Here is a 56,312-nt window from a genome sequence, read left to right as displayed (position 1 = left end):
ACGCGTAGGGGGCGTCGAAGGCCTCCGGATGCTGCCAGGCCCGCACCAGCGTCTCCTGGAGCAGGTCCTCCGCCCGCTGCCGGTCGCCGAAGGTCAGCCCGAGCAGGAAGCGGAACAGGGCGGGGCCGTGCTCCCGCTGGAGATCCACGAGGGCCCGCTCGTCCGTCGTCATGGTGGTCATCGTGAACGCCCTTCCCCGCGCCGGCCCTGCCGTTTCGTTGTCGACGGGCGTATCCGAACGCATCGGGGCGCCCGGGAACAGGCGACGGGCGGTGTCGTGCGACGAGCGGTCGCACAGTGCGGCGAATGGTGCGGTGAACGGTCCGGCGGACGGCGGGCGGGCGACGGACGGTCGGCGGCCCGCCATCCGAATTCGAACGGATGTCCGGTCGATCCGGTGGTCCGGGGGTGTTCCCGTACGGACGCCCCCCGGCCCGGCCGTCCGAGGTGTGTTCGCCTACGGGCGCTCCCGGTCCGGCCGGCCCGTGCCCGCTCCCGGAGTCCTCGCCATCTCCGACTTCCGGTACGAGTAGCCGAAGTAGATCACCAGACCCACCAGGAACCAGACGAGGAACCGCACCCAGGTCTGCCACTGCAGGAACGTGATCAGCCAGAGGGAGAACACCACGCCGAGGGCCGGGACGAACGGCATGCCGGGGGTGCGGAACGTGCGCGGCAGTTCGGGACGCCTGTACCGCAGCACGATCACCGCGACGCACACCACGACGAACGCCAGCAGGATGCCGATGTTCGTCAGCTCGGCGGCCTCGCCGATCGGCAGGAACCCGGCGATCACGGCCGACGCCCCGCCGACGATCCAGGTCACCCGGGTCGGCACGTGCCGGGTCGGGTGGGTCTTGGCGAACCACTTCGGCAGCAGCCCGTCACGGCTCATCGAGAACCACACCCGCGTCACCCCGAGCATGAAGGTGAACATCACCGTGAGGATGCCGATGATCGCGCCCACCGCGATCACATCGGCGAGACTGCTGAGCCCCACCGACTTGAACGCGGAGGAGAAGCCCGACTCGGGGTCGATGTCCTTGTAGTTCTGCATGCCCGTCAGCACCAGGCACGCCGCCACGTACAGCACCATCGAGATGGCCAGCGAGTACAGGATCGCCTTCGGCATGTGCCGCTGGGCGTCCTTGGACTCCTCGGCGGCGGTCGACATGGCGTCGTAGCCGAACACCGCGAAGAAGACCGTGGCCGCCCCGGTGAAGACACCGCTCACCCCGAACGGGAAGAACGGGTGGTAGTTGGCCACGCTGACGTGGAACACGCCGACGCCGATGACGAGCAGGACGACGAGGACCTTCAGCGCGACCACGACGGTCTCGAAGCGGGCCGCGTTCTTGATGCCGAGGGTCAGGAGGTACGCCACGAGCAGACAGAGCAGTGCGGCGAACAGGTCCACCCGGTGACCGTCCCCGGTGCCGGGTGCGCCCAGCATCCACGTCGGCAGCTTCAGCCCCGTCTCACCGAGCAGGAAGCCGAAGTAGCCGGAGATGCCGATCGCCACCACCGAGACGATCGCCGTGTACTCCAGCAGCAGGTCCCAGCCGATGAACCAGCCGACCAGCTCCCCGAGCACCGCGTAGCCGTAGGTGTACGCGGACCCGGCCCGCGGGATCAGGCCCGCGAACTCCGCGTAGCTGAACGCGGCGGCGGCGCTCGCCACGCCGGCGATCAGGAAGGAGATCAGCACCGCGGGCCCGGCGGTGCCGTTCGCGACCGTACCGGCGAGCGTGAAGATGCCCGCGCCGATGATGCCGCCCACGCCGATCGCCGTGAGCTGCCACAGACCGAGCGATCTGCTGAGCCGGGTGGTGGCGTCCCCCGTCGGCGCCTTCTCGTCGATCTGCTCGATCGGCTTGCGGCGCAGCACGCCCTCGCCCACTCGCAGCCCGGCCATGAGTCACCTCTCCGCTGACGGATGTCGCTGACGGGCGCTCATGATGGCCCAGGCGACGTCCGTTCGAAAGACGGCGTGCCGCCGGGCCGGGGCGGGGAGCCCGCGACGGTCACGGGACCACCGTGACGGGCCAACGGCCCGCCTTCACCAGCCGGACCGCCACCGAACCGATGAACCGGTGACCGGCCGACTCCGAGGCGCCCACCACGACCGCGTCCGCCTTCAGCTCGTCCGCCGCCGCCACGAGACCGTTGTAGGGATCTCCGCGAAAGGTATGGAACTCCCACCGCACGTCCCATATGTCCTTCATTCGTTCGGTGGCCTCGCGGATCTCGTTGGCCAGACCCTCCGCGACCTCCTCGGTCGCGTCGGCGACCGGCGCGCCCAGCGCGGCTCCCGCCGGGAACACGGGCTGGACGTAGACGAGGGCGAGCACGGCTCCCTGCCGACGGGCGAGCCCCGCCGCGTAGGCCGCGGCACGCATCGAGGAATCAGACCCGTCGAGTCCGGAGACGATCACTTTCGGTCCATCTGTGCCACGTTCGAACCCATGGCGCTGCTGGTCTGTCACGGCAGCGAGGCTATCCGCTCCGTCCTCCGGTGCCGGGAGCGGGCGGGGGTACGGCGCGGGCCGTGGCGCGGGCCCGGGCGCGTCCCGGGGCCGGATGCGACGCGCTTCGGACGCGATGCGGAGGCCGACGGTCGGGGCCGGGGCCGGAACCGGGACCGGTGCCGACGGCGGTCCCGTCCCGCCGGGAGTCCGCTCGCGTCGTAGGCATTCCCCCCATCAGGTGCAAAACGAACGGTGGCCGGTGTCGCTGATCGGTGCGGGGCGGCGGACGTGCGAGCAGTTGGTCATGAAGAATGATCAGAGGCTTCCGGGGCGCAGGGCATTGCTGCGGCTGACCGCCGGACTGGGCACCGCCGGTGCCGTGCGCGTGATCGCCGCGGATCCGGCCGGCACGCCGGTCCGGCCGCCCGCACCGGAGCGGGCGGGTGCCGCCGGTCCTTCCTCGGCCCTGCGGGAGGCGCGCTCCTCCTACCGGCTGGCACCCATGGCCGCAGGTGCCCCACCCCGCTTCCGTCCGGTGGCGCCCCCGGTCCGCACCCGGCCCTTCGAACACCTGCCGGAGCTGGGGCGCGCCATGGTGCTCACCTTCGACGACGGCCCCGACCCGCGCTACACCCCGCGCATCCTCGCCACCCTGCGCGAACACGATGTCCGCGCGATGTTCTTCGTCTGCGGCGAGACGGCCGACGAGTACCGGGACCTGGTACGGGCGATCGCCGAGGACGGGCACACCGTCGGGAACCACTCCTGGACGCATCCCCTGGTCACCCGGCTGTCCCGGGCCGGGGTGCGCGACGAACTCGGCCGTACCAGCGAGGTGATCGAGAAGGCCACCGGCACCCCGCCGCTCTGGTACCGGGCCCCGTACGGGGCGTGGAACCGGGACTCCTTCGAGATCGGCGCCGATCTCGGCATGGAGCCGATGGCCTGGAGCGTCGACACGCTGGACTGGACCGAGCCAGGAGCCGGAACCATCGTCCGCAGGGTCCGCGACGGGGCGGCGCCCGGCGCCGTGGTGCTGTCGCACGACGCGGGCGGCGACCGTTCGCAGAGTGTGTCGGCCTTGCACCGCTACCTGCCGGAACTGCTCGACCACGGCTACCGGATCACGGTGCCGCGCCGCCGGTGACCGTCGGGGCCGAGCACTGCCGTCGGACTGCCGCCTGCCGTGCGCCGCCGGGTCCGCACGTACGCGGAGTCGTCCTCGTGCATCCGGTACGAGGACTACTCCGACAACACCGCGAGCGTGCGCGGCGGACACCGCACGGCAGATGACGGTTCGAAGACACGGCTCAGGTGCCCGCCACGCCGGGGAACAGGTCGAGGAACGGTTCCGCGGTGGCCGAGATGCCCCGGCCGAAGGGGGTGTCGAAGTCCCAGATCAGGAAGAGGAGAAAAGCGATCAGGGCGCTGAAGAGGCCGGCCAGCAGCAGTTCGCGGGGGGTCCTGCGGATCTGCAGCGTGAAGATCAGCGCGACGGTCACCAGCGCGCCGACGACGAGGCCGAACCAGACCACGCCGGGCATGGTCGCACCCGCGCTCTGCCCGCGTGCGCCGCGCGCGTCGTCGACCGCGGCGACCCGGTCGACCAATGGCTGGTAGGACTCCGCCTCGTGGTCGTTCGCCGGCCGGTAGTCGGTGACATCGGCGCGCACCCGGTCGAGCAGCCGGGTGCCCTCGGCGTCGAGGGAACCGTGCTCGGCCATCGTCCGCCACTCGTGATGGACGACGTGGGCGACATAGGCGTCGACATCGGCGCGGATGCGCTTGCGGACCTCGGCCGGGTACACCGAGGAGCGCGCGCTCACCTCGTGCAGCGCCTGGGCCTCCTGGCGCACGTATTCCTGGGCGGCGCTGCGGCCCTCCCAGACGCCGGCGATCGCGAGGCCCAGCACGATCGCGTAGACCACGCCGATCATCATCACCATGTACTCGATGACGTCGGGGGTCTGGGACGGGTCGTCGTCCGCCGCGACCCGGCGGTTGTTGAGCACGGCGATGGTCAGGACCACGGCGCTGACCGCGACCATGGCGAGAGCGAGAACGAGCCATTCCGACATGGATGTCTCTCCGGAGGTCATCGGGAGCGGGGGCGCAGCACGGCGACGGCGAACACCGCGGGGGCCGTGATCAGCAGGGTCAGGGTGATCAGGGAGGGGCCGTGCCGCGGGACCTTGCGGGACGGCCTTCGGTAGTCCGGGTACGCCACGGGCCGGGGCGTACCCGGCGCGGGACGTGCGGAGGGCGCGGGCGACAGGGAAGGTGGCACGGCTTGCGGTCCGGGTCGTGAGGGTTCGGGACGGGGTGATGCGGAACGCGGCGGTGCGGCCGGCTCCGGGGTCGGCGCGGGGGCCGGCGGCGGTGACGGGGGAGCCGACGGGGGAGGCGACGGCGGACGCGGTGGCGCGGGCCTCGGGGGCGGTTGTGGAGGCGGGCTCGTGCGACAGGGGCCGCCGCCCGCCACGGCGACGGCCGAAGTCCCGCCGTCCTCCCCGAGGGTGGCGTACGCGCAGCTGTCCGCCCCCGCGGGTACCGGGGTGGACAACAGCCAGAGGAGCACCGCGGCGGAAGCCGACCGGGCTATGAATGATCCGTACACGAGCGGGAGCATGTTCCCGCCGCTCGCGCGGCACGCGGTGAAGGAGCCGGAATTCCCCTGATGGTGGGACATGGCGGCGGAGCGCTTGCGGCGCCGGGGAATTCTCTGAACAACGCGGGAACGAAGGGGACTTGGCGCCGCCCCCGCGCGTCCGGTGCGGGCGCCGGGCGGTCCCCGACCGGGTTCACGGCGGAGCGGCTGGGATACCATTCGGCTGCGATGCGGCCGGGAGGCCCGTGCCGCGTTGCGATGGTGACCGCGCGAAGTCGGGGCAGGGGATTTCGGGGAGCGCGCGGGGAACGCGCCGGTGTCTCGACGGTGGGGCCCGCCGGGCGGCCCGGGCCACGCACGAGGGCCGGTTTCACGAGCGAAGCCGAAGGTCCGTTCGGTCCGAACCCGGCAGCCGTCCCGGGCATTTGCCCCGCGACCGACCGGAACTCGAAGTCGTGACCGCGGGACGGGTGCGGCATGGTGCGCCCACCGGTTCGAGAAGGAAGCGGTCCGCGGCCACGTCGGTGCCGAGTGTGCCCGCGGTGATGGCCGGTTGTTGCCCTCGTGGTAAAAGGGAGAGGGAAAGGCTCCGCCGGTAAGGGATTTGCCGTCCCCATTCGATCCGGGGAACGGAGGGAACCGTTCGCCACTATGGTCCGTACCTGTTCCCGACCGTCAGGTCTGTACCTTTTTCGGTGATGTGACGAGGTGTTGGCGCCAGGTCCGGTAAACGCCGGTGAATGTGTACGGGGAGCGGATGGCTCGCACCCCCTTCGGGCTCGCCTCCGGTGGGCGGTTCCCCATCGGACAAGGGTACTTCACGATGACGGAGGGGCCCGCGATTGTCACGCGCAGCGACGGAGTGGTTGCGCACGCCACTGGTGTGTGACCAATAACGGACGGCTAATTTCCGTTTCCGCTCGCTCTCTTGGCGGTCGATCAGTAGCCTCTGGTCCACACTGACCATGAACATGGCCGGATCGCCGTGGCGACTTGTTGGAGACATCGATGGAGCGTCCCGCCTGGGCACCGCGAGGCATAGACATTTCGGTGCCGAGCGTGTCCCGCATGTACGACTTCTATCTGGGCGGATCGCACAATTTCGAGGTGGACCGGGAAGCGGCTCGCAAGGCCATGGAGTTCATGCCGGGGCTCCCCAAGATCATGCAGGCGAATCGGGCCTTTATGCGCAGGGCCGTGCGATACGCGGTGGGCGAGGGCATCACCCAGTTCCTGGACATCGGATCCGGAATACCGACTTTCGGCAATGTGCACGAAGTCGCCCAGGCGGCCGATCCGGAGGCCCGGGTGGCATATGTCGATCACGATTCCGTTGCGGTCGCGCACAGTCAGGCCGTACTCGAGGGAAACGACCGGGCGGTGGTCGCCGCCGCCGACCTCCGCCACCCGCGGGAGATCGTGAAGAACGCGGAGATCACCCAACTGCTCGATCTGGAGCGCCCGGTGGCCCTGCTGCTCGTCGCCGTACTCCACTTCATCCAGGATTCCGACGAGCCGCAGGCCGCGGTCGCCGAACTGCGCGAGGCACTCGCCCCCGGCAGTCTCGTCGTCATCACCCACGCCTCGTACGAGGGAATACCGCTCAGCAAGGAGCGGGCGGGCGCCGCCGTCGGCGTCTACGAGGACATCCGCAGCCCACTGATCATGCGGTCCCGGGACGAGGTCGCCCGGTTCTTCGAGGGGTACGAGATGGTCGAGCCGGGACTCGTGGCGATGCCGGACTGGCGGCCGGACACCCCCGCGGCGCCGGAGCAGGAAGATCCGTTCGCCTTCTCGGGCTTCGGCGGAGTGGGACGCAAGGCGTGAGCATCCCCGCCCAGTCGTCCGGAACGTCCGCCACGCAGGCCGACGGCGCCGAGGACCGGCTTCGCAGATTCGCCACGATCTGGAGCCGGGCCATCTTCCCCTCGACGGCCACCTCCCTGACGCGCACGGAGTTCGAACAGCATCTGCTGCCGCTGGCCCGCACGCTCAGCGACATCCTGCACGCGCGCCCCTTCGACGCGGCGCCCGCGGGCGCGGTGGGCGGCGCCCTCGTCGCCGTCCACTGCACGGACCCGGACGCGCTCAGCAGCACGCTCGGCGTCATCGACTCGTACCTGGTGCTCTACTGTGGCGACAGCGGCGCGACCGCCCTGCCCACCGAGGACGCGCGGGCCCGCTGCTCCCGCATCCAGCACGCCGTCGCAGGCGGATTCACCCAGGCGCTGCGCGAACGGACCCTGGCCGAGCAGGAGGCCATCGCCCGCTCGGCGCTCACCGCCCGCACCCAGGCCGATCAGGCCCTGCACGCCACCCAGGCACGCTTCCGGGCGGTGTTCGACGACGCCGCCATCGGCATCGGGATCGCGGACCTGGACGGCAATGTGCTGGAGGTCAACGACACCCTCACCCGCATGTTCGGCGGGCTCGAACACCATGTGCTCAGCCACCGCGTCGACGAGTGGGTGCACCCCGAGGACTCGCCGCAGCTGTGCAAGTACTACGGGGAGCTGGTGCGCGGCGAGCGCGAGCACTTCCGGGTCGAGAAGCCGTTCTACCGCAACGACGGCACGGTGCTGTGGACCAATCTGACGGTGTCGCTGCTGCGGGACGCCGACGGCAGGCCCGAGTACCAGCTGGCGCTGATGGAGGACACCACCGAGCGCCGGCTGCTCAACCTGCGGCTGCGCTACGAGGCCACCCACGACGCGCTCACCGGCCTGCCCAACCGGACACTGTTCTTCGAACGGCTGGAGAAGGCGCTGGGCGCCGAGGACGGCAGTCGCTTCGGGCTCTGCTACCTCGACCTGGACGGCTTCAAGGCGGTCAACGACAGCCTGGGGCACGCGGCGGGGGACCGGCTGCTGGTCGAGGTGGCCGACCGGCTGCAGAGCTGCGCCACCGCACCCGGCGAGATGGTGGCCCGGCTCGGCGGCGACGAGTTCGTGGCGCTGACCACCGGACCCGACACCCAGAAGGAGGTCGACGAACTCGCCTGCCGCATCCTGGGCGCGCTCGCCGTCCCCGTCCGGCTGGACGGCCGCGAGCTGACCGTGCGCGGCTCCATCGGGATCGTGGAGGGGCCGGCCCGGGAACGGGGTGCCGCGGAGGTGCTGCGCAGCGCCGACATCACGATGTACCGGGCCAAGTCCGCGGGCGGCAACCGCTTCGAGCTCGCCGACGCCGAGGCCGACGCCCGCGCCATCACCCGGCACGGGCTGACCACCGCCCTGCCCGCGGCCCTGGAACGCGGCGAGTTCTTCATCGAGTACCAGCCGCTCGTGCATCTGGGCGACGGCACGGTGCACGGGGCGGAGGCCCTGGTGCGCTGGTGCCATCCGCAGCACGGGGTGCTCGGTCCGGACCGGTTCATCCCGCTCGCGGAGCACACCGGCCTGATCGTGCCGCTCGGCCGCTGGGTGCTGGAGGAGTCCGTGCGGCAGGCCAACTTCTGGCAGGAGCGGCACAGCGACGGCGGCCCGCTGCGGATCAACGTCAACGTCTCGCCGACCCAGCTGCACCACCCGCGTCTGGTCGCCGAGACCGTCGACGTGCTGGAGCGGTCGGGGCTGGAACCCCGGGCGCTGTGCCTGGAGGTCACCGAGTCCGCGCTCATCGGGGCCGACGACGACCTGCTCAAGCCGCTGCGTCAACTGGCCGACATGGGCGTGGACATAGCCCTCGACGACTTCGGCACGGGCTACTCGAACCTGGCGAACCTGCGCAGGCTCCCGGTCAGCGTGCTCAAGCTGGACCGTTCCTTCACGCAGGGCATGCAGCGGCACCCGGCGGACCCGGTCGACCTGAAGATCGTCGAGGGGATCGTCTCGCTGGCGCACAGCCTCGACCTCGCGGTCACGGTGGAGGGCGTGGAGACCGCGGCGCAGGCCGAGCAGCTGCGGAACCTGGGCTGCGACACGGCCCAGGGCTGGTACTACGCGCGGCCCGGTGCTCCGGACCGGATCCACTCGCTGCTGCTGGCCGACGCGGTGTGAGCGGGGCGGCCGGCGGACGTCCGCCGGGTGGCGGGGCCCCGGGGCGGGGATACGAGACGGCCCGGGACCGGAGGTGCCGTCGGCCCCGCGCAGAGCCTGTCGGGTGACCTTCGATCGGTCAGGGGCACCCGACAGGCTCTCAGCCGTCGGAGGGGTGGGACGCGCCTGTCCGGCTGGCCAGCAGCACCCTCTGCAGCTCGCGGGCCGCGCGCGGCGGCGCCACGTCGCTGCGGTGCGCCAGAGCGATCGTGCGCCGCAGCCCCGGGCGGGCCAGCGGGGTCGCCCGCAGCCCGTGCCCGGCCCGGCCGGCGACCATGCTCGGCACCACCGCGATGCCCAGCCCCGCCCGGACGAAGCCGAGCACCGCGTCCATCTCCCCGCCCTCCACCGTGAACGAGGGCTCGAAGCCCTCCGCCCGGCAGGCCGCGACCGTCAGCTCGCGCAGGTCGTAGCCGTGCCGGAACATCACCAGGGGCTCGCCCTGGAGATCGGAGATCGCCACGCTCCCGCCCCGGCCGGGCCGCGGCGCGTGCGCCGACGACACCACGACCAGGTCCTCCTGGAGCAGCTCGACCGTCGTGAGCGCGGGCGAGGAGGCGGGCAGCGGCAGCACCACCAGGGCGAGATCGAGCGCGCCGCGGGCCAGTTCCCGCACCAGGTCAAGCGAGCCGCCCTCCTCCAGAAGCAGCCGGATGCCCGGGTGCCGGTCGTGGAAGGCGCGCAGCACGTCGGGGAGCAGACCCGTGCAGAGGCTCGGCGTCGCGCCCAGCCGCACCCGGCCCCGCCGCAGCTGGGCCAGCTCCTGCACCTCGTGGCGCGCGGTGTCGGCGTCCGCCAGGATGCGGCGGGCCAGCGGAAGCAGCGCCTCGCCCGCGTCGGTGAGCGTGATGTTGCCGCGGGCCCGGCTGAACAGCTCGGCCCCCAGCTCGGTCTCCAGCGCCCGGATCTGCTGGGAGAGCGAGGGCTGCGAGACGTGCACCGCCTCGGCCGCACGGGTGAAGTGCAGGGTCTCGGCGACCGCCACGAAATACACCAGCTGCTGGAACTGCATGAACGCACCTTAACCGCCAGCAATAGCCAAAGCCTATGAAGATGAGCTGTTTCATGTCTTGGACCGATGAGGTCGTTCGGCCCTAGCGTCGTGTCCATGGCATCGGCAACAGGGACGGACCGACGGCCGTCCGTGACGCGTACGCTCTGGGACTCCTCCGTCGGCAAGAAGACGATCATGGCCGTGAGCGGCCTGATCATGCTCCTCTACTTGGTCGCCCACATGGTCGGCAATCTGAAGATCTTCTTCGGTTCCGGCGAGTTCAACCGCTACGCGCACTGGCTGCGGACCATGGGCGAGCCCGTCCTGCACTACGAGTGGGCGCTGTGGCTGGTGCGCCTCGTGCTCGTCGCCGCCGTGGTGCTGCACGCCGTCTCCGCGTACCAGCTGAGCCGCCGCGACATCCGGGCCCGCCCCGTCGCGTACGTCCACAGGAGGCCGCGCGCGAGCTACGCCACCCGGACCATGCGCTGGGGCGGGATCATCCTCGGCCTCTTCATCGTGTGGCACATCCTCGACCTGACGACGGGCACGGTGCACTCCGGCGGGTTCCAGCCCGGGCACCCGTACCAGAACGTCGTCGACACCTTCTCCACCTGGTACGGCAACGTCATCTACATCGTCGCCGTGGTCGCCCTCGGGTTCCACGTCCGGCACGGCTTCTGGAGCGCCGCCCAGACCCTCGGCGCGGGCAACGCGGCCCGCGACCGCCTTCTCAAGACCCTTGCCGACATCCTCGCCCTGGCGCTGACGGTGGGCTTCGTCTCCGTACCCGTCGCCGTCATGACCGGAGCCGTGAGCTGACATGACCGACTACACGCACTACGAGACCGGCGCGCCCGTCACCGACACCAAGGCTCCCGACGGACCGATCGCCGAACGCTGGGACACCCGCCGCTTCGAGGCCAAGCTGGTCAACCCGGCCAACCGCCGCAAGCACACCGTCATCGTCGTCGGAACCGGCCTGGCCGGCGGTTCGGCCGGCGCGACCCTCGCCGAACAGGGCTACCACGTCGTCCAGTTCTGCTTCCAGGACTCGCCCCGCCGCGCCCACTCCGTCGCCGCCCAGGGCGGCATCAACGCCGCGAAGAACTACCGCAACGACGGCGACTCGATCCACCGCCTCTTCTACGACACGGTCAAGGGCGGCGACTTCCGCGCCCGCGAGTCCAACGTCCACCGGCTCGCCCAGATCTCCGTGGAGATCATCGACCAGTGCGTCGCCCAGGGCGTCCCCTTCGCCCGCGAGTACGGCGGCCTCCTCGACAACCGCTCCTTCGGCGGCGTCCAGGTCTCCCGCACCTTCTACGCCCGCGGCCAGACCGGGCAGCAGCTCCTGCTCGGCGCCTACCAGGCGCTGTCGCGGCAGATCGCCGCGGGCAACGTCGAGATGCACGCCCGTACCGAGATGCTCGACCTGATCGTCGTCGACGGCCGGGCCCGCGGCATCGTCGCCCGCGACCTCGTCACCGGGAGGATCGACACCTACTTCGCCGACGCCGTCGTGCTGGCCAGCGGCGGATACGGCAACGTCTTCTACCTGTCGACCAACGCCATGAACTCCAACGCCACCGCCATCTGGCGGGCCCACCGCCGCGGCGCGTACTTCGCCAACCCCTGCTTCACCCAGATCCACCCCACCTGCATCCCGCGCACCGGCGACCACCAGTCCAAGCTGACACTGATGAGCGAGTCGCTGCGCAACGACGGCCGGATCTGGGTGCCGAAGGCCAAGGGCGACACCCGCCCCGCCAACGAGATCCCCGAGGACGAGCGCGACTACTACCTGGAGCGCATCTACCCCTCCTTCGGCAACCTCGTGCCCCGCGACATCGCCTCCCGCGCCGCGAAGAACGTCTGCGACGAGGGGCGCGGCGTGGGACCGGGCGGCCAGGGCGTCTACCTGGACTTCGCCGATGCCATCCAGCGCATGGGCCGGGCCAAGGTGGAGGAGAAGTACGGCAACCTCTTCGACATGTACGCGCGGATCACCGCGGAGGACCCGTACGGGACACCGATGCGGATCTACCCGGCCGTGCACTACACGATGGGCGGACTCTGGGTCGACTACGACCTCCAGACCACCGTCCCCGGCCTCTTCGCCATCGGCGAGGCCAACTTCTCCGACCACGGCGCCAACCGCCTCGGCGCGTCCGCGCTGATGCAGGGGCTCGCCGACGGGTACTTCGTCCTGCCCTCCACCATCAACGACTACCTGGCCCGCAACCCGCACCACGTCGACGTCGACGCCTCGCACCCCGCGGTCGAGGAGGTCGTCGCCGAGACCGAGGACCGGCTCAACCTGCTGCTCTCCGTCGACGGCGACCGCACTCCCGACTCCTTCCACCGCGAGATCGGCGAACTGATGTGGGAGTACTGCGGCATGGCCCGCGACGAGCGGGGGCTGCGCACGGCGCTCGCGCGGATCCCGGAGATCCGCGAGGAGTTCTGGCGCCGGATCAAGGTGCCGGGTACCGGCGACGAGCTCAACCAGTCCCTGGAGAAGGCCAACCGCATCGTCGACTACCTGGAGCTCGCGGAGCTCATGTGCCTCGACGCCCTGCACCGCACCGAGTCCTGCGGAGGCCACTTCCGCGAGGAGTCCCAGACCCCGGACGGCGAGGCCGCCCGCCGCGACGAGGACTTCTCCTACGCCGCCGCCTGGGAGTTCTCCGGCACCGGCGAGGCACCCGTCCTGCACAGGGAAGACCTCGTCTTCGAGTACGTCCACCCCACCCAGCGGAGCTACGCATGAAGCTCACCCTGCGCGTCTGGCGCCAGAAGAACGCCGACGCCACCGGCGCCATGTCCACCTACGAGGTGGACGGCATCTCGCAGGACATGTCGTTCCTCGAAATGCTCGACACCCTCAACGAACAGCTCATCCTCGCCGGGGACGACCCCGTCGCCTTCGACCACGACTGCCGCGAGGGCATCTGCGGCGCCTGCAGTCTCGTCATCGACGGCGATGCCCACGGCCCCGAGCGCACCACCACCTGCCAGCTCCACATGCGGTCCTTCGAGGACGGCGACACCATCGACGTCGAACCCTGGCGCGCCTCCGCGTTCCCGGTCGTCAAGGACCTGGTCGTGGACCGCTCGGCCTTCGACCGGATCATCCAGGCCGGCGGCTACATCTCCGCCCCGACCGGCACCGCCCCCGAGGCACACGCCACTCCGGTGCCCAAGCCGGACGCCGACTTCGCCTTCGAGCACGCCGAGTGCATCGGCTGCGGCGCCTGCGTCGCCGCCTGCCCCAACGGTTCGGCGATGCTCTTCACCTCGGCGAAGATCAACCACCTCAACGTCCTGCCGCAGGGCGCTCCCGAGCGCGAGACCCGGGTCCTCGACATGGTCGCGCAGATGGACGACGAGGGCTTCGGCGGCTGCACCCTCACCGGCGAGTGCGCCACCGCCTGCCCGAAGGGCATCCCGCTGCCGTCGATCGCCGCCATGAACAAGGAGTGGCTGCGGGCGACCCGGAAGGCGCGTCGCTGAGAAGGCGTCGGGTTCCTGGCCCCGGAGGCCGCCCACCTCCGGGACCAGGAGTCACCGGACGTCCCGCGGGGTCAGGACGTCACGGCGAGGTCGTCCGCGTGGACCGTGCCCTGCCCGTACCAGCCGTGCACATAGACGGTCACCTTGCCGGTCGAGCCGGTCGTGAACGTGACGGACTGCTTGGCGTAGCCGCTCGACGAGCCCCAGGTGCTTGCCGAGGCGTCGCCCCGCACTCCGAGGTGGCCGTAGCTGCCCTGGAGCCAACCGCTCAGCGTGTACGCGGTGTCGGGAGCCAGGGTGAGCGTCTGCGCACACTCGCCCGTCTGCGACGCGGTGGCCGCCACGGCGAGCGCGTGCCCGCCGCCGTGCACGGGCGTGGAGACGACCGAGCCACCGGACTCACAGGTCCAGGGACTCGGTGAACCCGTCTCGAAGTCGCCGTTCACCAGGGAGCCGGTGCCGCCGCCCGGACCGGACACGGTCAGGGTGAACGTCGCCGGGTGGCTGAGCGTGCCCGAGGCGCCGGTGACGGTGACCGGGTACGTGCCCGGTGCCGCGGACGCCGACGCGGCGAGCGTCAGCTTCGAGGTGCCGCCCGCGGTGACCGAGGCCGGGCTGAGCGCCGCGGTCACACCGGCGGGCAGCCCGCTCGCCGTCAGCGCCACGGTCTTCGCGGTGCCCGAGACCACCGCTGTGTTCACGGTCGCCGAGACGGAGGCGCCGGGGGCGACGGTGGCCGAACCGGGCGCGACGGACACCGAGTAGTCGTCCGTCACCGGACCCCCGCCACCCGTGAAGGGCGCGAAGGTGTGGGTGAAGTACCACGTGTCCTGGGCGATGCCGGAGCAGGTGTCGCTGCCGCCGGTGCCGGGGCAGCCTCCGTTGTCGCGCTGGAGCGCCCAGAACGACAGGGTATTGACCCCCTTGGACGCGGCCCAGTCGTACACCACGGGCGCGTCCGCCGTGGTGAACGTCTCGGCGGGGCCGTAGTCGTCGATGCCCGGCATCTCGATGATCCCGGTCATGCCCCACAGTTGCGCGTCGGTCTTCGACGGGTACAGCTCGGCCAGCTGGCCCTTGAGCCCGGTGATCGCCGTCCTGGTGTCCTGCGCCATGTTGTGCGCGGCACCGTCGTAGTAGTCGAACGTCATCAGGTTCACGACGTCGACCCGGGTGCCGTTGGACACGGCGTTCTCCAGCACCGCCAGACCGCTCTCGGCGAGTCCGCTCGTGGTGGTGGGCAGGGTGTAGGAGATCTGGAGCGGACGCCCGTCGGCGGCGGCCCACTCCTGCACCTTCTTGATCGCCTTGTTGCGGCGGTCGATTCCGGCGTTGTTCTCCAGCGAGTTGTCCTCGATGTCCATGTCGAGGCGGGACACGTCGTAGGTCGTGATGACCTTCTCGTACGCGGCGGCGATCGAGTCGACGCTGGAACAGCTGTCGGCGATCTCCGTGCCGCCGTTGTCGGCCGTGTAGCCGCCGAACGACGGGATCACGTCGCCGCCGCGCGAGCGGATGGTGGTGAAGTCGGCGCCGAACTGCGACTGCGCGATGGGCTGATCGGGGTCGCCGTTCCAGTACGGCGTGCAGGAGCCGCGCGCCTGCGTCTGGATGAAGGCCATGGTCAGGTACTTCGCACCGGACTGCTGCGAGAGCGCGGCCGGACTGTCTCCGGTCCACGACTCGAAGTACGGGGCGAAGACGTGCGCGGGCAGGGGAGTGGCGGCGGTCGCGGCGGCCTGCGCGCCGCCTCCCGATCCGAGGACCAGGCCGGCGGACGCGACGGTCGTCGCCAGAACACTCAGGAACGCACCGAGTGCGCGTGGACGTCTCATGGGGTCTGCTCCCAGCGGGGTGAGACAACGGGCGGATCGCAAGGCTCTGCCGCGCCCCGTCGAAGGGCGCGGCCCGTTCCTGTGAATCCCGGCCGGGGCCACAAGCCGCACGGCGAGGATCGGCCGCGAGGCATGCCCATGATTGGTCTGGACCAGCGCGCGGTCAACGTTCTTTGCCCTTTCATTTCCGATTGCTTGCCTGAATCGGCAACTCGCCATGAGAGAGCGGTAGTTGAAGCGAGCCCGTTCCTTCAGCGGATTGTGAGGGCGGAGGCGAGGTACGGAGCCGTACGGCTGCCCTCCGCGCGGGCGACCTCGGCGGGCAGGCCCGCCGCCACGATCCGCCCGCCCCGGTCGCCGCCGCCCGGCCCGAGGTCGATCACATGGTCGGCGCCCGCCACCACCGCCATGTCGTGCTCCACGACCACCACCGTGTCACCGGCGTCGACCAGGCCGTGCAACTGCCGCATCAGCACCTCGACATCGGCCGGATGCAGCCCCGTCGTCGGCTCGTCCAGCAGGTACACGGTGTGCCCCCGGCGGGTGCGCTGGAGCTCGGCGGCGAGCTTGATCCGCTGCGCCTCCCCGCCCGACAGCTCGGTGGCCGGCTGACCGAGCCGCAGATAGCCCAGGCCGACGTCGAGCAGCGTGCGCAGGCTGCGCTCGGCGGCGGGGGTCCCGGCGAAGAAGCCGGCCGCCGACTCCACCGTCAGATCCAGCACCTGCGCGATGTCGAGACCGCGCAGGGTGACCTCCAGGGTCTCCGGGTTGTACCGCGCGCCATGACAGTCCGGGCAGGGCGCGTACGTGCTGGGCAGGAAGAGCAGTTCCACCGAGACGAACCCCTCGCCCTGGCAGGTTTCGCACCGCCCGCCCGCCACGTTGAAGGAGAACCGCCCCGCCCGGTAGCCGCGCTCCCGCGCCGTGTCCGTTCCGGCGAACAGCTTGCGCACCACGTCGAACAGCCCCGTGTACGTGGCCAGATTGGACCGGGGAGTGCGGCCGATCGGCTTCTGGTCCACCTGCACGAGCCGGTCCACCGCCTCCACGCCCTCGACCGACGCGCACCCGGCCGCGGGCAGCGCTGCGGGCAAGTCGGACCTGGACCGCCGGTCGGCCAGCACACCGGCCAGCACCTGGCCCACCAGCGTCGACTTGCCCGATCCGGAGACACCGGTGACGGCCGTGAACACACCGAGCGGGAACGCGGCGTCCACGCCCCGCACGTTGTGCCGGTCGATCCCGCCCAGCCGCAGCCACCCCGACGGCGTACGCACCTCCCGCACCGCAGCGCGCCCGTCGCCGAAGAGGAAACGCCGGGTCGCCGACTCCGGTACGTCCGCCAGGCCCGCCGGCGGGCCGCTGTGCAGCACCCGCCCGCCGTGCTCGCCCGCCAGCGGCCCCACGTCCACGAGCCAGTCCGCCCGGCGCACCACGTCCATCTGGTGCTCCACGACGAACACCGAGTTCCCGGCCTCCTTCAGCCGGCCCAGGACCGTCAGCAACGACTCGGTGTCCGCCGGGTGCAGACCGGCCGACGGCTCGTCCAGCACATACACGACACCAAACAGTCCGGACCTCAACTGCGTGGCCAGCCGCAGCCGTTGAAGTTCCCCGGAGGACAGCGTCGGGGCCGTGCGGTCGAGGCTGAGATAGCCGAGGCCCAGCTCGGTGACCGTCTCGATCCGGGCCAGCAGGTCCGCCGTCAGCACCCGCGCCGTCTCGTCGCCGTCCGCCGCGTGCAGCACCTCGGCGAGCGAACCGAGCGGCAGCGCCGCGAGTTCGGCGATCGTGCGGCCGGCGAAGGTGACGGCCAGGGCCTCGGGCCGCAGCCGGCTGCCCTCGCACACCGGGCACGGCGAACCTGTCAGGAAGCGCTCGGCCTTGGCGCGCAGGGTGCGGCTCCTGGAATCCGCGAAGGTGTGCATCACATAGCGGCGGGCGCTCATGTACGTGCCCTGGTAAGGGCGTTGGATGCGCCCGGCCTCGCGCACGGGATGGACCGTCACCACCGGCTGTTCGTCGGTGAACAGGATCCACTCCCGGTCCCGCGCGTCCAGCTCGCGCCAGGGCCGGTCGATGTCGTACCCGAGCGCGTCCAGTACATCGCGCAGGTTCTTGCCCTGCCAGGCCCCCGGCCAGGCGGCGATCGCACCTTCCCGGATCGACCGCGAGGGGTCCGGCACCAGCAGTTGCTCGGTGGTGCGGTGGACCAGACCGAGACCGTGGCACTCCGGGCACGCCCCGGCGGCCGTGTTCGGGGAGAACGCGTCGGAGTCCAGCCGCTCCGCGCCCCGCGGGTACTCCCCGGCACGCGAGAACAGCATGCGCAACGAGTTGGAGAGCGTGGTCACCGTCCCGACCGAGGAACGCGCGCCGGGCGCCGATCGGCGCTGCTCCAGCGAGACGGCGGGCGGCAGCCCGGTGACCTCGCCGACCGCGGGCGCGCCGACCTGGTGGATCAGCCGCCGGGCGTACGGTGCGACCGATTCGAAGTAGCGGCGCTGCGCCTCCGCGTACAGGGTGCCGAACGCGAGGGAGGACTTCCCGGACCCCGAGACGCCGGTGAACACGGTGAGGGTGTCGCGCGGGATGTCGACCGACACGTCCTGGAGATTGTGCTCGCGGGCGCCGCGCACCCGGACGTACGGATCGTGGGCGGTGGGCATGGCGTCGGACTCCGTACGAATCGGATCAAGGCTGATGGATGCGAACAAACACTCCGATCCTAGGCGGATGCCGACGTGGTGCCGCGGGGGCACGGGGCCCGGCCCGGCGCCGGACGCCCGGGACGGCGCCGCGTCCGGGCACGGGGTGCCGGTGGACGGGGCGCGGTGTCCCGGGCGGGGAGGCGTGCGGGTACGGCCTTCAGCGTGAGGGGCGCAGGGCGCGCTTGAGGGGCCGGCCGACGGCGCTGCGGGCCCGCTGGTAGGTGGAGCGCTGGGTGGGAATCGCGGCCTTCTTCGCGAGCTGACGTTTGAGCTGGGTGTTCTGCGCGGTGAGCTCCGTCAGCTGCGTCTGCAGCCAGTTGAGACGATCCCCCATCGCGGCGGCGTCGTCGCCGTTCCACGGCCGGATGCCCGGGGGGAAGGCCAGGGCGCTCATCCGTGCCTCGAACGCCGCGCCGCCGTCGCCGTGGGAGAAGGTGTTCTCCAGGCCGTTCCTGTCCAGGAAGCCCGTGAACCGTTCGAACCGCTCCTGGTGACCGCGCCTGAGCGGTCCGAAGTCCGCCTCCGCGTACAGCTCGGCGGGGTCGATGTCGGTGGGCACCTTCGTCAGCATCCGGTGCGGGATGTCGAAGTAACGGCACAGTTCCAGGGTCCGGGAGTCGCCGCAGAGCACGGTGGCGGGGGTTCCGGCGAGGAGCGCCGCGATGTTGCCGTGGATGCGGGAGCCGAAGGAGAAGTCGAAGCCCCGCAGGTCGTTCATCCAGGTGACCGGATCGATGTAGACCCGGACCTTGTCCTCCTGGTACATGGGGTGGTCGGGGTGGGTGGGGATGCCGGTCACGGCGGCGTTGGGGTGGGACAGGTCGCGCCAGTGCAGCTGGCGCGCGTCGGAGAGGTTCTGGCCGACGAACCGGAGGTGGGGGTAGTGCGCGTGGGCGCGGTCGATGATCCGACCGAGCTTGTGCTTGCGCACCGCGTCGTGCGATCCGTTGACGGCGATCCGGGATCCGGGGCCGAGCGACCCGCCCTTCTCGCGGATGTCCAGCCGGGGGCCGTGGATGAACATCGAGGGGCAGCCGATGACGTCCACGTCACGGAAGCCCATGTCGCGCAGATACCGCTCGGTGAACTCGCCGCGCACGCCGATGGAGGCGCTGTGGTCGAGCACCGCCGATACGAACGCGTAGACCGTGTCCTTCATCGGACGCAGTCGCTCCGCCGAGTAGTCGACCCCGGTCTGGGCGCCCACGCCCGGGACGACGACCGGGATCCTCAGCTTGGTGATGAGCTGGGTCAGGCGTGCCAACTGCCGCTCGAAGGACGGGCGGAAGGCGTTGGCGAGCGGCACGACGAACACGTCGTACTCGCTGTTGATGCGCTCGGCGTCGGCGACCCGGGTGGCGATGCCGTTCGACACCACCTCCGCGCGCGGCGTCTCCAGGAGCTTGTGCGCGGCATCGCTGAAGATCAGATTGCCCGCGTTGGTGGCGAACACGTCCTCGTGCAGAGCACGCTCCACGGGGACGACGTCGTAGGGACTCTTCCCGGAACGCAGGAGTATTCGCTTCACATGTTGAACGTTGGATGCCACAAACCTGAATATAGCTTTACGAATGCGTCAGGTTCCATGCGCATCCTGCACAACTTTTTGCCAACCATACGGAACGCATGTACATGATCACACATCCGCGTGCGGGTGCGCGCGGTTCGTGGCGGACGGATCCGCGTGGCCGCCGTCGGCTCCCGGGGCTCGGCGGCGGCCCGGCTCCCCGGATCCGACGGCCCCTTTGGGCCCCGGGCCGGTCGGCGCCGACCGTACGCCGCGGCCCGCGCGCGGGCGTGCCGCCGCGGTCGGGCATCGCCTGGGCCCGATGCCCGACCCGCGGATGCTCCGGTGCGTGGAGACGCATCCCACACACCCCGGGTCCGGACCCGGTACGCCCGACGCGTCGGACCTGGAGGTGTACGAGCACGATCTGAGCGGCCGTCCGGTCGGGCCGTCGAAGGATCCGGCGCGGTCGCGGACCGATGGAGCCCGCGCTCCGTGACCCGGTGCGGACGATGCCCCGTGGCGGCGAGGACGGATGCCGGTCGAGCGCACGGCGCCGGGGAGGGAGAAGCTGGGCCGTGGCGTCGGCGGACCGTACCCGGTCGCGGTCGGACGTCCGAGGGTCGTGATCGCGTCTTGGACGTCCTCCGCTTCCGGACGCGACGCCGCTCGTGGTCGGCCCGGTCCGGTCGCGGCGTCGGCCCCTGCACGTCGCCACATGGGTCGTACCGGCGCTCCTGGGTGCGTCGCCGATCTGATGTGATGGAACGGTGAGAGACGACCACCGGCCCCTGGCCGTATTCGACTTGGACGGAACGCTCGCGGACACCGGCCGCCGCCAATACCACCTGGAAGGGGCCCGGCGCGACTGGAACGCCTTCTTCGCCGCGGCCGTCGACGATCCGCCGCTCCCCGAGGGCGTACGACTCGTCCTGGACAGCGCCGATGAGTGCGAGATCGGGTACCTCACCGGGAGGCCCGAGCGGTGCCGCCGGGGCACCCTGGCCTGGTTGGCCGAACACGGGCTGCCCGAGGGGAAGTTGTACATGCGCCGCAACGACGACCGCAGGCCCGCCCGGCACACCAAGCTGGACGTCCTGAAGCGGCTGGGCCGCGAGCGCGAGGTGCGGATGCTGGTCGACGACGACGAACTCGTCTGCGATGCGGCGGAACGGGCCGGCTTCGCGGTGGTGCGGGCCGATTGGGGCGCGGTGTCGCCCGCACTCATGGACGCGCAGGAGGGTCAGGGGCGCACCTGACCTTCGAGGGTCCCGGTGATCCGTGCCCCGGCGGTGGCGGACGTCCGGTGTCCGGGCGGTCTCCGCCGGTCGGTGCGCCGACGGGCCCCGCCGGTCGTGGTGGTTCAGCTTGGTTCGTCGAGTCGGAAGCCTACTTTCAGTCCCACCTGATAGTGCTCGATCCGGCCATTCCTGATCTCTCCGCGAACCTCGGTGATCTCGAACCAGTCGAGATTGTGCAACGTTTCCGAGGCCCGTGCGACACCTCTGCGGATGGCGTCATCGACGCCCTCATGGGAGGTTCCCACGATCTCGGTGACTCGATACGTGTGGTTTGACATGCTTTGTCTCCTCTCGTTTCTACCAAGGTGCCCCACCCTGCCCGGGTACGCGAGAGATTGGTGTGCAGAATGTGATGAACGGGGCTTGACCGAATCAATGGTCCATACCAAAATCCAGCCACGCCCGTGCGAGCACCGCCCGCAATCCCCCACACCGGGTTCTGAATTTCGTCGTGCCGATTCACAGAAGGTGAACCTGGTGAAGAACCGCATGCTCGTCGGAGCCGTCGCGCTCGTTTCCGCTGTCGCGCTGAGCGGGTGCGGAATCATCTCCGGCGCGGACGCGTCCGGCAACAAGAAGGTCACGATCTGGCTGATGAAGAACAGTGTGTCAGCCGATTTCCTCAAGCGCTTCACGAAGGCGTACGAGGACGAGCACCCCTCGGTGGAGCTGGAGTTCAAGATCCAGAGCTGGACCGGCATCGGTTCGAAGGTCATGGACGCGCTCAAGGGCAAGGGCACCCCGGACGTCATCGAGGTCGGCAACACCCAGGTGTCCCAGTACGCGGAGAGCGGCGGTCTGCGCGACCTCACGCTGGAGTCCGTGCGCGACCTGGGCGGCGCGGACTGGCTGCCCGGACTCGCCGACCCCGGCAGCATCGACGGGGTCCAGTACGGAATTCCGTGGTACGCGGCCAATCGAGTGGTGATCTACAACAAGGATCTCTTCGAGCAGGCCGGTATCGAATCCCCGCCGAAGACCAGGGACGAGTGGATCGCGGACACCGAGAAGCTCGACCGGAACGGCGACCAGGGCATCTACCTCGCCGGCCAGAACTGGTACGTACTCGCCGGATTCATCTGGGACGAGGGCGGCGAGCTCGCCTACGACGGCTCCGGCACGTGGGAAGGCACCCTGGACAGCCCCGAGGCGCTGCGCGGCATGGGCTTCTACAAGAAGCTCCAGGCGCTCGGCGACGGCCCGAAGGACTCGGACGAGGCGAAGCCCCCGCAGGCCGAGGTCTTCGCCAAGGGCGACGTCGGGCAGATCATCGCGGTGCCCGGTGACGCCGAGCAGATCGAGCGGCTCAACCCCGAACTCAAGGGGAAACTGGGCTACTTCCCGATACCGGGCAAGACCGCGAAGGCACCCGGTTCGGTGTTCACCGGCGGGTCCGACCTGATCGTTCCGCAGAAGGCGGAGCAGCGGACCGAGGGCATCGAGGTGGTCAAGGCACTGGCGAGCCGCGCGTGGCAGGAGGAGCTCGCCAAGGAAATGAGCTACGTCCCCAACAAGCCGGAACTCGCGCACGTCATCGAAGGACAGCCGGGTACGGCGGCGATGGCGCGCGGCGCGGCGAAGGGACGCGCCACGCCCAACTCGCCCCAGTGGGCCGACGTCGAGGCCCACAACCCGATCAAGCCGTACATGACGGCCGTCCTGGAGGGCGGCGACGCGGAGAAGGCGGCGAGGGTCGCCTCGGAGAAGATCTCCGACCTGCTCGCGGGCAGCTGACCGACGCGTGAGCGGCCCGGACGTCACCGGGCCGCGCACGGCGGTGCGTACGCCCGCGGCTCTCGCGCCCACGGGACGTACCTCTCCGCCCCCGCGTCCCCGGCGCGCACCCACCGGGACGCGCTTCCCCTCGCCCCGCGTCCGCGCGGCGGCAGCCCGCGTCGGGGGCGCTCGGGGCACCCGGCCGGTGGACACACGGATCCGGCCGCACCCGGGATTCAGCCGCCGCACATCCGGGCTCTCCCATCCGGTCATGTCGAATCCAGCCGGTCACGGAAGAAGTAAGGGGCCGGGCCCTCGCAGCGGTGCGACGGTGCCCGGCGGCCGCCCTTGCCGATCCGTCATCGGAGTCCGTCATGAACGCGCTGCCCGTCACCTTCCCGCCCACCGCCCCCGTCGTCCCGGCGCAGCCCACACCTTCGACCGCACCGCGCTACCGGGTCTCCCTCGCCGCGGACCAGGAGGAGGTGCGCGCGGCCCAGCGCCTGCGCCACCTGGTCTTCGCGGGTGAACTCGGCGCCCGGCTGGAAGGCTGCGAACCCGGCCTGGACAGCGACGCGTTCGACGCCTACTGCGACCATCTGCTGGTCCGGGAGCGGTCCACCGGCGACGTCGTCGCCACGTACCGCGTGCTGCCGCCCGACCGGGCACGCATCGCCGGACGGCTCTACGCGGAGGGCGAGTTCGACCTCGGCCGCCTCGCCCCGATCCGCGACGACCTCGTCGAGGTCGGCCGGTCCTGTGTCCACCCGGCCCACAGGGACGGCGCCGTCATCGCGCTGATCTGGGCCGGACTCGCCCGCTACATGCAGCGCACCGGCCACGACTGGCTGGCCGGCTGCTGCTCCATACCCCTGGCCGACGGCGGTGTCGCGGCGGCCGGGGCGTGGGAGACCGTACGCACCAAGTACCTGGCCCCCGAGGACCTTTGGGTCACACCCCACCGGCTCTGGCAGCCCGACACGGCGGTCGCCGGACGCGCGGACCTGCCCACGGGACTCAGCACACTCCCGCCCCTGCTGCGCGGCTATCTGCGGCTCGGCGCGCGGGTGTGCGGGGCGCCCGCCCACGACACCGACTTCAACGTCGCCGACCTGTACGTCCTGCTCTCGCTGAGCAGCACCGACCCGCGCTACCTGCGCCACTTCCTCTCGCTCGCCCCGCTGCGATGAACCCCTGGCTGCCCGCCGCGCCCTGCACTCCGCGCGCCTGCGCCGCACACAAGGGCCCCACCCGGCCGCGCCCGCTGGCCGTGGCCCTGCTGTGCGCCGGCTGCGCGCTCCTCCTGGCCGGGGCGCTGTGCGCCCCTCTCGCGCTGCTGCTCGGTCCTGCGCGGCGGGAGCGGCTGATCCGCCGTTGGTCGCACGGGATCGTACGGGCCTTCGGCGTACGCGTGCGGATCACCGGCGGTCCGGTGCCGTCCCCGGGCGTGCCCGGGGCGCCGGGCACACTCGTCGTCGCCAACCACATCTCCTGGCTGGACGTCCCCCTCGTCGCGGCCGTGTTCCCCGGCCGGATGCTGGCCAAGCGCGAGATAGGGGACTGGCCGCTGCTCGGCCCGCTCGCTGCCGCGGGCGGCACCCTCTTCGTCGACCGCGACCGGCTGCGGACCCTGCCCGGCACCGTGCACGAGATAGCGGCGGCGCTGCGCGACGGCTCCCGGGTCGTCGCCTACCCGGAGGGCACGACCTGGTGCGGGCGGGGCGGCGGCCGGTTCGGCCCCGCCGTGTTCCAGGCCGCGATCGACGCGCACGCCGAGATCCGGCCCGTACGCATCAGCTACCGGACCGGGCCGCCGCGCGACGTCCCGCACGGCGGCCGGGCGCCGGCACCCGACGGGTCCGCGCCGGCGGAGCGCCCCGCCCCGGCCGGCGCGGCCGCGTTCGTCGGCGACGATCCGCTCATGACCTCGCTGTGGCGGGTGGTGACGTCCGCCGGACTGACCGCCGAGGTCCACGTCCTGCCGCCGCTTTCGGCCGACGCCCCGCGGGACCGTGGGACCCTGGCCCGACTCGCTCAGACGGCCGTCGCCAACGACAGCGCGAACCGCTCACCGGAATCCGTCCACCACTGATCCAGCCGCAGCCCGGCCCCGGCGAGCTCCGCACGGACACCCTCCTCGCGGAACTTGGCCGACACCTCCGTACGCATCTCCTCACCCGCCTCGAAGGGCACCACCAGGTCGAGGGCCGGGATCTTCACCGTCAGCGCCGAACGGGCCCGCAGCCGCATCTCGATCCACTCCCGCTCCGGATCCCACAGCGCCACGTGCTCGAAGTCCGCCGGGTCGAAGTCCGCGCCCAGCTCCCGGTTGACGACCCGCAGCACGTTTCTGTCGAACTCGGCCGTCACCCCCGCCGCGTCGTCGTACGCGGCGACCAGCACCTTCTCGTCCTTCACCAGATCCGTGCCCAGCAGCAGCGCGTCGCCGGGGGAGAGCAGGGACCGCACCGACCTCAGGAACACCGCCCGCTCGGCCGGCAGCAGATTGCCGATCGTGCCGCCCAGGAACGCGACCAACCGCGGCCCCGGGGTCCCCGGCAGCGCCAGACCGCCCGTGAAGTCGGCGATCAGCGCGTGCACGGAGAGCTCGGTCCGCTGCGCCAGCAGCGTCTCGGCCGCGCCGCGCAACGCGCTCTCGCTCACGTCGACCGGTACGTAGCTGTGCAGCCCGGGCAGCGCGTCCAGCAGGTGCCGGGTCTTGTCCGACGAGCCCGACCCCAGCTCGATCAGGGTCCGCGCCCCGGAGACCCGGGCGATCTCCTCGGCGCGGTCGATGAGGATCTCCCGCTCGGCACGGGTCGGGTAGTACTCGGGGAGCCGGGTGATCTCCTCGAAGAGTTCGCTGCCGTGCGCGTCGTAGAACCACTTGGGCGGCAGCGTCTTCGGGCAGCGGGTCAGGCCGTGCAGCACGTCGGCGCGCAGCGCCGCGTCCGTCGCGTCCTCCGGCAGGGTGCGGGTCAGCAGGAAGGGGCTCACTGGGTCGGCTCCTTGAGCGGGGTCAGCAGAAGGTCGGCGCGGCTCGCCGTCAGCAGCGTCCGGTCGGGGACCTCGCGCCAGCGCGGGTCGTCGTCGTACGGCTCCGAGGCGACGACCGTGCGCGGACCGGGGCCGGTGAGGTACCACAGGGTGTCGCCCCAGGCCGTCGCCACGATCGAGGTGCCGTCGGTCAGCAGCAGGTTCAGGCGTGAGCCGGGCGCGGCCGACGCCACGTCGAGCACGGTGTCGGCCACCGCCTGCGGCAGGGGGTCCCCGTCGGCCAGGCGGTGTTGCACGAGGGCCCAGACCAGGGCCGAGTCGCAGCGGGCGGTCAGGGACAGCAGCTCGGCCGGTGGCAGTGCGGCGGCGAGCGACGCCACGGAGCCGGGCCAGCCCTTCACCGCGCCGTTGTGACTGAACAGCACCTCGCCGGCGGCGAACGGTGCGGCGGCGGCCTCCCCGTCGGCACCGGCCTCGGTCGCGTCGCGCACCGCGGCCAGCAGCGCGGTGGTGCGCACCACCCGGGCCAGATCGGCGAACGTCTCGTCGCCCCAGACGGGGCCCGCGCGCCGGTACCGGCCCGGCACCGGGTCGCCGTCCGCGTACCAGCCGACGCCGAAACCGTCGGCGTTGACCGTCCCGTGCCGTTGACGGCGCGGCGCCCAGGACTGGCGCACCAGGCCGTGCGGCGGCCGGGTCAGCACCTCGCCGAGCGCCATCGACGGCCCCAGAAAGGCGATATGACGGCACATCACGCATCCCTCGCGGTGCGGAAACCGGAGAAGATCTGACGCCGCACCGGCAGGTCCCAGTTGCGGAACGTCCCCCGGCACGCCACGGGATCCACGGCGAACGAACCGCCCCGCAGCACCTTGTGGGCCGGTCCGAAGAACACCTCGGAGTACTCGCGGTACGGGAACGCGGAGAAGCCCGGGTACGGCAGGAAGTCGCTCGCCGTCCACTCCCACACGTCGCCGATCAGCTGCCGCACGCCCAGGGCCGACTGCCCGGCCGCGTAGGCGCCCGCCGGAGCCGGGCGCAGATGGCGCTGGCCCAGGTTGGCCCGCTCCGGGGCCGGACCCTCGTCGCCCCACGGATAGCGCCGTGAACGCCCCGACGCAGGGTCGTGGCGCGCCGCCTTCTCCCACTCCGCCTCCGAGGGGAGCCGGCGCCCCGCCCAGCGGGCGTAGGCGTCCGCCTCGTACCAGCTGACGTGGAGCACGGGTTCGCGCTCGGGCACCGGCTCGGTCACGCCGAAGCGGCGGCGCAGCCACTGACCGGCGTCCCGGTACCAGAACAGCGGGGCGGTCAGCTCGTGCTCGCGGACCATCGCCCAGCCCTCCGGGGCCCACCAGCGCTGCTGCGCGTAGCCGCCGTCCTCGACGAAACGCAGGTACGCGCCGCAGGTGACCGGGGTGGTGTCGATGAAGAACGCCGGTACGTCGCGCACATGGGCGGGGCACTCGTTGTCCAGGGCCCACGGCTCGGTCGACGTGCCCATCGTGAACGGGCCGCCCTCGACCTGGACTTCGGGGGACGAGGGGCCCGCGTCGGTGGGCGCGGGCGGTTTCGGAGCGGTGAGCACCGCCGGACCGGACCGGAGCTGATGGGTGATCAGCATCGTCTCGTCGTGCTGCTGTTCGTGCTGGGCGATCATGCCGAACGCGAACCCGGAGCGGAGCAGCGGACGGTCGTCGCGCAGCACCGCACCGTCGAGGACGTCCAGCGCGCGGTCCCGCACCTCCGCGGTGTACGAGCGGGCCTCGGCGGGCGGCAGCAACGGCAGCGAGGGCCGGGTCGCCCGGGGGTGCTGGAAGGCGTCGTACAGCCCGTCGATCTCCGGGCGCATCGCCTCCCGGCCCGCCACCGCGCGCAGCAGCCACAGCTCCTCCTGGTTGCCGATGTGCGCGAGGTCCCAGACCAGTGGGGACATCAACGGCGAGTGCTGTGCGGTCAGTTCGTGGTCGTCCACGCTGTCGGTGAGCAGCGTGGTCCGTTCCCGGGCGGCGAGCAGCGCGGCCAGGGCGCGCTCGCGGAGCCTCTCGGTGTCCATGGGTTTTGTCCGGTCCGGCCCGGCCGAGGGGGCGGGGCGGGACGTGTCGGGTGCGGGGGAGTGGGTCATGAGCGGTGTCCCTCGAAGTGGCCGGAGCCCTCCGCCGGTCGCGGCGCGAGCAGCACGGGAAGATCGTCGGCCGGGCAGCGGCCCCGCGCGACGAAGCGGTCGTCGAACTCCGCGACCGCGTCCCGCACGGCCGTGGTCGCCCCGATCCGGGGCAGTGCCTCCAGCGCGGCCTCGAAGCAGACGGTGGCCGCCGCGCGCAACTCCGGGTCGCTCAGCCCGTCACGGGCCGCGGCCACCCACAACGGATTGCGCGGGGCGGGCCTCGGCCCCGCCGTCTCGGCGAGCGGCTTGACGGCGCGGTACACCGTCTCGGCGGCCTCCGGATCGTCGAACACGGCGGTCGTGACGGCGAGCGGCACCAGCCATCCGTCCGTGCCGGACTGTGCGTCGATCATGCGCAGTTCGAGATGCCCACGCGGGCGCACCGGCGGGAAGAGGGTGCTGATGTGGTAGTCGAGATCGGCACGCACCGGAGGTCTCGGAGCGCCGGTGCGGATCCACTCGCGGAAGGTCAGACCGTCCGGCACGGCCCACGGCCCGGTGTCGTCCCGGACGCACATCACCGGCGAGTCCAGGACGTGCGCCGCCCAGGCGTGGCGGGGCGGCAGGTGGCCGGTCGGGGCCAGCGAGCGCCGCGGATCGAGCTCGGCCCACAGCGACTGCCGGGCGGACCGCCACGGTGTGCGACGGCCCCGGCGCAGGGGCGAGTTGGCGAAGGCCGCCACCAGTACCGCACCCAGCAGGTGGGCCAGCTGCCAGCGTCGCGCGTAGCCCAGTGGGCCGGGTTCCTCCTCCCCGGCGTCCAGGCAGACCTGGACGGACGCGGTGGTGCACATCATGGCGCGCCCGGCCGGGCCCGACCGGTCCAGGGAGATCTCCATGGCGTCGTAGCGCGGCTCGCGCAGCACGCGGCGAGGGGGATGCCAGGGGTCGAGACCGAGCCCCACCGGCGCGAGACCCAGCCCGTCCAGGGCGCCGCGCACGGCGGCGAGGTCGGCGGAGGTGGCCTCCACACAGGCCATCAGGGAGTTCGCGGGCCGCGAGCTGAGCTCCAGCTGGCCACCGGGTTCGAAAGTGAGAGCCGCGCTCAGGGGCAGCTCCCGCAAGGCCGCGCGGGCGGCGTCGAGACGTTCGGGCGGGACCGGGACGCGAGGCCGGTCCCGGTGGTGGATGAGCCATTCGAGTTCGACCCCGAGGGTGCGGGGCGGCCCGGTCTTGAAACAGATGCAACGCAGTAAGTCCTCCGCCCCGCCCTCGTCGAGGGGCGGGGCATGGACGGGCGGACCGTGGTCGCCCGATACGCCGTCGGATGACATGCCGGGACCTCCTTCTGCTCGGTTCGTCCGCACCACCCAAACCCTTGCGGAGGGATCGCACAAGAGTGCCCTTCCGCATCGGAAATTCGATTGCGCGGGTGCCCCGGGAGCGACGACGATGCCCGGTATGCACCACACGGGGGAGTATCGATGAGCGCACGGCTGCGCGCCATCGCGCGCGAGACCGAGGACATCGTGGCGGCCGGCCGCTACCGCACGCCGGACGGACGCGAGGTGGACCTCGGGCGCGCCGTCGCGGCCGCGCTCTCGGGAACCCGGCTGTACGGTCCGCAGCCGGTGCCCGTCGCGGCACTCGACACCGACCGCACCCCCGCCATCGAGGTGACCGACGAGAGCAGTCTGCGGGCGGCGCACCGGATGACCGGCGAGGCCCCCGGCAGGATCGCCGTCCTCAACTACGCCTCCGCCCGTAACCCCGGTGGCGGTTACCTCAACGGTGCACAGGCCCAGGAGGAGGCCCTGTGCCGCGCGTCGGCCCTCCACGCCACACTGCTGCGCGCGCCCGAGTACTACGCCCGTCACCGCGCGGAGCGCAGCGCCCTCTACACCGACCGGGTGATCCACTCACCGGGCGTGCCCGTCTTCCGCGACGACCGGGGGCGGTTGCTCGACACCCCGTACACCGTCGGTTTCCTCACCTCCCCGGCGCCCAACGCCGGGGTCGTCCGGGACCGCACCCCCGAGGAGGCCCACCGTATCCCCGCCGTCCTCGCCTCCCGCGCCGAACGCGTCCTGGAGGTGGCGGCGGTGCGCGGCTACCGCAGGCTGGTGCTGGGCGCCTGGGGCTGCGGTGTGTTCCGCAACGATCCGGAGCAGGTGGCCCGGGCGTTCCGGTCGCTGCTCCTGGACGGCGGGCGGTTCGCCGGGCACTTCGAGCAGATCGTCTTCGGCATCCTCGACCGTGCCCCGAATTCCGCCCCCCGGTCCGCCTTCGCGCGGGTGTTCGGCGGTCAGTGCCAGCCGTAGCGCTCCCGCAGCCGGCCGACGACCCGGTCGAACCGCTCGCGGTCCAGGGCGCACGCCTCGCGCCGCATCCCGTCCTCGTGCACCCGCAGCACGCGGTCCAGATCGACCCAGGACGGCCGACCGGAGCCGTCCCACGGCCCGGACCCGAGTGCCACCCACTCCCGGTCCATGTCGTGCTGTTTGCTGGACAGTTGCACGGCGAGGAGGGTGCCCGCCGCCTCCCGCGCCACCACCAGCACGGGGCGGTCCTTGCCCCGCCCGTCGTTCTCCTCGAACGGCACCCAGGTCCAGACGATCTCCCCCGGGTCCGGCTCCCCGTCCCGGTCGGGAGCGTACGAGGTGCGGACCGCGCCCACGTCGCGCGGGTCGGCCTCACGGGTCGCGAAGGGGCCGGTGCGGCCGGGGACGATGGCCGCGTCGTCGGTGTGGTCGTCATGGCGCTGTGCGTTCATCCCCACACCGTAGAACCCGACCCGGACCGTCCGGCGGGCGGGGCCGCGGAACGGGTCGGCCCGGCGGTGCCCCGTATCCGACGGGGCGTCAAGTCGGCGCGATCGGACCGCCCCCGGGCCCCGGGTCTGCGAGACTGCCCGACGCCATGAGCCAGTTACCGAAGCAACCCACCGAGGGCCCCGTCCCGACCAGCGCAGATGTGGCACGACTCGCCGGCGTCTCGCGGGCCACCGTGTCGTACGTACTGAACGACACCACGACCGTGCGGATCAGCGAGCCCACCCGGCGTCGGGTCCGGGCGGCCGCCACCGAACTCGGCTACGTCCCGCACGCCGCCGCCCGCAGCCTGCGCGCGGGGCACAGCCGCACCGTGCTGCTGCCCACCGTCGACCTCCCGGCCGGCCCGCTCCACCACCGCTTCCTGTGCGAACTGGAATCCGGTCTGCGCGGCCTCGACTACACCGTGGTCCAGTACGGCAGCACCGGCCTGGGCGCCGACGAGGCGGCCCTCGCCTGGGCCGAACTGCGCCCCGTCGCCGTCGTCGCGCCCGGCACCATCGCCCTCACCCCGCAGGGCATATCCACGCTCCGGCGATCGGGGGCCAGAGCCGTCGTCACCCTCGGCCCACGACCGGTGGCCGGTGCCCACGCGCTCGTCATGGACCAGCGGGAGATCGGCGGCCGGGCCGTCGGCCATCTGCTGACCCGCGGCCGCCGCCGCATCGGCGTGATCATGCCGGAGGACCAGGGCCTCGCCCCGTACGCCGAACCCCGGCTCTCCGGGGCCCGGCACGCCGTACGGAACCACGCGGCCCTCGTCGAACCCCTGCCGCTGCGGTACGAGGAGGACTCCGCCGTCCGGCTCGCCGCCCGCTGGCGCGCCCTGCGGCTCGACGCCGTGTTCGCGTACGACGACGCCTACGCCATGCTCCTGATGCGGGCGCTCCAGGACGCCGGGGTCGATGTGCCCGGCGAGACGGCGGTGATCGGCGCCGACGACCTGATGCTCGGCCGACTGCTGCGGCCCCGGCTGAGCACCGTACGGACCGAAGCGGCCACGGCCCAGCCGCTCGCGGACCTCGTCGACCGGCTGGTGCGGCAGCCCGGCGGCGCCCCCGAATACCACGACCTGCTCAGGGCCGAGGCGGTCCACCGCGAATCCAGTTGAACCCGCCCGCCTCCCCGGGCCGCCACGCGCGGGCCGGGGAGCGCGCCCGCCCCGGGGAAGCGGCGACGTGCGCACCGCGCGCCGCTTGCCCAACGACCTCGCCGCGTTGTCGGAACGCCCGCATACGTCCGGCATGCGGGCGCCCCTCCGCCTTGCGATGCACCGCATCCGACGCCGCGCGCCGATCCACCAGGGATTACGGGACAGCCCTTAGCGTCGTGACCATGAGCCATCCGCAGAGTTACGAGATTCTGCTCGTTCCCGGATTCGCCGAGAAAGCCGCCGACACGTCCGCGACGGACGCCGGGAAGGACGCGTCGGAGACCGGTGCCGGGAAGGACACCTCCGGGGCCGGTGGCGCGACGGACACGTCCGGTACCGGAACCGGAGCGGACGAGACCGCCGGCGGCGCCGGGAGCGACGACACCGTCGTCCTCCGTTCGGCCGTCGTGGCGGCGACCGGTGAGACGGGCGCGTCGGGCTATCCGCGGTACGCGGGCGAGGGCGTCGTGGCGGACATCGACCCGGCGACGCACACGGTCGAGGCCCTGCTGGTCGACGGGGCCGAACTGGACTACGGGCTCTCCGTCCGCATCAACGAGCGCACCGCCGACGCCCCCGGCGGCGGAGCCGACGACTGAGCGGCCGAGCCGCCCGCGCCGACCCCCGATCACCCGCACAGGCGACCGACTTCCCCGATCGGACGCGTGAGCGGCCCGACCGATGGGCCGGCCGGGCCGCTCACCCCGCTCGCGCGGTCACGGGCCCGGGGACTGCCTTCGAACCGTCACCTGTCGTGCGGCGCCCGGCGCCTCCCCGCTCCCTCGGCTTCACTCCACGAGGGGAATCCCCGCCCGCTCTACTTCGCCTGCCCGTTCTTCTGCTTCTCGATCGACTTGCGGACCTCGTCCATGTCCAGCTTCCGGGCCTGGCCGATGACGTCCTCCAGCGCCGCCTCCGGCAGCGCCCCGGGCTGCGCGAACACCGCGACGTTCTCCCGGACGATCATCAGCGTGGGAATGGAACGGATGTCGAAGGCCGCGGCCAGCTCCTGCTGCGCCTCGGTGTCGACCTTGGCGAAGACCAGGTCCTCGTGACGCTCGGACGCCGCGTCGTACACGGGGGCGAACTGGCGGCACGGGCCGCACCAGGAAGCCCAGAAGTCGATCAGGACGAAGTCGTTGTCGCTGACGACCTGATCGAAGTTCTCCTTGGTGAGCTCGACGGTGCTCATGTTCTGTCCCTCTTTCTGTACGGCTCGGATCTGCCCGGCACAACGGCGCCGGCGCGCGTCCTATTCCGCCTGCCCGTGTGGCCATCGTCCACACCCGCGACCAGACTGTCCCCATGACAGATCCCTCCCTGAACGCCGAGTACGACGTCGTGGTGATCGGAGCCGGGCCGGTGGGCGAGAACGTCGCCGACCGGGCCCGCGCGGCCGGGCTGAGCACGGCGGTCGTCGAGTCGGAACTCATCGGCGGCGAGTGCTCGTACTGGGCCTGCATGCCCAGCAAGGCACTGCTGCGTCCGGTCGTCGCCCGGTCCGACGCCCGCCGCGTGCCCGGCCTCGCCGGGGCCGTACAAGGACCGCTCGACACGGCCGCCGTCCTCGCCCACCGGGACGAATACACCTCGCACTGGAAGGACGACGGACAAGCCGCCTGGCTGGAGGGCATCGGCGCGGACATCTTCCGCGGCCTGGGCAGGCTCACCGGCGAGCGGACCGTCTCCGTCGCCGCCCCAGACGGCACGGAGCACCTGCTCACGGCCCGGCACGCCGTGGCCCTGTGCACCGGCAGTCGCGCCGTGGTGCCCGACCTGCCCGGCGCCGCCGGGGCCCGCCCCTGGACCAGTCGGGAGGCGACCAGTGCCAAGGAGGTGCCCGGCCGCCTCGTCATCGTCGGCGGGGGCGTGGTCGGCACGGAGATGGCCACGGTCTGGCAGGCGCTCGGTGCTCAGGTGACGTTGCTGGTCCGGGGTCCGGGGCTGCTGCCGAGGATGGAACCCTTCGCGGGCGAACTGGTCGCACGGGCCCTGACGGAGGCCGGGGCCGACATCCGTACCGGAACCTCCGTGACCGCCGTGCGTCGCCCCGCCCCCGACGGCCCGGTCACCGTGGAGACGGACACCGGCGAGCGCGTCGTGGCCGACGAGATCCTCTTCGCCACCGGCCGGGCCCCACGCACCGACGACCTCGGGCTCGACACGGTCGGCCTGACGCCCGGCTCCTGGCTCACCGTCGACGACAGCTGTCGTGTCGACGGCTTCACCTGGCTGTACGCCGTCGGCGACGTCAACCACCGGGCGCTCCTCACTCACCAGGGCAAGTACCAGGCGCGCGTCGCGGGCGCCGCGATCGCCGCCCGCGCCCAGGGCGCCCCGACGGACACCGGGCGCTGGGGGGCCCACGCGGCCACCGCCGACCACGCCGCCGTGCCGCAGGTCGTCTTCACCGATCCCGAGGCCGCCTCGGTCGGCCTCTCCCTCGCCGAGGCCGAACGGGCCGGTCACCGCGTACGCGCCGTCGACCACGACCTCGCCGCGGTGGCGGGCTCCGGCCTGTACGCGGACGGCTACCAGGGCCGGGCCCGCATGGTCGTCGACCTCGACCGCGAGATCCTGCTCGGGGTCACCTTCGTCGGACCGGGCATCGGGGAACTGCTCCACTCCGCGACGATCGCCGTCGCGGGCGAGATCCCCATCGACCGGCTGTGGCACGCCGTCCCCTCCTACCCGACGATCAGCGAGGTCTGGCTACGGCTGCTGGAGACGTACCGGGACGCGTAGCCCCACCGGACCCGCCCCTTCCAGGCGTTCGGGTCCTTCCAGGTGTTCGGGCGCGTCCCCGCCTCGGGCGTGAGGACCGTCGCTCCCCGGTGCGGGGACCGGCGGCCGTCCGGGCGTGGCCGCTGCCGGACAATTCCTGGCTCGTGCCATGAAGTTGACGCAGGATCAGGGAATGCGGTCGCCGTCGAGACGGAGGGGCGGCGACAACGGCCGGCCGCAGCGCAGGTTCCACCGTCCGGCCCGGCCGCTGAGCCCGGTCAACGTCAGCGGGGCGACGTCCAGCCGCCAGAACGACTCCGCCGGCAGCGCGAGCGCCCGGACGATCAGCGCCCGGATCACCGAGGGTTCGGCGACCACCAGCATCCGGACGTTCCCGTCCTCGGACCGCCCGGCCGCGGAGTCCAGCCAGTCGGCGACCCGGGCGCAGAACCCCGTCAGCGACTCCCCGTCGTGCGGCGCCGCCGAGGGGTCGGTCAGCCACGCCGACACCGCCTCGGGTTCGCTTCCGCTCACCTCCGCCAGCCGCCGCCCGCTCCACCGGCCCAGGTCCCAGCCGCGCAGGGCGGGTTCGGGATCGGTCCGCAGGCCCAGTGCGTCGGCGGTTCCGGCACACCGCTGCGACGGTGCGCGCACATACCGGTCGGCTGCCGGTACCGCCGCGGCGGCGTCCCGGGCCTGCCGGACGCCGGCCGCGTCGAGCGGGGCGTCGCCGTCGAAACGGGCCTCGCGCAGCGCCGAGTTGAGAGCCGGCGAGACCGACATCACATGCAACGTCATGACCGGAACTTCCCCCTGGAACCATGGACATCGAGTGCGCACACCATGGCACGCGGCCCCGGCCGTCGACGGAGGGGGCGGTTCCCCGCCATGGGACGGGGCGGCCCCCGGCCCCGGGGAGTGCCGGGTCCGATCGCGGAAGGGCCATGGTCGTGCCCGCCCCCAGGCGGTATCGTCCGAGGGACATGACGAAGGTGTGACGGAAGTCCGGTGAGAGTCCGGCACGGTCGCGCCACTGTGTACCCGTACCCGTACGGGAAGTCAGACCCAGCACCTTCGCCTCGGCACCACGATCGGGACGCGTGTTCCCTCAGGAGGTTCTGCCATGGCACAGTCCGCTGTCACTCCCACCGCCGCCGCACCGGCGATCGCCCCCATCTCGCTGAAGGCCATCGCCCCCTGGGCGGTCTTCTTCGGGATCCTCATGCTCGTCCTGCTCTACTTCGTCGGCGCCGAGCAGGGCGCCACCTCACTCGTCTCCGGCACAGGCGTGCACGAGTGGGTCCACGACGGACGCCACCTCCTCGGCTTCCCCTGCCACTGACGTTCCGTCCGAACCAGGGGAGAACCACATGAACTCCGTATCCGTCAGAGCCCTGCTCGTCCGGGGCATGGTGGCCGGGCTGATCGCAGGCGCGCTCGCCCTGGCCGTCGCGTACTTCCTCGGGGAGTCCCGGGTGGACGCGGCCATCGCGCTGGAGGAGGCGCACAGCCACGACCACGGCGGCGAGGAACTCGTCAGCCGCACCGTGCAGTCCACCGCCGGTCTCGCCACCGGTCTGCTGGTCTTCGGGGTGGCGATCGGCGGTATCGCCGCCCTCGTCTTCTGCTACGCGCTCGGCCGGATCGGCCGCTTCGGACCGCGTGCCACCGCCGCCCTGGTCGCGGGCGCGGCACTGCTGTCCGTGTACGTCGTCCCGTTCCTGAAGTACCCGGCCAATCCGCCGGCCGTCGGCGACCCCGACACCATCGGCCGGCGCACGGGGCTGTTCTTCCTGATGGTCGCGCTCAGCGTGCTGCTGGCCGTAGTCGCGGTCATCCTGGCCAGACGGCTGGCCCCGCGCCTGGGGAACTGGAACGCGACGGTGGCCGGGGCCGCCGCGTACGTGGCCGTGATCGGGACCGCCTATGCGTTCCTGCCCTCGTTCAACGAGGTCGGGCCGGACTTCCCGGCGACCCTGCTGTGGGAGTTCCGTCTGGCGACCCTCGCCGTACAGGCCACCCTGTGGGTCGTCTTCGGGCTCGTCTTCGGCCACCTGACGCAACGGCTCCTCGTCCCGGCCGCCGATGCGGTCGGGGCCGGGGGCGCGCCGGGGCGTGCCGCCGCGGTGGCCGGCTGACCACCTCCGTCGGCACCAGCGGCGATCGGCGCCCGCCGGAGTCACCGGCGGGCGCCGATGCGCGTCCCCGTGCCGTACCGCCGGCGCCGGACCGGCCGGACGGATCACCGCCCGGCCCCCCGACCGCCTCGCGTCCCGACCCCGCCCGCCGCGTCCCGTCCGGCGGATGCCTCGTCCCGGGACGCGACCGTTCCGTCCTGCTCAGCGGCCGATGCGGCCCGGCTCGGTGTCGAAGTCACCGGAGAACGCCGCCGCCATCCGCAGATGGCCGGACGCCTCCGCGTCCCGCCCCTGGCGCTCCAGCGTGCGGCCGAGCATCAGCCGGGCGTAGGGCTCCACCGGGTCGCGCTCCAGCACCGCGCGCAGTTCCTCCTCCGCCCTGCGAAGCCGCGCCGAGTGGTAGTAGGCGCGGGCCAGCAGCAGCCGCGGTGCGACCTGCTCCGGCACCTCCTCGACCAGCCCTTCGAGGATCCGGGCGGCGGTCATGTACTCCTTGGTCTCGAAGAACATCTGCGCGCGGTCCCAGCGGTCCGCGGCCGTCCCGTACTCGAAATAGCCGTTGCTCATGTGATCTCCTCGTTCACGGACCGTTCGTGGAGCGCCCGGTCCCGTCCCGGACCGGATGTCCGGCGTGCTCGGCAGTTGCTCCAACCCGGCATGATGATTGAATATTCCACTAAGTCGTCGGCGTGGGTACCGGCACCCCCGGGCCCCCACGGGAATAGGTTGAGCGCATGAGCAATCTCGATCGCCAGGCCGTGCCCTCCGTCTGCGGAGGACGGGGTTTCGTCGTAGCCGAGCCCGTACGTGAACTCCTCGCACCCCGCCACGTCCAGTTGGGGGAGTCCACCGAGGTGCGCAGGCTGCTGCCCAACCTGGGCCGCCGGATGGTCGGCGCGTGGGCCTTCGTGGATCACTACGGCCCCGACGACATCGCCGACGAGCCCGGGATGCAGGTGCCGCCCCACCCCCACATGGGACTGCAGACGGTCAGCTGGCTGCACGAGGGCGAGGTCCTGCACCGCGACAGCCTCGGCAGCCTTCGGACGATCCGCCCCCGCGAGCTGGGCCTGATGACCTCGGGCCGGGCCATCAGCCACTCCGAGGAGAGTCCGAGGAGTCACGCGAGGTTTCTGCACGGTGCCCAGCTCTGGGTCGCCCTGCCGGACGCGCACCGTCATGTCGAGCCGCACTTCCAGCACCACTCCGACCTGCCGGTCGTCACCGCCCCTGGTCTCACGGCCACGCTGATCCTGGGCGGGCTCGACGGAGCCGTCTCGCCCGGTACCGCCTACACCCCCATCGTCGGTGCCGACCTCGCTCTCACCGCCGGTGCCGACGTCCGTGTGCCGCTCGAACCCGACTTCGAGTACGCGGTGCTGGCGATGTCCGGGCAGACGGAGGTCGACGGCGTGCCCGTCCTTCCGGGCTCCATGCTCTACCTCGGCTGCGGCCGTCGCGAGCTTCCCGTGCGCGCGGACTCCGACGCGGGTCTCATGCTCCTGGGCGGTGAGCCGTTCGAGGAGGAGCTCCTCATGTGGTGGAACTTCATCGGCCGCACCCAGGAGGAGATCGAGGCGGCCAGGCGGGACTGGATGGAGGGCTCCCGCTTCGGCGAGGTGCACGGCTACGACGGCGGTCGCCTGTCGGCCCCCGAACTGCCGCCGGTGCCCCTGAAGCCGCGGGGAAGGGTGCGCTGACGCGGGGGTTCGTCCTCTTTTCGGTATCCGGGGCCGGCTCGCCTTTTCGGTATCCGGGGCCGGCTCGCCGGGGCAGGCGTCCGCGAGCATCAAGTCCGGTGCGGACGGCGGCGACTCCACCTGGCTCCGCTTGATCGTCCGCGGCCCGTCCACCAGCGCGCGCCCTCGCGCATCAGGACCCGGCTCACGCTCCTGGCCGCGCCCCGGCCCGCCGCGGGGCGGCGGTAGCGGCGGAAGGCCGCCGCGTCCGGCGGAACCGGCCCCAGGCGGGGCCCGCGGCCCGCCTGGCCGCCGTCGGAGGTGTTCGCGGCGATGCGACCTCTTCGGGTCGGTTTCAGGATTTCTCGTCCGGGCCCTGCCGTGTCGCCAGCCGTGTGCCGTCGCCCGCCTCGTCCGAGCCGCCGCCGACGACCGTGCAGTGCAGCGAGTTGTCCAGCACATCGGCCACGATCGTGTCGCCGGGTCCGGCATCGCCGCCCAGCAGCAGCGACGCGATGCGGTTGTCGAGCTCCGACTGGATCGTGCGCCTGAGCGGGCGGGCGCCGAACTCCGGCTGGTGGCCGTGGGCGATCAGCAGCTTCTTGGCGGCCTCCGTCACCTCCAGCTCCAAGCCCTGCGCGTGGACCCGGCGCCTGCTCTGCTCGAGCAGGTGGTCCACGATCCGTGCCAGGTCGTCCTCACCGAGACCGTGGAAGATGATGATGTCGTCGATGCGGTTGAGGAACTCGGGCAGGAACCGCGTCCGCAGCTCGCCCATCAACTCGTCCTTGAGCTCCGACACATCGCCCCTGTGATCGAGGATGCGATGCGCACCGATGTTGGACGTCATGATGACGACGCAGTGCCGGAAGTCGACGGTGCGGCCCTGGGCGTCCGTCAGCCGTCCGTCGTCGAGGATCTGCAGCAGTGTGTTGAAGACATCGGGGTGCGCCTTCTCCACCTCGTCGAACAGGACCACGCTGTAGGGCCGGCGCCGGACCTTCTCGGTGAGCTGGCCCGCTTCCTCGTACCCGACGTATCCCGGCGGGGCACCGACCAGCCGGGCGACCGTGTGCTTCTCCTGGAACTCGCTCATGTCGAAGCGGACCATGCGGTTCTCGTCACCGAACAGCAGCTCCGCGAGCGTCTTGGCCAGTTCGGTCTTGCCCACACCGGTGGGGCCGAGGAAGAGGAAGGAACCCACGGGGCGATTCGGGTCGTCCATGCCCGACCGGCTGCGGCGCACTGCCTGCGAGACCGCGGTGACCGCCTCGTCCTGGCCGACGATGCGGGAGTGCATCTCCTCCTCCAGCTTGAGGAGCTTCTCCTTCTCACCGGCCGTGAGCTGAGAGACCGGGATGCCGGTGCGCCGGGAGACCACGTCCGCGATGTCGCGGGCGGTGACGGAGACGTCGCCCTCGCGGCGTTCCTCGATGCCCGCGAGCTCGCCCTCGACCTCGGCGATCTCCCTCTTCAAGTCCGCCGCCCTGTCGAAGTCCTCGGCCGACACGGCCTGATCCTGTTCCCGCCGCAGCTTGGCGATCCGGTCCTCGCGGCTGACCACCTCGGTGGAACGGCTCGCGCTGCGCAGCCGCACCCGCGCGCCCGTCTGGTCCATCACGTCGATCGCCTTGTCGGGCAGGAACCGGTCGCTGATGTAGCGGTCGGACAGCTCCGCCGCGGCGGCCAGCGCGCCGTCGGCGAACCGGACCTGGTGGTGCGCCTCGTACGCGTCGCGCAGCCCCTCCAGGATCTGCACCGTCTCCTCCACCGTCGGCTCCGGCACCATCACCGGCTGGAAGCGCCGTTCGAGCGCGGCGTCCTTCTCGACGTGCTTGCGGTACTCGTCGATCGTCGTCGCACCCACCACGTGCAGTTCGCCGCGCGCGAGGGCGGGCTTGAGCATGTTGCCCGCGTCCATGGAACCCTCGCCCGTCGTGCCCGCGCCGACGACCGTGTGCAGTTCGTCGATGAACAGGATGATGTCCCCGCCCGCCGTCCGTGCCCGCCTGGGCGAGCAGCGCACGCGCCATCGGTGTGGCGGCCTTCCCCGCGGCGGCGCGATCCGGCGTCCCCGAGAAGGGATCCGATGTCCTCAGGTCTCCGGCGAAGGGGACGGGAGTGCACCGGGCACCCCGCCCCACTCGCGCGAACGCCGTTCCCCCCGGACGATCGCCCGTCCGCGTTCCACGGCGCCGGAGTCACTCCGCGGTGCCGAGCTCCCAGAAACGGAAGACCGTCGAGGTGTCCAGGCAGTTCTGCAGCCCCCGGACGCTCTCGTGGGCGACCGCGTACTGCTGGCCCTGCCAGAGCGGCAGGAACGGCAGCTCCCGCGCCACGATGTCCTGCAGCTTGATGAAGTCCTGCCGGGTGTCGGCGCGGTCGGTCACGGAGGAGGTGCGCGGGATGATCTGGTCCGATATCTCGTTGTTCTCGTAGTTGTTCGACAGCACGTTGTTCTCGCCGAAGAACGGCTGGGTGAAGTTGTCGGGGTCGGGATAGTCCGGCACCCAGCCCTTGACGTAGACGCCGTACTTGCCTGCGGCGATGTTCTTCTCGTACTGGCCGAACGGGACGGACTTCATGTCGGCCTCGAACAGCCCGCTCCGATTCAACTGGTCTGCTATGGTGCGTAGTTCGTCATCCGTGGCGGGACCATAGCGGCTCGGGGTGGACCAGAGCGTGAGCTTCACCTTCTCGGTGATTCCGGATTCGCGCAGGACGTTCCGCGCCTTGTCCGGCTTCGGACTGTCGCCGTACACGTCGAAGAACGAGGTGCCGTGGCCGGTGATGCCGACCGGGACCACCGAGTAGAGCGGCGTCGCCGTGTCCTGGTACACCTTGCTGACCAGGGAGTACCGGTCGACGAGGTGGGCGATGGCCTTGCGCACGGCGAGCTTGCCGACGACGGGGTCGGCGACGTTGAAGACCAGGTGCTGGACCTCGGCGCTGCTGCCCTGCACCACCGTGATGCCGTCCTTCTTCGCGGTGGCCGAGGAGTCCAGGGCGGCTATCGCCTTGGCGGTGAGACCGCGGTAGGCGATGTCGACGTCGCCCTTCTCCAAGGAGGACCTCAGCACCTGCTGATCGCCGCGGAACAGCTTCAGCGTCACCCCGGAGTTCTTCACCTCGGCGTTTCCGCGGTAGCCGGAGTAGACCGAGAAGTCGGCTTCGGACTTGTCGATGGAGTCCAGCTTGTAGGGACCCGATCCCACCGTCTTGCCGCCCCCGAGCAGGTGGTCCTTCGGATAGACCTGGTGGTCCACGATGGAGCCGGCGCCTGAAGCGATCTTGCTGGGGAACGTCGCGTCGGGCACCTTGAGATGGAACACCACGGTCTTGTCGTCCGGGGTCTCGATCGACTTGATGGTGGACAGCATCGGCGACGGACCGGTCGGGTCGTCGATCGCGATCGTACGGTCGAAGGAGAACTTCACGTCCTTCGACGTGAGGCTGTGGCCGTTGCTGAACTTCAATCCGTCGCGCAGCGTGCAGGTGTAGGTCCGGCTGCCGTTGGAGAACCCGCACTCCTCCGCGGCCTCCGGCACGGGGGTGGAGGAAGCGGGCGGGAAGCTCAGCAGGGACTGGAACACGTTGTTGAACAAAAGCCAGGACCCCGGGTCGTACCCCGAGGCCGGGTCGGTGGCGAGGATGCCGTCGGACATCCCGACGACGATCCTGTCCTTGCTCTCGGACGGCCAGATCTGGTCCTCGGAGCCGCAACCCGTCAGCAGCACCGCTGTCATTCCCCCGACGATCAGAGTGCTCGACCGCCTCGTACGATCCATCACGGAATGTGCTCCATACTGTCGGCCGGCCGCGAGGGTGTCCCCGGACAACCGGATCGGGTCAGGAAGTACTGCGCACGCCGCGACCCAGACACTCGGCCCGGTCGGGCGTGTTGGTGCGGACCGAGCGGACTGCCGGGACTCGGTGTTCGACAGGGATTGTATGCACGGTGACTGACAGTCAGCTTCCGCTTGGTGAAAGGTAATCGGCCGAACGGTGAACACGCCCTGGAAGAAGGGTGGATGGGCCGTGCGGCAACAGGCGCCGCGGTGGTCGGTCGCCGCCGTGCTGAAGGCGGGAGCGGGGCCGTCTCGCGCGACCCCGCCCGCTCACGGAACGGGCCCGTCCCCCGGGACTGTCACGGTCCGGCGGGGTCCCGGTTCCCCGGGCAGGAACGTCACATGGGGCGCTCCGGTGCGGGGGTGGACGACGACCTCGCCCGCCACCTCGTAGACCTCGCGCAGCAGTTTTGCGGTGATCACCTCTGCGGGCGGGCCGGACGCGACGACCTCGCCCCCGCGCAGCACGTAGAGGCGATCGCAGTAGTACGCCGCGAGGTTGAGGTCGTGGAGCGCGACCAGAACGGCGGCGGGGAGCCGGCGCAGGGTGCCGAGGACGTCGAGCTGGTGGCGTATGTCCAGATGGTTGGTGGGTTCGTCGAGGACGAGCAGCGAGGGCTGTTGGGCGAGGGCGCGGGCGATGAGCACACGTTGGCGCTCGCCACCGGAGAGCCGGTCGAAGGGGCGGTCGGCGAGCGAGACCGCGTCCACGGACGCGAGGGCGGACACGATCAGCCGGGCGTCCTGTGCGGTGTCGCCGTCGAACAGGCCCTTGTGCGGGGTACGGCCCATGGCGACCACCTCACGGACCGTCAGGTCGAAGTCGGCGACGGGCTCCTGGACCACCGCGGCCAGGGTCCGGGCCAGTGTGCGCACGGGCAGGCGCCAGACATCGGCCCCGTCGACCCGTACGTGTCCGGTGCCGGGTCGCAGCACGCGGTAGACGGCGCGCAGCAGACTGGACTTGCCGCTACCGTTGGGGCCGACCAGCCCCACGACCTCGCCGGGGCGGGCGGTCAGGGAGACGTCCCGGACCAGGCGGTGCGCACCGGCGGACAGGGTGACCCCGTCGACGGACAGGGCGCCGCCGCCACCGACGGCGTGTTCGACCGCGTCGCTCATGCCGCTCCCCGTTCGTCGTTCCGCCGGGCGTCACGGCGCATGAGCCAGAGGAAGAAGGGGCCTCCGCACAGCGCCGTGAGCACCCCGACGGGAAGTTCCAACGGCGCCGCGACCGTGCGGGCGGCGATGTCGGCCCAGATCAGGAAGACGGCTCCGCCGAGGGCGGCCGTCGGCAGCACGCGACGGTGGTCGCCGCCGACGACGAGCCGCACGGCGTGCGGCAGCATCAGCCCGACGAAGCCGATCGGCCCGGTCGCCGCGACCAGGACCCCGGTGACGAGGGACAGCAGGACGAACATGCGGGCCCGGAACCGGGCCACGTCGAGTCCCATCGTGCCCGCCGATTCCTCGCCCGCCAGCAGCAGGTTCAGGTTCCGTGCCTGTACCAGCAGGACGGCGATGCCGAGCAGCAGGGCGGCGCCCGGCAGCCAGAGCGTGTCCCAGCCGACGCCGCCGAGGCCGCCGAGGGTCCAGGCGAGGACGGCACGGGCCTCGTGGCCCCGGCCGGTGGTGAGCAGCAGCAGGTCCGTCACCGCGGTGAGCACCGACGCCGTCGCCACACCGGACAGCACGAGCCGTGCCGAGGTGATGCGTCCGCCGGTGCGCGCGGTCGCGTACACCACCAGCAGCGCGCCCAGGGCACCGGCGAACGCGGCGGCCGGCAGCGAGACGGGACCGAGCACGCCCATGCCGAGCACGATCACCGAGACCGCGCCCAGTGACGCGCCGGAGGACACGCCCAGCAGGTACGGCTCGGCCAGCGGGTTGCGGATGAGGGCCTGCATGGCGGTGCCCACCACGGCCAGCCCGGCGCCGGTCACGGCACCGAGCAGCACCCGCGGCGCCCGCACGTCCAGGACGATCGTCTCCCGGGCGCGGGTCCAGGACGGCTCCTGCCAGTCGGCGCCCAGCGCGTGCGTCACGATGCCCCACACCTGGCCGGGCGGCACGTGCACCGAGCCGATGGCCAGGCCGGCGGTGGCGGAGACCACCAGCAGCAGCGCGAGGACGGCCAGCACGAGGGGGAGGGGTACGCGCCGCGACCGGCCGCCGCGGCGCGGGAGCCACGCCCTCGCTCCGTCGGCCGCCCTCTCGGTCGTCCCGTCGGGCGGGGCGGCCTTCACGGGCGCTTTCGTCCTCGCGCCCGTCACCGGAAGCTCTCGGGATGCAGACCGCGCGCCAGGCCGTCGACCGCGTACGCCGACCGGATGCCGACGAGGGTCGCGGTCAGCGGCAGGACCACGAACCGCTTGTTCCTGATGGCCGGGACGTCGGCGAGGGCGGGCTGCGAGAGCAGGAACCGCTTCTTCTGCTCGACGCTGCCGGAGCCCGCGTAGTCGTAGATCATCACGACCTCGGGCTTGCGGGCCACGACCTGCTCCCAGGAGACGTCACCGAAGACGTCGTCGAGGCTTGCGAAGATGTTCCTGCCGCCCGCCAGCCCGATCAGGTCGTTGCCCAGCCCCTTGCCGCCCGCCGTGAAGGCGGTCTTCTCGCCGCTGTCGTAGACGAAGACGGGCACGTCGGGCCTCTTCCCCACGGCCGCGACGGCCTTGTCGACGCGCCCCCCCAGATCGGCCACCAGCGCGGAGGCGCGGTCCGGGACGCCGAAGACGTCGCCGATGGTGGTGATCTCGTCGTAGGTGTCCCGCATCGTCACCCGCTTCTTGCCGCAGTACTCGCGGTTGAGGTAGGTGTCGATGCCCGCCTCGGCGAACGCCTTGCGCGACCGGCCCTCGTTCTCGGCGAACGCGCTGCCGTAGCCGCCGTAGACGAAGTCCGGCTCCGCGTCCAGGACGGTTTCGAAGGACGGCTCCCGCTTCGCCAGTTCGGGTACGGCCGCGAAGTCCTTCCGCAGCTCGGGCAGGACGGCCGAGTCCGGGAAGGCGGTACCGACCATGCGGTCCTTCAGCCCCAGGGCGAGCAGCAGTTCGGCGGGGTGCTGATGGATGGTGACCACGCGCGAGGGCGGTTTGTCGTACGTCGTTCTCACACCGCAGTTGTCCACGGTGACCGGGAAGCCCGCGACCGACGACGCACCGGCCTCCGGTTTCCCGGGGGAGTCGTCGGCGGTGCCGCAGCCGGCGGCCGACAGGGCGGTGGCTGCGGCCATGAACCCGGCGACGACGCGCGGGGCGCGCCGGGCACGGGCAGGGGGAGAGCAGGGGCGGCGGCGGGGTATGCCGAAATACACGTAGAGCCTCCTGGGGAGTCCGCGCTCCTCAAAACGGGCCCGCGACAGGCCAGTGTCCTGACTCCCGGATCGACGTTCCCCCCGCCTTCCCGCGCGGCGCGCAGTGGCATGTCGAAGGGTTGCACTCCCCGGTCACAGTGGCGGGACCGTGCCGGATTCGCACCGGCTTCCTGTCTCCCGTCGCGGCGATGACCCGCCGATATTACGTTTGTCCGACGTCGGCGCACAAAGGGCGCCCATGTGAGTGATCGCACGCCGAGGAACCGGGGCCCGTCTCCCGGCGGTTCCCGCCCCTCCCGGCGCGGTGGGGGCGCGCGATGCGGGAGACCGAGGGCGACCGGCACCGAAGGCGCGAGGGTGCCGGTCGCCGAGGACACGGGAGTGACCGGCGTCAACACGAGGTTCTCAGTGTCTCGCGTTAGACGTAAAAAGGTGGAAAAGAGGGTAAACCATCGTGCTGTGTGCGACATCCTCACTGGCGTGATGAGCCTGACGGGGACACCCTTCTTCCTGGCCACGATCGCGCTGGCCATGGTCAGCGTGCTGCTTCCCCTGTTGCTGTGGGGGCGGGTGCGGGGTCCCGCCGTGGTACGAGGCACGAGCCGCCTCGCGATGGTCGTCCTCGCGCAGGGGGCGGCCGTGCTGAGTGTCTTCGTGGTGGTCAACAACACCAATGGCCTGTACGACAGCTGGGCCGATCTGCTCGGCACCGGACACCATGTCGTCGCCGCCCCGGACCTCGGGCGCGACGGACTCGGAAGTCACAAGGACCTGGCGAACGAGCCGAAGGTCGTCCAGGAGTTCGACCCGGTGCACGACGCCCGGATGGGGCGGAACGTCCGCGTCACCCAACTGCGCGGCCGGGTGTCGGGGGTGCGCGGCGAGGTGTACGTATGGCTGCCGCCGCAGTACGACCAGCCGGCCTTCCGGCATCAGAGGTTCCCCGTGGTCGAACTCCTCGGAGGCTTCCCCGGTTCGGCGAAGGCGTGGTTCAGCAGCCTGCGGGTGCAGTCGCAGCTGGAGGCCGGGATGCGGCGCGGCGAGATCGCCCCGTTCATTCTCGTCGAACCGCGCACCAATCTGCTGGCCGGTCAGGACACCGGATGCGCCAATGTGCCGGGCGTCGTGGACGCCGAGTCATGGCTCAGCGTGGACGTCCGGCAGATGGTGATCGACACCTTCCGTGCACGGGGTGGTGCGAAGGGGTGGGCGGTGGCCGGTTACTCGGCCGGGGCGCACTGCGCCGTGAAGATGGCACTCGCCCACCCCGACCGGTACCGGGCCGCGGTGAGCCTGTCCGGCTACAACGACCCGGCCGCCGAACGGGTCTCCCTCACGGCCCGCGCCCCGGAGCTGCGGCGGGCCAACAACCCGCTGTGGATCCTGCGCCATGCGACCACCCCTCCGCGCGTCGCGCTGTATCTCTCGGGCGGACGCGACGACGGCTACCGCGACGGCCTCGCGCTGCGGCGCGCGGCGGTACCCCCGACACGGGTGGTGGTGGCCCGGGTGACCGGGCCGCACACCGTCGGACTGTGGAAGCGCCAGGTGCCCCAGGTCTTCCGTTGGCTGACGGCCGAACTGTCGCCGTGGGCGGGACGGGTCGCGCCGGCGAAGGGCGTCTGAACCGACAAGAAGCGGTGCGGAAGGGACCGACGGCCCGCGGGGGAGCGGTCGATACGGGGGCGTGACGGGTGGTCGGGCGCTCGGGCCCCCGCCGTCCGTCGTCACGTCGGCCGGCCGTCGTCATGCCGGTCGGGCGTCGGCCGAATGGAGTCGTCGGGCCGTCCGGCCGGGCGATCGTGACGACGGGTCCGGCACCTCGGCCGGGGCGCCGGCGGCGGTTCGGCGTACGGGCGGCGACCGCGCGTCGGAGGCCTCGGGCGTGGGCGGACACCGGATTCCGGGGACGGCGGCCGGGGCGGGGACGGACGCCGGAGGCCGCGGGGCCCGTCCCGCGTGACGATGCCCGATGCGGTCGTCGACCCTACGGTGGTGCCATGGCGGTGAGCAGTGGTCGGAGAAGGGGGGAACGGTCCCGGTTCGGTGTGATGGACGCACTGGTCCTGGTCGTGCTGTTCGTCCTGTCCGTCGTGGCCGCCTCGATCGTCCCGCACGAGCGCGATTTCTCCCTGCGCTGGCAGGCGGTGGTGCTGGCGGGCACCGGTTGTTCCGCGTTGGTGTGGCGGCGCCGTCACCCGGTCGGTGTACTGGCCGTGGCGGTCGGCTGCGGGGTGGCCTTCCAGCTGCTGGGATTCCGGGAGAGTCCGCTGGTCATCAGCCCCGTCCTGGTGTCGGTCTACACCGTCGCCGCGCGCACCGACCGGCGAGTGACCTGGATCTCGGCGGTGTCGTCGGTCGCCATCCTGGTGGGCGTCGCCGTGCTATGGGATCCGCGTTCCTGGCTGGCCCCGGACAACGCGGCGATGCTGGCGTGGACGGTGCTGCCCGCAGCCATCGGTGACGGGGTGCGCTCGCGCCGCGCCTATGTGGCCGCGGTGGAGGAACGGGCGGAACACGCGGAGCGCACGCGCGAGCAGGAGGCGCAGCAGCGGGTGGCGGCCGAGCGGGTGCGGATCGCGCGCGAACTGCACGACATCGTCGCCCACCACATCGCCCTCATCAACGCCCAGGCGGGCGTGGCGGTCCACCTCGTGGAACGGCGGCCGGAGCAGATCCTGGCCGCACTGGAGCACATCCGGGACACCAGCCGCTCCGCGCTCGACGAACTGCGCGTGACCGTGGGGCTGCTGCGGCAGTCCGGCGACCCGGTGACGCCCCGCGACCCGATGCCCGGCCTGGCCCGCGTACCGGCGCTCCTGGCATCGTTCGAGCGAGCCGGACTGAACGTGAGCCACAGCTGGCACGGCGTCGCCGAACCGCTCGCTCCGGCGGTCGACCTGGCCGCCTACCGCATCGTGCAGGAGGCCCTGACCAACGTGCACAAGCACGCGGGGGCCGACCACGCCCGGCTGTTCCTGCACTACCGCCCCGAGCGGCTGACGATCACCGTCGAGAACGACGGCCGGACCGCAGCCGACCCGGCCCGTCCGGGGACGGGCCACGGGCTCATCGGAATGCGCGAGCGCGCCTCCACGGTCGGTGGGCGGCTGTACGCGGGCGCCCGCCCGGAGGGCGGCTTCACCGTGACGGCCGAGCTGCCGTTGCGTCCCGGCCCGGTCATGGGCGAACCACAGAGAAGGGACGGGCATGACGACCCGCGTGCTGCTTGTCGATGACCAGGCCCTGCTGCGGGGCACGTTCCGGATGCTGTTCGACTCCACGGACGACATGGAGACGGTGGGGGAGGCGTCCAACGGGCAGGAGGCGCTGGACCTGGCCCGTGCGCAGAGCCCCGACGTGGTCCTGATGGACATCCGCATGCCGGAGATGGACGGTCTCGAAGCCACACGGCTCATCAGCGAGTCCGACGACCTCACCGAGGTGAAGGTGCTCATCCTCACCACCTTCGAGGACGACGAGCACGTGGCCGAGGCGCTGCGCGCCGGTGCGAGCGGTTTTCTCGGCAAGGGCGCCCGGCCCGAGGAACTGCTCGACGCCGTCCGTACGATCGCCGCGGGCGAGGCCCTGCTGTCCCCGTCGGCGACGCGTGCGCTGATCGGGCGCTTCCTCGCCCAGCCGGATCCGTGCCCGGCGGGCGTGCACGAGCGGCTGGAGTGCCTGACGCGCCGGGAACGCGACGTCGTGGGGCTGGTGGCGCTGGGGCTGTCGAACGACGAGATCGCGGCGCACCTGTTCGTCAGCCCGCTGACCGCCAAGACCCATGTCAACAGGGCCATGACCAAGCTGGCGGCCCGGGACCGGGCCCAGCTCGTCGTCATCGCGTACCAGTGCGGTCTGGTGAGTCCCACGACGGAATCGGGGCCTTCGCAGCCGTCCATGCACTCGTAGGCGCACTGCCGGGAGTATGGGGGCCTGGCACGGGAGAGGCCGTGGACCCGGGGCGCGGACGCCGGCGTGACGCCGCCCTGCCGCCGGGCCGTTCCGGCCGGTGGTAGGCGGGGGGACCGGGTACCGCAGCCGTGGTAGTCGGAATCGCTGCGGCGGGACGACGCGCGGGGGGCCTCCTCCGGGCGACAGTGGGATGGCGAACGGAGGTGTCGCCATGATCGAAGCCCACGGCCCGGCCGAGCGGTACGAGACGGATGACGCGACCGGTGTCACCGGCCCGGCATCCACTGTCGTCGGCCGCTCCACCCACCCGGTGATCGAGGCGACCCCGATGGGCGCCCAGCCCGTCCCGACCGGTCGGGTGGTCCCGTCGCCGGACGCCACCGATGACGTCCGCCCGTCCGGGCGACGCACCGCGTACGGAGTGTCACTCCTCGGTCCCGGGGTATCCGACCTGCGGACCCGCCGCGACAAGGGCGTGCCTCCGACACCGTCCGCAGGACGCACGGCCACCGGGAGGCGTCTCCCGGAACCGTCGCCCGCGCCCGGTGATCAGGCCCCCCTCCACCACGACTCCCATGCGCGATTCCCGCGCCCGGACCACTGCCACGACGGCCGCGTGACCGGCACCGCAGCACAGGAAGGACCCCCTCCCATGTTCACTGCCACCAAGAAGCGCAGCACGATCGACGAACGACCGGCCGAGGCGCCCGCCCCCAAGGTTCCCGCGCCCGACACGTCGGGCGGCCACGGCCACCCGGCGACCCCCCTCACGCACCGGGCCAAGGACGACTTCCGCGCCCCGCCCGCACACCTGCTGCTCCTCCGCGACGCGCTGGCCGACCGCGCCGACCGCGACCAGGGGGAGGGCACCGGTGGCGGGGCCGGACAGCGCCGGGGCGCACCCTGCCGACGCGTTCGGGCACACTCGGCCGGGACCACGCAGCTCACCCTCTCCCAGTGGGTCAGCAGGACCGCCAGGATCGGGACCACGGCCGACGAGCACGCGGCCGCGAGCTGAGGGGCCCGCGACCGTGAGCCGACAGGTCTGCGACCACGAGCCCGACGGGTCGGCCACCGCGAGCCGACGAGCCCGCGGAAGAAGGAACGCGCCGGCCCGTGGTGACACACCCCGGGGCTGCGCGGAGGCGGGCGGGGCGGCACCGTGGAACAAGGCCGGTGAGTACTCCTACCCGGCCGACTGCGGCGAGACGACGTCCCAGGTTCCGAACCGGGTCAGCCCGGCCGACGCGGCCGCCGCCACCGAGGCGTGGTTGTCGAGCTGGCACCGGTACTGAGGCTCGTGGTCCCGCGCGAGGGCGTACCGGGAGATCGCGCGCACGAGGCGGCGGGCGTGGCCCCTGCCCCGGTAGGACGGCAGCGTCAGTACACCGAGGTCGGCCAGCGGCGCGTCGTCCCACGGGTACATGCTCGCCACGCACACCAGCTGCCCGTCCTCGAACGCGCCGTGGACCGCCCAGTGGTCCAGTGCGACATACGCGTCGTCGAGATCCTGTTCCGGGGCCGCCGCCTCGAACCGCTCGAACGCCCGCGCGTCGGCCGCGGTGAGAGGGCGGACCGAGGGGTCGTCCGGCTCACCGAGCAACGCCTCGCGGGCCTCGTGGGTGAAGTAGAAGAGGTTGTCGGCTCCGTGCAGCGAGATGCCGGACGTCTCCAGCCGCCGCCGGAAGCCCGCCTCGTCGACCGGCTGCCCTTCTCCAGACCCATCGCGCCCGCGAGAGCGGGAGTGAGCAGGACACGCGTCCTCCCGTCGGTCGTGGTGAGGACGGTGAGCCGTTCGTCCTCGTCGAGCGCGGTGTCGGTGGTGACACCGAAGGTGTCGTCGCCGCAGAGGAACCGGCTCGTCGGGGACGGGGTGAGCCAGAAGTCGGTGACGGCGGAAGTGAACACGGCGGGTGCTTTCTGTTCGTGTGATCGGGTCTTCGTGGTCGGGTGGATCGGGGTTTGCATGGTCAGGCGGCTGCGGAGGCCGTACCGGGGGCCGTGTCGCGGGACGCCTCTGGAGACGCGGTCGGTGGCGGCCCGGCCGTGAGGCCGGCGTTCCGGGGCGGGACGAGTCCCAGGGCCCGGTGAGTCCCAAGACCTCAGGGATCTCAGGGGCCCCTGAGGTCAGAAGCGTTTGACGAGACTGATCGAGCGGTCGGAGACGGTGAATCCCAGACTCCGGTACAGGCCCAGGGCACCGGTGGGGCTCTCGGAGTCGACGTCCAGCACGGCGCGGCCCAGAGCTTCGGTCCGCAGTGTCCGCAGCACGTGGGCCAGCATGGCGCGGGCCAGTCCCTGCCCCCGTGCCTCCCGTCGTACCCCCACGGCCGAGATGTATCCGAAAGGGCCCCCGCGCAGAGGCCATTCCTCCGGCGACACGTCCACGAGGACGAGGCCGACGACACGCTCGTCCTCGGATGCGCCGGGCGTGCCGGGGACGACGGCGAGTACGGACAGGTCCGGTCGGAGCGCCTTCAGGCGGTCACCGGCGGCCCATTCGGCGACGGTGACCGGCTGGCTGCCCCAGTGGTCGCGGAAGGCGTCGTTCAGCGCGCACCTGGCCCGCTCCCGCCACGCCTCGCCGTAGGGCACGAGCCGCACCCCCGAAGGGGAGGGCGGCTCGGCGAGCGGCGTCACGAGATCGCGTTCCAGCTCCAGCCACCACCGGGCGCGCTCGTAGCCGTGCGCCTCCAGGAGCCGGATCGTAGGGGTGGCACGGTCGTTCGCGCCCGAGGCCAGCCACCCGGGCAGGACGGCGTCGCAGGTAGCGAGATGCTGGAGGCCACGGGCCTCCTGCCATGCCAGCAGCGCGCTGCCGATGCCCTCGCCACGACGGTCCGGGGCCACCGTGCCGTCGAGTTCCACCCAGAAGACCGTCTCCGGGCTCGCCGGGGCCACGGCCGAGCCGTAGGCCACCGCGCGACCGCCGGAATCGACGGCGATCACCGCGTCGCGTTCGGGGACGAAGGTCTCGCCGCCGAACTCCTCCTCCAACTCGTCCCTCATCACCAGCCAGCGCGGGTGATCGACCTTCCCGGCGGCACGCTTCAGGTCGAGGACCAGATCGATGTCGGCGGCGGTGACCGGTCTCCAGACGAGCCCGTCACCGGCCGTGGGCAGGGCAACGGTCGAGGGGGCGGTCACCCGGTCGCGCAGTGCGCGGGGTCCGGGGCCGTGATGCGGTGTCCCGCTCACTGGGATCCTTTCTCGGCATCGGCCGTACGCCGCGGGACCGCTGCTGCGGCGGCGGTCCGACATGCGAGCGGGCGTGGAGGCCGCGTGTTCCACAGGGAGTCGCGCCGAGCGGTCATCGCCTCGGCCACGATCGAACTGTTGGGTCTTCGCTCGTCACCGTTCGGATCGTAACGCCTGAAAATCATGGAAAAAAATGAATTGATCCTGCGGTGTTCGCCTGCCGGCGTGCGCCCGGGACACGGGCGGGACAGGACCGGGGCCCGTTTCCACCGAGGGCGCGAACCCGGCCTCCGGACGGGCGAGTTGACCGTCGGAGCGTGCGAGCCGCCCGCACCGGCAACGCTTGCACGCCTTCACCGCGCCGCACTAGCGTGCCGACATGGATCTCTTCTCGCGTTCCTGGACGGCGTTGCGCACGGCCGTCGTCGCGCTCCCGGACGAGGACTTCGCGCGGCCGTCCGGCTGCTCCGGCTGGCTCGTACGGGACCTGGCGTGCCATCTGATCATCGACGCCCAGGACGTCCTGATCACCCTCGCGACCCCCGCCGACACGCAGCCGACCCACGACGCGGTGACGTACTGGGACGTGGCCCGTACGCCACCGACCGGCGCCGACCCGCTCGACGCGCTGATCGTCCGGCTGGCCGCCGCGTACGAGGAACCCCGGCTGCTGAAGCACCACCTCGACGACGTCGGCTCCGCCGCGGGACGGGCCGCCGGACTCGCCGACCCGGGCCTCCGGGTGGCCACGCAGGACAAGGTGCTCACCGCGGGCGACTTCCTCTCCGCGTACGTCCTGGAATGGACGCTGCACCACCTCGATCTGATCGCGTGTCTGCCGGACGCGGCGCGGCCGCCCGCAGCGGGGCTCGCCCGGTCCCGCGCGATGCTGGAGATGATCGCCGGGTACCCGTTCCCCGCGTCGTTCTCCGACACGGACACGTTGCTGGTCGGTACCGGGCGGCGTGTCCCGACCGACGCCCAGCGAGCCGAACTGGGCGAGACGGCCGCTCAACTCCCGTTCGTCATCGGCTGATCGGCGCGGCGGGGCGGAGGATGTTCCGGGGAGGCGAGGGACACAGACGTGCGGGCGCCCCTCACCCGCCGTCCTCCTTCCGCTCGTCGTCGACGATCTCCGCATCGACGACCTCGTCCTCACCGCCCGCGGACGTGCCCGCGCCGGCACCGGGTCCGGAACCATCGGGGGAGGCGCCGTCCGCCCCGCCCCGGGCCTGCGCGTACAGGGCGGAGCCGATCCGCTGCGCGGCCGTGCTCGCCCGCTCGGTGGCGGTACGGAGCCCGGCGGTGTCGTCTCCCTTGAGCTTCTCCCTGACCTCGGTGAGCGCCTCCTCGGTCTCCGTGCGCACGTCGTCCGGGATCTTGTCGGCGTTGTCCTTCATCAGCTTCTCGGTCTGGTAGAGCAGGGTCTCCGCGCGGTTGCGGGTCTCGGCGGTCTCCTTGCGCTGCCGGTCCTCCTCCGCGTGCTGCTCCGCCTCGCGCACCATGCGGTCGATGTCGTCCTTCGGCAGCGAGGAGCCGCCGGTGACGGTCATCTTCTGTTCCCTGCCGGTGCCGAGGTCCTTGGCGGTGACGTGCATGATGCCGTTGGCGTCGATGTCGAAGGAGACCTCGATCTGCGGGACGCCGCGGGGGGCCGGCGGCAGGCCCGTCAGCTCGAACATGCCGAGCTTCTTGTTGTACGCCGCGATCTCGCGCTCGCCCTGGTAGACCTGGATCTGGACGGACGGCTGGTTGTCCTCGGCCGTCGTGAAGATCTCGGAACGCTTGGTCGGGATCGTGGTGTTGCGCTCGATGAGCTTGGTCATGATGCCGCCCTTGGTCTCGATGCCGAGGGACAGCGGGGTGACGTCGAGCAGCAGGACGTCCTTGACCTCGCCCTTGAGGACACCGGCCTGGAGCGAGGCGCCGATGGCGACGACCTCGTCCGGGTTCACACCCTTGTGCGGATCCTTGCCGGTCAGTTCCCGTACCAGTTCCGTGACGGCGGGCATCCTCGTCGAGCCGCCCACCAGGATCACGTGGTCGATGTCCGACACCTTGACCCCGGCGTCCTTGACCGCGTTGTGGAACGGCGTCTTGCAACGCTCCAGCAGAGCCGCCGTCAACTGCTCGAACTGCGAGCGTGTGAGCTTCTCGTCCAGGTGCAGCGGGCCCTCGGCGGACGCCGAGATGTAGGGCAGGTTGATCGTGGTCTCGGTCGCCGACGACAGCTCGATCTTGGCCTTCTCCGCGGCCTCGCGCAGACGCTGGAGCGCCATCTTGTCCTTGGACAGGTCCACGCCGTAGCCGTTCTTGAAGCGTTCGACCAGGTGGTCGACGACGCGCTGGTCCCAGTCGTCACCACCGAGGTGCGTGTCACCGTTGGTCGCCTTCACCTCGACCAGGCCCTCGCCGATCTCCAGCAGCGACACGTCGAAGGTGCCGCCACCGAGGTCGAACACCAGGATCGTCTGGTCGTTCTCCTTGTCCAGACCGTAGGCGAGGGCCGCGGCGGTCGGCTCGTTGATGATCCGCAGGACGTTCAGGCCCGCGATCTGCCCCGCCTCCTTCGTCGCGGTGCGCTGGGCGTCGTTGAAGTACGCGGGCACGGTGATCACCGCGTCCTGGACGTCGTCCCCCAGATACGCCTCGGCGTCCCGCTTCAGCTTCTGCAGCACCCGCGCGGAGATCTCCTGCGCCGTGTACCGCTTGCCGTCGATGTCGCCGGAATCGGGGAATCGCCACTGGGCGTCCCCCATGTGCCGCTTGACCGATCGCGCGGTGCGCTCGACGTTGGTCACCGCCTGGCGCTTGGCGACCTCGCCGACCAGCACCTCGCCCTTCTTGGCGAACGCCACCACCGACGGAGTGGTCCGCGCTCCCTCGGTGTTCGTGATCACGGTCGGCTCGCCGGCCTCCAGCACGGCCACCACGGAGTTCGTCGTTCCCAGGTCGACGCCCACTGCCCGCGCCATGACTGCCTCCCTTCACGGCGAGGACCGATGCCCTGCCGGGCGAGCGGTCGACGGGCCCCCGCCGAAGCCGTCGGCGGACTCCGATGCCGGGCACCCGCCACCCGCCCGTGTGCGAAACCTCCGCGTCTGCGCGCGGTCCGGCGGGTGGCGTGCCCGGCACCGCCAACAAGCATCCTATTTGTCGCCCTTTGGTTGATATGTTACAGCCGGGTTCGGTGCGGACGCAGCGCGACAGCGCACCGGCCCCGGCGGCTCGTTGACGGCCGGTGGCGGTGATTTTGTCCCCGGCGGGCGGAGGCGCCGGTGGAGTCCTCGGTCAACGCGGCAGGGCGTCGATCGACACGGTGACCTTCCGGCACATTTCCGTGAACAGGGTCTGCTCGCCGGGCGAGAGCACCGCGGACGCGTCCCGCGCGCTCTCCCGGCGGCCCTGCGCCGCATTCGCCAGGAAGGCGCGGCCCTCCGTCGTCAGCGAGGTCGTCCGCCCCCTCCTGTCCTCGCCGACGGTCACCTGCTGAGCACGACCGGCTCACCGAGGCGCCCGACCGCGGTCCGCCAGGCCGCGGTCACCGCCCGGTGGGCGTGTGCGGTGCGGTCGGCGTGGCTGCCGGTCAGCACGACGGGGGCGCCGACGTGGACATGGACGCCCGGGCGGCGCAGGGGCACCGTGACCAGTCCGGCGAACTGCTTCGGGCGGCTGCCGGAGACGATCCGCCGGGCCCCGGCCTGACCCAGGGGGAC

At 71.8% G+C, this 56,312-nt stretch carries 49 protein-coding genes, 1 pseudogene and 1 riboswitch (2 of these 51 cut by a window edge); of the genes and pseudogenes, 22 read left to right on the top strand and 28 right to left on the bottom strand.

The annotated features are described in order from the left end of the window. The 3 genes from AMK22_RS00585 to AMK22_RS00575 all read right to left on the bottom strand — a co-directional run. Nucleotides 1-181, bottom strand: the 5' end (the start) of a protein-coding gene (locus AMK22_RS00585) for a sigma-70 family RNA polymerase sigma factor (RefSeq protein WP_073781513.1). Its footprint begins 374 nt before the window's first position; 181 of the gene's 555 nt are visible here — the first part of the coding sequence; its start codon is at nucleotides 179-181; the stop codon falls past the left edge of the window. Nucleotides 182-457: 276 nt separating this feature from the next. Then, nucleotides 458-1,915: an amino acid permease gene (locus tag AMK22_RS00580; protein WP_073781201.1), complete on the bottom strand. Its 1,458-nt coding sequence runs from the start codon at nucleotides 1,913-1,915 to the stop codon at nucleotides 458-460. Between the two features lie 109 nt (nucleotides 1,916-2,024). Beyond that, nucleotides 2,025-2,486, bottom strand: coding sequence for a universal stress protein (locus AMK22_RS00575; RefSeq protein WP_073781200.1), 462 nt, complete (start codon nucleotides 2,484-2,486; stop codon nucleotides 2,025-2,027). A gap of 286 nt (nucleotides 2,487-2,772) precedes the next feature. Here AMK22_RS00575 and AMK22_RS00570 point away from each other — a divergent pair, with 286 nt between their 5' ends. Beyond that, a complete protein-coding gene (locus tag AMK22_RS00570; RefSeq protein WP_073781512.1) occupies nucleotides 2,773-3,615 on the top strand; it encodes a polysaccharide deacetylase family protein in 843 nt (280 codons plus the stop codon). A gap of 163 nt (nucleotides 3,616-3,778) precedes the next feature. Here AMK22_RS00570 and AMK22_RS00565 read toward each other — a convergent pair whose 3' ends face one another. Together AMK22_RS00565 and AMK22_RS41710 are read right to left on the bottom strand one after the other, a co-directional pair. Then, nucleotides 3,779-4,546, bottom strand: a complete 768-nt coding sequence (locus AMK22_RS00565) for a bestrophin-like domain (protein WP_073781199.1) — start codon at nucleotides 4,544-4,546, stop codon at nucleotides 3,779-3,781. Between the two features lie 17 nt (nucleotides 4,547-4,563). Continuing rightward, nucleotides 4,564-4,695, bottom strand: a complete 132-nt coding sequence (locus AMK22_RS41710) for a hypothetical protein (protein WP_274535405.1) — start codon at nucleotides 4,693-4,695, stop codon at nucleotides 4,564-4,566. Between the two features lie 1,389 nt (nucleotides 4,696-6,084). Between AMK22_RS41710 and AMK22_RS00555 the strand changes: the two genes are divergently transcribed. Both AMK22_RS00555 and AMK22_RS00550 read left to right on the top strand, forming a co-directional pair. Beyond that, nucleotides 6,085-6,903: an SAM-dependent methyltransferase gene (locus AMK22_RS00555; RefSeq protein WP_073781197.1), complete on the top strand. Its 819-nt coding sequence runs from the start codon at nucleotides 6,085-6,087 to the stop codon at nucleotides 6,901-6,903. Continuing rightward, a complete protein-coding gene (locus AMK22_RS00550) occupies nucleotides 6,900-9,074 on the top strand; it encodes a putative bifunctional diguanylate cyclase/phosphodiesterase (protein ID WP_073781196.1) in 2,175 nt (724 codons plus the stop codon). Before AMK22_RS00555 ends, AMK22_RS00550 begins: the two co-directional genes overlap by 4 nt. Before the next feature lie 139 nt (nucleotides 9,075-9,213). Here AMK22_RS00550 and AMK22_RS00545 read toward each other — a convergent pair whose 3' ends face one another. Beyond that, nucleotides 9,214-10,125, bottom strand: a complete 912-nt coding sequence (locus AMK22_RS00545) for a LysR family transcriptional regulator (RefSeq protein ID WP_073781195.1) — start codon at nucleotides 10,123-10,125, stop codon at nucleotides 9,214-9,216. Nucleotides 10,126-10,221: 96 nt separating this feature from the next. Here AMK22_RS00545 and AMK22_RS00540 point away from each other — a divergent pair, with 96 nt between their 5' ends. The 3 genes from AMK22_RS00540 to AMK22_RS00530 are packed head-to-tail and all read left to right on the top strand — an operon-like array spanning nucleotide 10,222 to nucleotide 13,623. Continuing rightward, complete coding sequence (locus tag AMK22_RS00540; protein WP_073781194.1) at nucleotides 10,222-10,929, top strand: succinate dehydrogenase; 708 nt, start codon at nucleotides 10,222-10,224, stop codon at nucleotides 10,927-10,929. A 1-nt stretch (nucleotide 10,930) separates the two neighbouring features. After that, the gene (locus AMK22_RS00535; protein ID WP_073781193.1) at nucleotides 10,931-12,880 is read left to right on the top strand and encodes a fumarate reductase/succinate dehydrogenase flavoprotein subunit; all 1,950 of its coding nucleotides are present in this window, start codon (nucleotides 10,931-10,933) and stop codon (nucleotides 12,878-12,880) included. Continuing rightward, entirely contained in the window at nucleotides 12,877-13,623 is a 747-nt protein-coding gene (locus AMK22_RS00530) for a succinate dehydrogenase/fumarate reductase iron-sulfur subunit (RefSeq protein ID WP_073781192.1), read from the top strand. The genes AMK22_RS00535 and AMK22_RS00530 overlap by 4 nt, the downstream gene beginning before the upstream one ends. Nucleotides 13,624-13,694: 71 nt before the next feature. Here the strand turns inward: AMK22_RS00530 and AMK22_RS00525 are convergent, their stop codons facing one another. The 3 genes from AMK22_RS00525 to AMK22_RS00515 all read right to left on the bottom strand — a co-directional run bounded on the left by AMK22_RS00525 (nucleotide 13,695) and on the right by AMK22_RS00515 (nucleotide 19,697). Next, complete coding sequence (locus tag AMK22_RS00525; protein WP_073781191.1) at nucleotides 13,695-15,458, bottom strand: glycosyl hydrolase family 18 protein; 1,764 nt, start codon at nucleotides 15,456-15,458, stop codon at nucleotides 13,695-13,697. 251 nt (nucleotides 15,459-15,709) lie between these two features. Further along, a complete protein-coding gene (uvrA, locus tag AMK22_RS00520; RefSeq protein ID WP_073781190.1) occupies nucleotides 15,710-18,127 on the bottom strand; it encodes an excinuclease ABC subunit UvrA in 2,418 nt (805 codons plus the stop codon). Between the two features lie 199 nt (nucleotides 18,128-18,326). Next, nucleotides 18,327-19,697 (bottom strand): polysaccharide pyruvyl transferase family protein, encoded by a 1,371-nt coding sequence (locus AMK22_RS00515; protein WP_073781189.1) that lies wholly within the window; start codon nucleotides 19,695-19,697, stop codon nucleotides 18,327-18,329. 749 nt (nucleotides 19,698-20,446) lie between these two features. Between AMK22_RS00515 and AMK22_RS00505 the strand changes: the two genes are divergently transcribed. Continuing rightward, nucleotides 20,447-20,935, top strand: coding sequence for a phosphatase domain-containing protein (locus AMK22_RS00505; RefSeq protein WP_073781187.1), 489 nt, complete (start codon nucleotides 20,447-20,449; stop codon nucleotides 20,933-20,935). A gap of 104 nt (nucleotides 20,936-21,039) precedes the next feature. On the opposite strand, the gene AMK22_RS00500 is transcribed toward AMK22_RS00505, so the two are convergent. Further along, complete coding sequence (locus AMK22_RS00500; RefSeq protein ID WP_073781186.1) at nucleotides 21,040-21,255, bottom strand: dodecin; 216 nt, start codon at nucleotides 21,253-21,255, stop codon at nucleotides 21,040-21,042. Nucleotides 21,256-21,454: 199 nt separating this feature from the next. Between AMK22_RS00500 and AMK22_RS00495 the strand changes: the two genes are divergently transcribed. The 3 genes from AMK22_RS00495 to AMK22_RS00485 all read left to right on the top strand — a co-directional run bounded on the left by AMK22_RS00495 (nucleotide 21,455) and on the right by AMK22_RS00485 (nucleotide 24,785). Then, entirely contained in the window at nucleotides 21,455-22,711 is a 1,257-nt protein-coding gene (locus tag AMK22_RS00495; protein WP_073781185.1) for an extracellular solute-binding protein, read from the top strand. 356 nt (nucleotides 22,712-23,067) lie between these two features. Continuing rightward, complete coding sequence (locus AMK22_RS00490) at nucleotides 23,068-23,883, top strand: GNAT family N-acetyltransferase (protein WP_073781184.1); 816 nt, start codon at nucleotides 23,068-23,070, stop codon at nucleotides 23,881-23,883. Beyond that, nucleotides 23,880-24,785 carry a lysophospholipid acyltransferase family protein gene (locus tag AMK22_RS00485; RefSeq protein WP_073781183.1) on the top strand — a complete coding sequence of 302 codons (906 nt, stop codon included), beginning with the start codon at nucleotides 23,880-23,882 and terminating at the stop codon, nucleotides 24,783-24,785. The genes AMK22_RS00490 and AMK22_RS00485 overlap by 4 nt, the downstream gene beginning before the upstream one ends. Here AMK22_RS00485 and egtD read toward each other — a convergent pair. The 4 genes from egtD to egtA are packed head-to-tail and all read right to left on the bottom strand — an operon-like array spanning nucleotide 24,728 to nucleotide 29,128. After that, on the bottom strand, nucleotides 24,728-25,690 hold the full coding sequence (egtD, locus tag AMK22_RS00480; protein ID WP_073781182.1) for an L-histidine N(alpha)-methyltransferase: 963 nt from the start codon (nucleotides 25,688-25,690) through the stop codon (nucleotides 24,728-24,730). The two genes, AMK22_RS00485 and egtD, sit on opposite strands and share 58 nt — an antisense overlap. Continuing rightward, nucleotides 25,687-26,442, bottom strand: coding sequence for an ergothioneine biosynthesis protein EgtC (egtC, locus tag AMK22_RS00475; protein WP_073781181.1), 756 nt, complete (start codon nucleotides 26,440-26,442; stop codon nucleotides 25,687-25,689). Before egtC ends, egtD begins: the two co-directional genes overlap by 4 nt. Further along, complete coding sequence (gene egtB / locus AMK22_RS00470; RefSeq protein WP_073781180.1) at nucleotides 26,442-27,812, bottom strand: ergothioneine biosynthesis protein EgtB; 1,371 nt, start codon at nucleotides 27,810-27,812, stop codon at nucleotides 26,442-26,444. Before egtB ends, egtC begins: the two co-directional genes overlap by 1 nt. Continuing rightward, nucleotides 27,809-29,128, bottom strand: a complete 1,320-nt coding sequence (egtA, locus tag AMK22_RS00465) for an ergothioneine biosynthesis glutamate--cysteine ligase EgtA (protein WP_073781179.1) — start codon at nucleotides 29,126-29,128, stop codon at nucleotides 27,809-27,811. The genes egtB and egtA overlap by 4 nt, the downstream gene beginning before the upstream one ends. Before the next feature lie 150 nt (nucleotides 29,129-29,278). Between egtA and AMK22_RS00460 the strand changes: the two genes are divergently transcribed. After that, nucleotides 29,279-30,115 (top strand): TIGR02452 family protein, encoded by an 837-nt coding sequence (locus AMK22_RS00460; protein ID WP_073781178.1) that lies wholly within the window; start codon nucleotides 29,279-29,281, stop codon nucleotides 30,113-30,115. Here the strand turns inward: AMK22_RS00460 and AMK22_RS00455 are convergent. Then, the gene (locus AMK22_RS00455; protein WP_073781177.1) at nucleotides 30,100-30,567 is read right to left on the bottom strand and encodes a type II toxin-antitoxin system PemK/MazF family toxin; all 468 of its coding nucleotides are present in this window, start codon (nucleotides 30,565-30,567) and stop codon (nucleotides 30,100-30,102) included. The two genes, AMK22_RS00460 and AMK22_RS00455, sit on opposite strands and share 16 nt — an antisense overlap. A 146-nt stretch (nucleotides 30,568-30,713) precedes the next feature. Here AMK22_RS00455 and AMK22_RS00450 point away from each other — a divergent pair, with 146 nt between their 5' ends. Both AMK22_RS00450 and AMK22_RS00445 read left to right on the top strand, forming a co-directional pair. Then, nucleotides 30,714-31,736: a LacI family DNA-binding transcriptional regulator gene (locus tag AMK22_RS00450; protein ID WP_073781176.1), complete on the top strand. Its 1,023-nt coding sequence runs from the start codon at nucleotides 30,714-30,716 to the stop codon at nucleotides 31,734-31,736. A gap of 224 nt (nucleotides 31,737-31,960) precedes the next feature. After that, nucleotides 31,961-32,377 (top strand): hypothetical protein, encoded by a 417-nt coding sequence (locus AMK22_RS00445; protein WP_199883083.1) that lies wholly within the window; start codon nucleotides 31,961-31,963, stop codon nucleotides 32,375-32,377. A 218-nt stretch (nucleotides 32,378-32,595) separates the two neighbouring features. Here AMK22_RS00445 and trxA read toward each other — a convergent pair whose 3' ends face one another. Then, on the bottom strand, nucleotides 32,596-32,970 hold the full coding sequence (gene trxA, locus AMK22_RS00440; RefSeq protein ID WP_073781174.1) for a thioredoxin: 375 nt from the start codon (nucleotides 32,968-32,970) through the stop codon (nucleotides 32,596-32,598). 113 nt (nucleotides 32,971-33,083) lie between these two features. Here trxA and AMK22_RS00435 point away from each other — a divergent pair, with 113 nt between their 5' ends. Beyond that, the gene (locus AMK22_RS00435) at nucleotides 33,084-34,523 is read left to right on the top strand and encodes a dihydrolipoyl dehydrogenase family protein (RefSeq protein WP_199883082.1); all 1,440 of its coding nucleotides are present in this window, start codon (nucleotides 33,084-33,086) and stop codon (nucleotides 34,521-34,523) included. A gap of 165 nt (nucleotides 34,524-34,688) precedes the next feature. Here AMK22_RS00435 and AMK22_RS00430 read toward each other — a convergent pair whose 3' ends face one another. After that, a complete protein-coding gene (locus AMK22_RS00430) occupies nucleotides 34,689-35,300 on the bottom strand; it encodes a histidine phosphatase family protein (protein WP_073781173.1) in 612 nt (203 codons plus the stop codon). Nucleotides 35,301-35,625: 325 nt separating this feature from the next. Here AMK22_RS00430 and AMK22_RS00425 point away from each other — a divergent pair, with 325 nt between their 5' ends. After that, a complete protein-coding gene (locus AMK22_RS00425; protein ID WP_073781172.1) occupies nucleotides 35,626-35,844 on the top strand; it encodes a CbtB domain-containing protein in 219 nt (72 codons plus the stop codon). Nucleotides 35,845-35,872: 28 nt separating this feature from the next. After that, nucleotides 35,873-36,640: a CbtA family protein gene (locus AMK22_RS00420; protein WP_073781171.1), complete on the top strand. Its 768-nt coding sequence runs from the start codon at nucleotides 35,873-35,875 to the stop codon at nucleotides 36,638-36,640. 201 nt (nucleotides 36,641-36,841) lie between these two features. Here the strand turns inward: AMK22_RS00420 and AMK22_RS00415 are convergent, their stop codons facing one another. Next, on the bottom strand, nucleotides 36,842-37,207 hold the full coding sequence (locus tag AMK22_RS00415) for a tetratricopeptide repeat protein (protein ID WP_073781170.1): 366 nt from the start codon (nucleotides 37,205-37,207) through the stop codon (nucleotides 36,842-36,844). A 167-nt stretch (nucleotides 37,208-37,374) separates the two neighbouring features. Between AMK22_RS00415 and AMK22_RS00410 the strand changes: the two genes are divergently transcribed. Further along, complete coding sequence (locus AMK22_RS00410) at nucleotides 37,375-38,340, top strand: pirin family protein (protein WP_073781169.1); 966 nt, start codon at nucleotides 37,375-37,377, stop codon at nucleotides 38,338-38,340. Nucleotides 38,341-38,674: 334 nt separating this feature from the next. On the opposite strand, the pseudogene AMK22_RS00405 reads toward AMK22_RS00410, so the two are convergent. The 5 genes and pseudogenes from AMK22_RS00405 to AMK22_RS00385 all read right to left on the bottom strand — a co-directional run. Continuing rightward, nucleotides 38,675-40,315 (bottom strand): annotated as a pseudogene (locus AMK22_RS00405) (ATP-dependent Clp protease ATP-binding subunit); the annotation flags it as partial. Between the two features lie 205 nt (nucleotides 40,316-40,520). After that, on the bottom strand, nucleotides 40,521-42,065 hold the full coding sequence (locus AMK22_RS00400; RefSeq protein ID WP_242433776.1) for an ABC transporter substrate-binding protein: 1,545 nt from the start codon (nucleotides 42,063-42,065) through the stop codon (nucleotides 40,521-40,523). A 372-nt stretch (nucleotides 42,066-42,437) separates the two neighbouring features. Next, the gene (locus AMK22_RS00395; RefSeq protein WP_073781167.1) at nucleotides 42,438-43,289 is read right to left on the bottom strand and encodes an ABC transporter ATP-binding protein; all 852 of its coding nucleotides are present in this window, start codon (nucleotides 43,287-43,289) and stop codon (nucleotides 42,438-42,440) included. After that, nucleotides 43,286-44,440, bottom strand: coding sequence for an iron ABC transporter permease (locus AMK22_RS00390; RefSeq protein WP_199883081.1), 1,155 nt, complete (start codon nucleotides 44,438-44,440; stop codon nucleotides 43,286-43,288). Before AMK22_RS00390 ends, AMK22_RS00395 begins: the two co-directional genes overlap by 4 nt. Beyond that, nucleotides 44,437-45,402 (bottom strand): ABC transporter substrate-binding protein, encoded by a 966-nt coding sequence (locus AMK22_RS00385; RefSeq protein WP_079185837.1) that lies wholly within the window; start codon nucleotides 45,400-45,402, stop codon nucleotides 44,437-44,439. The genes AMK22_RS00390 and AMK22_RS00385 overlap by 4 nt, the downstream gene beginning before the upstream one ends. Before the next feature lie 111 nt (nucleotides 45,403-45,513). Further along, a riboswitch (cobalamin riboswitch) is annotated at nucleotides 45,514-45,695 on the bottom strand. Between the two features lie 271 nt (nucleotides 45,696-45,966). Here AMK22_RS00385 and AMK22_RS00380 point away from each other — a divergent pair. From AMK22_RS00380 to AMK22_RS39060, 4 genes are all read left to right on the top strand, one after another. Continuing rightward, complete coding sequence (locus AMK22_RS00380) at nucleotides 45,967-47,109, top strand: alpha/beta hydrolase (protein WP_073781510.1); 1,143 nt, start codon at nucleotides 45,967-45,969, stop codon at nucleotides 47,107-47,109. A 374-nt stretch (nucleotides 47,110-47,483) separates the two neighbouring features. Continuing rightward, entirely contained in the window at nucleotides 47,484-48,722 is a 1,239-nt protein-coding gene (locus AMK22_RS00375) for a sensor histidine kinase (protein WP_073781164.1), read from the top strand. Beyond that, nucleotides 48,694-49,395 (top strand): response regulator transcription factor, encoded by a 702-nt coding sequence (locus AMK22_RS00370; protein WP_073781163.1) that lies wholly within the window; start codon nucleotides 48,694-48,696, stop codon nucleotides 49,393-49,395. The genes AMK22_RS00375 and AMK22_RS00370 overlap by 29 nt, the downstream gene beginning before the upstream one ends. 655 nt (nucleotides 49,396-50,050) lie before the next feature. Next, nucleotides 50,051-50,416, top strand: a complete 366-nt coding sequence (locus AMK22_RS39060) for a hypothetical protein (protein ID WP_143203510.1) — start codon at nucleotides 50,051-50,053, stop codon at nucleotides 50,414-50,416. A gap of 168 nt (nucleotides 50,417-50,584) precedes the next feature. Here AMK22_RS39060 and AMK22_RS39865 read toward each other — a convergent pair whose 3' ends face one another. Together AMK22_RS39865 and AMK22_RS00355 are read right to left on the bottom strand one after the other, a co-directional pair. Beyond that, nucleotides 50,585-51,001, bottom strand: coding sequence for a GNAT family N-acetyltransferase (locus tag AMK22_RS39865; RefSeq protein WP_199883080.1), 417 nt, complete (start codon nucleotides 50,999-51,001; stop codon nucleotides 50,585-50,587). A gap of 524 nt (nucleotides 51,002-51,525) precedes the next feature. After that, nucleotides 51,526-52,596 (bottom strand): GNAT family N-acetyltransferase, encoded by a 1,071-nt coding sequence (locus tag AMK22_RS00355; RefSeq protein ID WP_199883079.1) that lies wholly within the window; start codon nucleotides 52,594-52,596, stop codon nucleotides 51,526-51,528. Between the two features lie 379 nt (nucleotides 52,597-52,975). Here AMK22_RS00355 and AMK22_RS00350 point away from each other — a divergent pair, with 379 nt between their 5' ends. Continuing rightward, complete coding sequence (locus AMK22_RS00350; protein WP_073781161.1) at nucleotides 52,976-53,632, top strand: maleylpyruvate isomerase N-terminal domain-containing protein; 657 nt, start codon at nucleotides 52,976-52,978, stop codon at nucleotides 53,630-53,632. A 61-nt stretch (nucleotides 53,633-53,693) separates the two neighbouring features. On the opposite strand, the gene dnaK is transcribed toward AMK22_RS00350, so the two are convergent. The 3 genes from dnaK to AMK22_RS00335 all read right to left on the bottom strand — a co-directional run. Then, nucleotides 53,694-55,571 carry a molecular chaperone DnaK gene (gene dnaK, locus AMK22_RS00345; protein WP_073781160.1) on the bottom strand — a complete coding sequence of 626 codons (1,878 nt, stop codon included), beginning with the start codon at nucleotides 55,569-55,571 and terminating at the stop codon, nucleotides 53,694-53,696. 316 nt (nucleotides 55,572-55,887) lie between these two features. After that, nucleotides 55,888-56,082 carry a hypothetical protein gene (locus AMK22_RS00340; RefSeq protein WP_073781159.1) on the bottom strand — a complete coding sequence of 65 codons (195 nt, stop codon included), beginning with the start codon at nucleotides 56,080-56,082 and terminating at the stop codon, nucleotides 55,888-55,890. Beyond that, nucleotides 56,079-56,312 carry the end of a lysophospholipid acyltransferase family protein gene (locus AMK22_RS00335; RefSeq protein ID WP_073781158.1) on the bottom strand. 429 nt of this gene lie beyond the right edge of the window, so the window shows 234 of its 663 coding nt (coding positions 430-663); its start codon lies off the right edge, out of view; the stop codon is at nucleotides 56,079-56,081. Before AMK22_RS00335 ends, AMK22_RS00340 begins: the two co-directional genes overlap by 4 nt.

It is taken from the genome of Streptomyces sp. CB01580 (genome assembly GCF_001905795.1).
Classification (GTDB): Bacteria; Actinomycetota; Actinomycetes; order Streptomycetales; family Streptomycetaceae; genus Streptomyces.
The sequence above is the reverse complement of the archived record's forward strand: the minus strand, read 5'-3'. Positions and strand labels throughout refer to the sequence as shown.

Bases quoted from the DNA above. Each gene is read 5' to 3' on its own strand.
- AMK22_RS00580 (WP_073781201.1), bottom strand. From the start codon at position 1,915: ATGGCCGGGCTGCGAGTGGGCGAGGGCGTGCTGCGCCGCAAGCCGATC.
- AMK22_RS00570 (WP_073781512.1), top strand. From the start codon at position 2,773: ATGAAGAATGATCAGAGGCTTCCGGGGCGCAGGGCATTGCTGCGGCTG.
- AMK22_RS00565 (WP_073781199.1), bottom strand. From the start codon at position 4,546: ATGTCGGAATGGCTCGTTCTCGCTCTCGCCATGGTCGCGGTCAGCGCC.
- AMK22_RS00555 (WP_073781197.1), top strand. From the start codon at position 6,085: ATGGAGCGTCCCGCCTGGGCACCGCGAGGCATAGACATTTCGGTGCCG.
- AMK22_RS00545 (WP_073781195.1), bottom strand. From the start codon at position 10,125: ATGCAGTTCCAGCAGCTGGTGTATTTCGTGGCGGTCGCCGAGACCCTG.
- AMK22_RS00540 (WP_073781194.1), top strand. From the start codon at position 10,222: ATGGCATCGGCAACAGGGACGGACCGACGGCCGTCCGTGACGCGTACG.
- AMK22_RS00535 (WP_073781193.1), top strand. From the start codon at position 10,931: ATGACCGACTACACGCACTACGAGACCGGCGCGCCCGTCACCGACACC.
- AMK22_RS00530 (WP_073781192.1), top strand. From the start codon at position 12,877: ATGAAGCTCACCCTGCGCGTCTGGCGCCAGAAGAACGCCGACGCCACC.
- AMK22_RS00525 (WP_073781191.1), bottom strand. From the start codon at position 15,458: ATGAGACGTCCACGCGCACTCGGTGCGTTCCTGAGTGTTCTGGCGACG.
- uvrA (WP_073781190.1), bottom strand. From the start codon at position 18,127: ATGCCCACCGCCCACGATCCGTACGTCCGGGTGCGCGGCGCCCGCGAG.
- AMK22_RS00500 (WP_073781186.1), bottom strand. From the start codon at position 21,255: ATGTCAAACCACACGTATCGAGTCACCGAGATCGTGGGAACCTCCCAT.
- AMK22_RS00490 (WP_073781184.1), top strand. From the start codon at position 23,068: ATGAACGCGCTGCCCGTCACCTTCCCGCCCACCGCCCCCGTCGTCCCG.
- AMK22_RS00485 (WP_073781183.1), top strand. From the start codon at position 23,880: ATGAACCCCTGGCTGCCCGCCGCGCCCTGCACTCCGCGCGCCTGCGCC.
- egtC (WP_073781181.1), bottom strand. From the start codon at position 26,442: ATGTGCCGTCATATCGCCTTTCTGGGGCCGTCGATGGCGCTCGGCGAG.
- egtB (WP_073781180.1), bottom strand. From the start codon at position 27,812: ATGACCCACTCCCCCGCACCCGACACGTCCCGCCCCGCCCCCTCGGCC.
- egtA (WP_073781179.1), bottom strand. From the start codon at position 29,128: ATGTCATCCGACGGCGTATCGGGCGACCACGGTCCGCCCGTCCATGCC.
- AMK22_RS00460 (WP_073781178.1), top strand. From the start codon at position 29,279: ATGAGCGCACGGCTGCGCGCCATCGCGCGCGAGACCGAGGACATCGTG.
- AMK22_RS00455 (WP_073781177.1), bottom strand. From the start codon at position 30,567: ATGAACGCACAGCGCCATGACGACCACACCGACGACGCGGCCATCGTC.
- AMK22_RS00450 (WP_073781176.1), top strand. From the start codon at position 30,714: ATGAGCCAGTTACCGAAGCAACCCACCGAGGGCCCCGTCCCGACCAGC.
- AMK22_RS00445 (WP_199883083.1), top strand. From the start codon at position 31,961: ATGAGCCATCCGCAGAGTTACGAGATTCTGCTCGTTCCCGGATTCGCC.
- trxA (WP_073781174.1), bottom strand. From the start codon at position 32,970: ATGAGCACCGTCGAGCTCACCAAGGAGAACTTCGATCAGGTCGTCAGC.
- AMK22_RS00435 (WP_199883082.1), top strand. From the start codon at position 33,084: ATGACAGATCCCTCCCTGAACGCCGAGTACGACGTCGTGGTGATCGGA.
- AMK22_RS00430 (WP_073781173.1), bottom strand. From the start codon at position 35,300: ATGACGTTGCATGTGATGTCGGTCTCGCCGGCTCTCAACTCGGCGCTG.
- AMK22_RS00425 (WP_073781172.1), top strand. From the start codon at position 35,626: ATGGCACAGTCCGCTGTCACTCCCACCGCCGCCGCACCGGCGATCGCC.
- AMK22_RS00420 (WP_073781171.1), top strand. From the start codon at position 35,873: ATGAACTCCGTATCCGTCAGAGCCCTGCTCGTCCGGGGCATGGTGGCC.
- AMK22_RS00415 (WP_073781170.1), bottom strand. From the start codon at position 37,207: ATGAGCAACGGCTATTTCGAGTACGGGACGGCCGCGGACCGCTGGGAC.
- AMK22_RS00410 (WP_073781169.1), top strand. From the start codon at position 37,375: ATGAGCAATCTCGATCGCCAGGCCGTGCCCTCCGTCTGCGGAGGACGG.
- AMK22_RS00400 (WP_242433776.1), bottom strand. From the start codon at position 42,065: ATGACAGCGGTGCTGCTGACGGGTTGCGGCTCCGAGGACCAGATCTGG.
- AMK22_RS00395 (WP_073781167.1), bottom strand. From the start codon at position 43,289: ATGAGCGACGCGGTCGAACACGCCGTCGGTGGCGGCGGCGCCCTGTCC.
- AMK22_RS00385 (WP_079185837.1), bottom strand. From the start codon at position 45,402: ATGGCCGCAGCCACCGCCCTGTCGGCCGCCGGCTGCGGCACCGCCGAC.
- AMK22_RS00380 (WP_073781510.1), top strand. From the start codon at position 45,967: ATGAGCCTGACGGGGACACCCTTCTTCCTGGCCACGATCGCGCTGGCC.
- AMK22_RS00375 (WP_073781164.1), top strand. From the start codon at position 47,484: ATGGCGGTGAGCAGTGGTCGGAGAAGGGGGGAACGGTCCCGGTTCGGT.
- AMK22_RS00370 (WP_073781163.1), top strand. From the start codon at position 48,694: ATGACGACCCGCGTGCTGCTTGTCGATGACCAGGCCCTGCTGCGGGGC.
- AMK22_RS39060 (WP_143203510.1), top strand. From the start codon at position 50,051: ATGTTCACTGCCACCAAGAAGCGCAGCACGATCGACGAACGACCGGCC.
- AMK22_RS00350 (WP_073781161.1), top strand. From the start codon at position 52,976: ATGGATCTCTTCTCGCGTTCCTGGACGGCGTTGCGCACGGCCGTCGTC.
- dnaK (WP_073781160.1), bottom strand. From the start codon at position 55,571: ATGGCGCGGGCAGTGGGCGTCGACCTGGGAACGACGAACTCCGTGGTG.